The 57,671-nt window shown below is 42.7% G+C and carries 54 protein-coding genes and 1 pseudogene (2 of these 55 cut by a window edge); 41 read left to right on the top strand and 14 right to left on the bottom strand.

Annotation, left to right across the window (positions count from 1 at the left end):
* From ACX5J7_RS11080 to ACX5J7_RS11045, 8 genes and pseudogenes are all read left to right on the top strand, one after another.
* Positions 1-644, top strand: the 3' portion of a protein-coding gene (locus tag ACX5J7_RS11080) for an FAD:protein FMN transferase (RefSeq protein WP_498707231.1). The gene continues 382 nt to the left of window position 1, outside the view; 644 of the gene's 1,026 nt are visible here — the last part of the coding sequence; its start codon lies off the left edge, out of view; the stop codon is at positions 642-644.
* A gap of 9 nt (positions 645-653) precedes the next feature.
* Positions 654-887 carry a (Na+)-NQR maturation NqrM gene (gene nqrM, locus ACX5J7_RS11075; protein WP_020746637.1) on the top strand — a complete coding sequence of 78 codons (234 nt, stop codon included), beginning with the start codon at positions 654-656 and terminating at the stop codon, positions 885-887.
* Positions 888-1,366: 479 nt separating this feature from the next.
* On the top strand, positions 1,367-2,449 hold the full coding sequence (locus tag ACX5J7_RS11070) for a site-specific integrase (RefSeq protein WP_498707229.1): 1,083 nt from the start codon (positions 1,367-1,369) through the stop codon (positions 2,447-2,449).
* Entirely contained in the window at positions 2,442-4,649 is a 2,208-nt protein-coding gene (locus ACX5J7_RS11065; protein ID WP_498707226.1) for a hypothetical protein, read from the top strand. The genes ACX5J7_RS11070 and ACX5J7_RS11065 overlap by 8 nt, the downstream gene beginning before the upstream one ends.
* 73 nt (positions 4,650-4,722) lie before the next feature.
* Complete coding sequence (locus ACX5J7_RS11060; protein ID WP_498707224.1) at positions 4,723-7,494, top strand: hypothetical protein; 2,772 nt, start codon at positions 4,723-4,725, stop codon at positions 7,492-7,494.
* Positions 7,487-8,029 carry a hypothetical protein gene (locus tag ACX5J7_RS11055; protein ID WP_498707223.1) on the top strand — a complete coding sequence of 181 codons (543 nt, stop codon included), beginning with the start codon at positions 7,487-7,489 and terminating at the stop codon, positions 8,027-8,029. The genes ACX5J7_RS11060 and ACX5J7_RS11055 overlap by 8 nt, the downstream gene beginning before the upstream one ends.
* A gap of 196 nt (positions 8,030-8,225) precedes the next feature.
* Positions 8,226-8,726 (top strand): hypothetical protein, encoded by a 501-nt coding sequence (locus ACX5J7_RS11050; RefSeq protein ID WP_498707221.1) that lies wholly within the window; start codon positions 8,226-8,228, stop codon positions 8,724-8,726.
* 254 nt (positions 8,727-8,980) lie between these two features.
* Positions 8,981-10,397, top strand: a pseudogene (locus ACX5J7_RS11045) (ISNCY family transposase).
* Positions 10,398-10,482: 85 nt separating this feature from the next.
* On the opposite strand, the gene ACX5J7_RS11040 reads toward ACX5J7_RS11045, so the two are convergent.
* The 3 genes from ACX5J7_RS11040 to ACX5J7_RS11030 form a co-directional block, all read right to left on the bottom strand.
* On the bottom strand, positions 10,483-10,830 hold the full coding sequence (locus ACX5J7_RS11040; RefSeq protein ID WP_498707220.1) for a hypothetical protein: 348 nt from the start codon (positions 10,828-10,830) through the stop codon (positions 10,483-10,485).
* Positions 10,831-11,286: 456 nt separating this feature from the next.
* Positions 11,287-11,541, bottom strand: a complete 255-nt coding sequence (locus tag ACX5J7_RS11035; RefSeq protein ID WP_498707219.1) for a hypothetical protein — start codon at positions 11,539-11,541, stop codon at positions 11,287-11,289.
* A 123-nt stretch (positions 11,542-11,664) separates the two neighbouring features.
* Positions 11,665-12,369 carry an HNH endonuclease family protein gene (locus tag ACX5J7_RS11030; protein WP_498707218.1) on the bottom strand — a complete coding sequence of 235 codons (705 nt, stop codon included), beginning with the start codon at positions 12,367-12,369 and terminating at the stop codon, positions 11,665-11,667.
* A 392-nt stretch (positions 12,370-12,761) separates the two neighbouring features.
* Between ACX5J7_RS11030 and ACX5J7_RS11025 the strand changes: the two genes are divergently transcribed.
* Complete coding sequence (locus tag ACX5J7_RS11025) at positions 12,762-13,271, top strand: hypothetical protein (protein ID WP_498707216.1); 510 nt, start codon at positions 12,762-12,764, stop codon at positions 13,269-13,271.
* A gap of 441 nt (positions 13,272-13,712) precedes the next feature.
* On the opposite strand, the gene ACX5J7_RS11020 is transcribed toward ACX5J7_RS11025, so the two are convergent.
* The gene (locus tag ACX5J7_RS11020; protein WP_498707215.1) at positions 13,713-13,979 is read right to left on the bottom strand and encodes a helix-turn-helix domain-containing protein; all 267 of its coding nucleotides are present in this window, start codon (positions 13,977-13,979) and stop codon (positions 13,713-13,715) included.
* A gap of 72 nt (positions 13,980-14,051) precedes the next feature.
* Between ACX5J7_RS11020 and ACX5J7_RS11015 the strand changes: the two genes are divergently transcribed.
* Both ACX5J7_RS11015 and ACX5J7_RS11010 read left to right on the top strand, forming a co-directional pair.
* A complete protein-coding gene (locus ACX5J7_RS11015) occupies positions 14,052-14,570 on the top strand; it encodes a VspR family transcription factor (RefSeq protein WP_498707214.1) in 519 nt (172 codons plus the stop codon).
* Entirely contained in the window at positions 14,567-15,946 is a 1,380-nt protein-coding gene (locus ACX5J7_RS11010) for a DEAD/DEAH box helicase (RefSeq protein ID WP_498707212.1), read from the top strand. The genes ACX5J7_RS11015 and ACX5J7_RS11010 overlap by 4 nt, the downstream gene beginning before the upstream one ends.
* A gap of 300 nt (positions 15,947-16,246) precedes the next feature.
* Here ACX5J7_RS11010 and ACX5J7_RS11005 read toward each other — a convergent pair whose 3' ends face one another.
* Positions 16,247-16,762 carry a hypothetical protein gene (locus ACX5J7_RS11005; protein ID WP_075607504.1) on the bottom strand — a complete coding sequence of 172 codons (516 nt, stop codon included), beginning with the start codon at positions 16,760-16,762 and terminating at the stop codon, positions 16,247-16,249.
* A 2,064-nt stretch (positions 16,763-18,826) separates the two neighbouring features.
* Here ACX5J7_RS11005 and dinB (ACX5J7_RS11000) point away from each other — a divergent pair.
* The 12 genes from dinB (ACX5J7_RS11000) to ACX5J7_RS10945 all read left to right on the top strand — a co-directional run bounded on the left by dinB (ACX5J7_RS11000) (position 18,827) and on the right by ACX5J7_RS10945 (position 29,420).
* On the top strand, positions 18,827-19,888 hold the full coding sequence (gene dinB / locus ACX5J7_RS11000) for a DNA polymerase IV (protein WP_498707210.1): 1,062 nt from the start codon (positions 18,827-18,829) through the stop codon (positions 19,886-19,888).
* Positions 19,889-19,929: 41 nt separating this feature from the next.
* Positions 19,930-20,286, top strand: coding sequence for an outer membrane protein assembly factor BamE domain-containing protein (gene bamE / locus ACX5J7_RS10995; RefSeq protein ID WP_498707209.1), 357 nt, complete (start codon positions 19,930-19,932; stop codon positions 20,284-20,286).
* Positions 20,268-20,552 carry a His-Xaa-Ser system protein HxsD gene (gene hxsD, locus ACX5J7_RS10990; protein WP_498707207.1) on the top strand — a complete coding sequence of 95 codons (285 nt, stop codon included), beginning with the start codon at positions 20,268-20,270 and terminating at the stop codon, positions 20,550-20,552. Before bamE ends, hxsD begins: the two co-directional genes overlap by 19 nt.
* A gap of 2 nt (positions 20,553-20,554) precedes the next feature.
* Positions 20,555-21,958, top strand: a complete 1,404-nt coding sequence (hxsB, locus tag ACX5J7_RS10985; protein WP_498707206.1) for a His-Xaa-Ser system radical SAM maturase HxsB — start codon at positions 20,555-20,557, stop codon at positions 21,956-21,958.
* Positions 21,951-23,051, top strand: a complete 1,101-nt coding sequence (hxsC, locus tag ACX5J7_RS10980) for a His-Xaa-Ser system radical SAM maturase HxsC (protein ID WP_498707205.1) — start codon at positions 21,951-21,953, stop codon at positions 23,049-23,051. The genes hxsB and hxsC overlap by 8 nt, the downstream gene beginning before the upstream one ends.
* Positions 23,048-23,617, top strand: a complete 570-nt coding sequence (gene hxsA, locus ACX5J7_RS10975; protein ID WP_498707202.1) for a His-Xaa-Ser repeat protein HxsA — start codon at positions 23,048-23,050, stop codon at positions 23,615-23,617. Before hxsC ends, hxsA begins: the two co-directional genes overlap by 4 nt.
* Positions 23,614-23,979, top strand: a complete 366-nt coding sequence (locus ACX5J7_RS10970) for a TIGR03982 family His-Xaa-Ser system protein (RefSeq protein ID WP_498707201.1) — start codon at positions 23,614-23,616, stop codon at positions 23,977-23,979. Before hxsA ends, ACX5J7_RS10970 begins: the two co-directional genes overlap by 4 nt.
* Positions 23,979-25,211, top strand: coding sequence for a His-Xaa-Ser system-associated MauG-like protein (locus ACX5J7_RS10965; protein ID WP_498707200.1), 1,233 nt, complete (start codon positions 23,979-23,981; stop codon positions 25,209-25,211). Before ACX5J7_RS10970 ends, ACX5J7_RS10965 begins: the two co-directional genes overlap by 1 nt.
* Positions 25,212-26,546 carry a cytochrome-c peroxidase gene (locus tag ACX5J7_RS10960; protein WP_498707198.1) on the top strand — a complete coding sequence of 445 codons (1,335 nt, stop codon included), beginning with the start codon at positions 25,212-25,214 and terminating at the stop codon, positions 26,544-26,546.
* Positions 26,547-27,094: 548 nt separating this feature from the next.
* Positions 27,095-28,135 carry a DNA polymerase IV gene (dinB, locus tag ACX5J7_RS10955; protein ID WP_498707251.1) on the top strand — a complete coding sequence of 347 codons (1,041 nt, stop codon included), beginning with the start codon at positions 27,095-27,097 and terminating at the stop codon, positions 28,133-28,135.
* A gap of 82 nt (positions 28,136-28,217) precedes the next feature.
* On the top strand, positions 28,218-28,466 hold the full coding sequence (locus tag ACX5J7_RS10950) for a DUF1653 domain-containing protein (protein ID WP_015068134.1): 249 nt from the start codon (positions 28,218-28,220) through the stop codon (positions 28,464-28,466).
* Positions 28,467-28,529: 63 nt separating this feature from the next.
* Positions 28,530-29,420, top strand: coding sequence for an MBL fold metallo-hydrolase (locus ACX5J7_RS10945; RefSeq protein WP_024017000.1), 891 nt, complete (start codon positions 28,530-28,532; stop codon positions 29,418-29,420).
* A 132-nt stretch (positions 29,421-29,552) separates the two neighbouring features.
* On the opposite strand, the gene ACX5J7_RS10940 is transcribed toward ACX5J7_RS10945, so the two are convergent.
* The gene (locus tag ACX5J7_RS10940; protein WP_498707194.1) at positions 29,553-30,557 is read right to left on the bottom strand and encodes a LacI family DNA-binding transcriptional regulator; all 1,005 of its coding nucleotides are present in this window, start codon (positions 30,555-30,557) and stop codon (positions 29,553-29,555) included.
* Between the two features lie 67 nt (positions 30,558-30,624).
* Positions 30,625-31,143 (bottom strand): gluconokinase, encoded by a 519-nt coding sequence (locus ACX5J7_RS10935; protein WP_043960538.1) that lies wholly within the window; start codon positions 31,141-31,143, stop codon positions 30,625-30,627.
* 252 nt (positions 31,144-31,395) lie between these two features.
* Here ACX5J7_RS10935 and ACX5J7_RS10930 point away from each other — a divergent pair, with 252 nt between their 5' ends.
* The 3 genes from ACX5J7_RS10930 (at position 31,396) to ACX5J7_RS10920 (ending at position 37,429) form a co-directional block, all read left to right on the top strand.
* Positions 31,396-32,736: a GntP family permease gene (locus tag ACX5J7_RS10930; protein WP_498707192.1), complete on the top strand. Its 1,341-nt coding sequence runs from the start codon at positions 31,396-31,398 to the stop codon at positions 32,734-32,736.
* 89 nt (positions 32,737-32,825) lie between these two features.
* A complete protein-coding gene (locus tag ACX5J7_RS10925) occupies positions 32,826-34,460 on the top strand; it encodes a trehalase family glycosidase (RefSeq protein ID WP_498707188.1) in 1,635 nt (544 codons plus the stop codon).
* Positions 34,461-34,525: 65 nt separating this feature from the next.
* Positions 34,526-37,429: a TonB-dependent receptor gene (locus ACX5J7_RS10920; protein WP_278383428.1), complete on the top strand. Its 2,904-nt coding sequence runs from the start codon at positions 34,526-34,528 to the stop codon at positions 37,427-37,429.
* A gap of 92 nt (positions 37,430-37,521) precedes the next feature.
* Here ACX5J7_RS10920 and ACX5J7_RS10915 read toward each other — a convergent pair whose 3' ends face one another.
* Together ACX5J7_RS10915 and ACX5J7_RS10910 are read right to left on the bottom strand one after the other, a co-directional pair.
* A complete protein-coding gene (locus tag ACX5J7_RS10915) occupies positions 37,522-37,761 on the bottom strand; it encodes a VF530 family protein (protein WP_024016994.1) in 240 nt (79 codons plus the stop codon).
* 69 nt (positions 37,762-37,830) lie between these two features.
* On the bottom strand, positions 37,831-38,736 hold the full coding sequence (locus ACX5J7_RS10910; protein WP_498707186.1) for a sterol desaturase family protein: 906 nt from the start codon (positions 38,734-38,736) through the stop codon (positions 37,831-37,833).
* Between the two features lie 88 nt (positions 38,737-38,824).
* Between ACX5J7_RS10910 and ACX5J7_RS10905 the strand changes: the two genes are divergently transcribed.
* Entirely contained in the window at positions 38,825-39,496 is a 672-nt protein-coding gene (locus ACX5J7_RS10905; RefSeq protein WP_020744332.1) for a Crp/Fnr family transcriptional regulator, read from the top strand.
* 3 nt (positions 39,497-39,499) lie between these two features.
* On the opposite strand, the gene rutR is transcribed toward ACX5J7_RS10905, so the two are convergent.
* Positions 39,500-40,171 carry an HTH-type transcriptional regulator RutR gene (gene rutR / locus ACX5J7_RS10900; protein ID WP_278383434.1) on the bottom strand — a complete coding sequence of 224 codons (672 nt, stop codon included), beginning with the start codon at positions 40,169-40,171 and terminating at the stop codon, positions 39,500-39,502.
* Positions 40,172-40,475: 304 nt separating this feature from the next.
* Here rutR and rutA point away from each other — a divergent pair, with 304 nt between their 5' ends.
* The 9 genes from rutA (at position 40,476) to ACX5J7_RS10855 (ending at position 50,881) form a co-directional block, all read left to right on the top strand.
* Positions 40,476-41,564 (top strand): pyrimidine utilization protein A, encoded by a 1,089-nt coding sequence (gene rutA / locus ACX5J7_RS10895; RefSeq protein WP_015068128.1) that lies wholly within the window; start codon positions 40,476-40,478, stop codon positions 41,562-41,564.
* Positions 41,564-42,298 carry a pyrimidine utilization protein B gene (rutB, locus tag ACX5J7_RS10890; RefSeq protein ID WP_498707181.1) on the top strand — a complete coding sequence of 245 codons (735 nt, stop codon included), beginning with the start codon at positions 41,564-41,566 and terminating at the stop codon, positions 42,296-42,298. Before rutA ends, rutB begins: the two co-directional genes overlap by 1 nt.
* 137 nt (positions 42,299-42,435) lie before the next feature.
* Entirely contained in the window at positions 42,436-42,819 is a 384-nt protein-coding gene (gene rutC / locus ACX5J7_RS10885; RefSeq protein ID WP_024016991.1) for a pyrimidine utilization protein C, read from the top strand.
* 58 nt (positions 42,820-42,877) lie between these two features.
* Complete coding sequence (rutD, locus tag ACX5J7_RS10880) at positions 42,878-43,714, top strand: pyrimidine utilization protein D (RefSeq protein ID WP_498707178.1); 837 nt, start codon at positions 42,878-42,880, stop codon at positions 43,712-43,714.
* Positions 43,715-43,800: 86 nt separating this feature from the next.
* Positions 43,801-44,421 carry a malonic semialdehyde reductase gene (locus ACX5J7_RS10875; RefSeq protein ID WP_333973039.1) on the top strand — a complete coding sequence of 207 codons (621 nt, stop codon included), beginning with the start codon at positions 43,801-43,803 and terminating at the stop codon, positions 44,419-44,421.
* Positions 44,422-44,444: 23 nt separating this feature from the next.
* Entirely contained in the window at positions 44,445-44,975 is a 531-nt protein-coding gene (locus ACX5J7_RS10870; RefSeq protein WP_498707174.1) for a flavin reductase, read from the top strand.
* Positions 44,976-44,994: 19 nt separating this feature from the next.
* Positions 44,995-46,485, top strand: coding sequence for a CoA-acylating methylmalonate-semialdehyde dehydrogenase (locus tag ACX5J7_RS10865; protein WP_498707171.1), 1,491 nt, complete (start codon positions 44,995-44,997; stop codon positions 46,483-46,485).
* Between the two features lie 296 nt (positions 46,486-46,781).
* Complete coding sequence (locus ACX5J7_RS10860; protein ID WP_498707169.1) at positions 46,782-49,100, top strand: TonB-dependent receptor; 2,319 nt, start codon at positions 46,782-46,784, stop codon at positions 49,098-49,100.
* A 290-nt stretch (positions 49,101-49,390) separates the two neighbouring features.
* Complete coding sequence (locus ACX5J7_RS10855; RefSeq protein WP_498707168.1) at positions 49,391-50,881, top strand: NCS1 family nucleobase:cation symporter-1; 1,491 nt, start codon at positions 49,391-49,393, stop codon at positions 50,879-50,881.
* 92 nt (positions 50,882-50,973) lie between these two features.
* Here ACX5J7_RS10855 and ACX5J7_RS10850 read toward each other — a convergent pair whose 3' ends face one another.
* Positions 50,974-51,708, bottom strand: coding sequence for a helix-turn-helix domain-containing protein (locus ACX5J7_RS10850; protein ID WP_015068119.1), 735 nt, complete (start codon positions 51,706-51,708; stop codon positions 50,974-50,976).
* A gap of 131 nt (positions 51,709-51,839) precedes the next feature.
* Between ACX5J7_RS10850 and ACX5J7_RS10845 the strand changes: the two genes are divergently transcribed.
* From ACX5J7_RS10845 to ACX5J7_RS10830, 4 genes are all read left to right on the top strand, one after another.
* Positions 51,840-52,244, top strand: coding sequence for a hypothetical protein (locus ACX5J7_RS10845; protein ID WP_474372610.1), 405 nt, complete (start codon positions 51,840-51,842; stop codon positions 52,242-52,244).
* A gap of 7 nt (positions 52,245-52,251) precedes the next feature.
* A complete protein-coding gene (locus ACX5J7_RS10840) occupies positions 52,252-53,061 on the top strand; it encodes a DUF2145 domain-containing protein (protein WP_498707165.1) in 810 nt (269 codons plus the stop codon).
* A 10-nt stretch (positions 53,062-53,071) separates the two neighbouring features.
* Positions 53,072-53,542, top strand: coding sequence for an inner membrane protein YiaA (yiaA, locus tag ACX5J7_RS10835; protein ID WP_015068116.1), 471 nt, complete (start codon positions 53,072-53,074; stop codon positions 53,540-53,542).
* 185 nt (positions 53,543-53,727) lie between these two features.
* A complete protein-coding gene (locus tag ACX5J7_RS10830) occupies positions 53,728-54,561 on the top strand; it encodes a class II glutamine amidotransferase (protein WP_015068115.1) in 834 nt (277 codons plus the stop codon).
* Here the strand turns inward: ACX5J7_RS10830 and ACX5J7_RS10825 are convergent.
* A complete protein-coding gene (locus ACX5J7_RS10825) occupies positions 54,558-55,562 on the bottom strand; it encodes a LysR family transcriptional regulator (RefSeq protein ID WP_498707163.1) in 1,005 nt (334 codons plus the stop codon). The two genes, ACX5J7_RS10830 and ACX5J7_RS10825, sit on opposite strands and share 4 nt — an antisense overlap.
* 174 nt (positions 55,563-55,736) lie before the next feature.
* On the opposite strand from ACX5J7_RS10825, the gene ACX5J7_RS10820 reads away from it, so the two are divergent.
* Positions 55,737-56,252 (top strand): lactoylglutathione lyase family protein, encoded by a 516-nt coding sequence (locus ACX5J7_RS10820; RefSeq protein WP_015068113.1) that lies wholly within the window; start codon positions 55,737-55,739, stop codon positions 56,250-56,252.
* A 151-nt stretch (positions 56,253-56,403) separates the two neighbouring features.
* On the opposite strand, the gene ACX5J7_RS10815 is transcribed toward ACX5J7_RS10820, so the two are convergent.
* Together ACX5J7_RS10815 and ACX5J7_RS10810 are read right to left on the bottom strand one after the other, a co-directional pair.
* Complete coding sequence (locus ACX5J7_RS10815; protein ID WP_015068112.1) at positions 56,404-57,045, bottom strand: MBL fold metallo-hydrolase; 642 nt, start codon at positions 57,043-57,045, stop codon at positions 56,404-56,406.
* 3 nt (positions 57,046-57,048) lie between these two features.
* Positions 57,049-57,671 carry the final stretch of an APC family permease gene (locus ACX5J7_RS10810; protein ID WP_498707160.1) on the bottom strand. 685 nt of this gene lie beyond the right edge of the window, so only the last 623 of its 1,308 coding nucleotides appear in the window; its start codon lies beyond the right edge, outside the window — the gene reads right to left on this strand; it ends in the stop codon at positions 57,049-57,051.

Genomic DNA, 57,671 nt, shown 5'->3' with positions numbered 1-57,671 from the left:
GGTTTGGCCCAACAAAACGCCCCGAGAAAGTACCAAGCCAAGGGGAGATCGACGAAATTAGAGACTATGTGGGTTATCAGAAACTGTCGACCACGCCAACCGGTCTCAAAAAAAGCCACCCCATGCTCTACGTCGATTTATCGACCATAGCCAAAGGTTTTGGTGTAGATGAAGTGGCAGAGATCCTTGAAAAGCACGGTATTGAAAACTACCTTGTAGAAATAGGCGGTGAAATGCGCGTGAAAGGTGAACGTGGCGACGGCAGCGAGTGGCTTATCGCTATTGAAAAGCCGGTTACTACTGAACGCGCAGTTCAAAAAGTTGTCTCAATAGGTGAAAACGCGGTTGCTACGTCGGGCGACTATCGTAACTATTACGAAGAAGACGGGGTTCGTTATTCGCACCTAATAGACCCAACTACCGGTAAACCTATTTCGCATAATTTGGTATCGGTAACCGTTGTCCACCCTTCATCTATGACATCAGACGGTCTAGCTACCGCGTTCAATGTTATGGGGTGGGAGCAAGCGATAGCGATCGCCGAGCAAGAACAGCTTGCCGTATTCCTCATTCGTCGCACCGATGACGGATTTGAGGAGTATGCGTCGCCAGAATTTGATAAACTGGTCACAGTTCATAATTAGGGGGTAGCGATGTCTACATTTATTCTCGCTTTCGGTTTCTTTCTTACTATGGTTTTGGCCATGGCCGTTGGCTACCTAGTTCAGAAAAAATCTATTTCTGGAAGTTGCGGTGGCTTAGGTGCACTAGGTATTGAGAAAGCCTGTGATTGCCCAGAACCGTGTGATCGTAAAAAGTCACGCATGGAAAAAGAAGAAGCCCGCCAGAAAAAGCTAAACGAGTGGAAGCAGAACCAAATTTTGTAATGCTTCGCCTTTCGTTGGCTTAAAATCTAAAAGCGCTGTTAGATGCTAATCGACAGCGCTTTTTTTGTTTTTTTAACACAGCCGTGAACTATGCGTGCGAGCCATCAATTCTATTTAGAATCCATAACGAACTAGTGTAATTCAACGTTATTAGTAATATACTGTCTTTTTGTACAGTTTTACGTTTAAAGCTAAAGAATGAAGGCGGACAATGCGAAAAATTATCCACGTCGACATGGATTGTTTTTAAACTAGAAGGTGTTACGTCAGAATAAAACTTGTAAGTATATTAATGTCTTCTACATTTGAATAATTAGCTGACAAATTATGGAATCAACTGTATGCAACGTTTTTGTGACAAGTTGTATAACAGACATTGGATTTTTCTTTCTGATGACGATGTGCCTATTCTTCTCCCCTGTTTATATTGTAGATATATGCACATAACCGGGTTTTCAGTAATTCAAGAAAGAAGACGAGTGGAGCAAACGGGTGCTTTCGAGTTTCTACTAAAAGAAGTGGAAGTTGGTGAGAGTGCCCAGTACGAACAGGGTCAACAGTTAGGTCTTTTCTTAGAATGGGTGGAGGAATACAGCCATCCTTTGGTCACTATTGATTGGCATATTGCACTTCCTGCAGATTTAATAAATGAATACATCAATGAATACTTGATTGTGAAGCTGCAAAAAAGCGAAGTCGTTGTATATAAAGCTCTCAAGTCCCTTCGCAATTATTACAACTGGTTAGCTTGCTTCTTTGATGTAAATTTAAAAAAAATATTCATTTTTGCCGAATACCGAGCATTGGCTAGGTCCAACAATAAACCTAATACAGTCGTAAAGTATCTTCTACCATCAACAAGGGAGGCGCTATATCAGCATACGGATAATTTACTTGAGGAGATCGTACTCAGAAATGGGGGGGAACTAGGTTGTCGAACCTCCGAAAACCGAGGGTTGTATCTAGATGACTTCCAAGCTGACGGTAAAGTGAGGGAAGGATTACTGAGCTTGTTTAAGAAGCTGCACGAGTTGCCTTACAAAGAAGAGTTTGATTACCACCTTCCTTCCTTCGATGCAAAATACGGTTCTGCAAGAATTCTATATATCCCTCGCACCTTGCTTCAATTAATGGAGCGTTATTACAACATAGAACGTCCAGAGTCGGAGTCGAATCACTTACTTGTTTCTAATTCGAGCAATCACACAAAAGGAGAGGTTATTAGGAAGGGCTACGGAAGTGCTACTTTTTATAAAACACTTAGGAAACTAAAAAACACTATATGCAATAGCCCAGATGCTTTCTTAGGTTACCAATCCATTGATGAGGCGAGCGTTTATCATCACTTAAGACATTCGTTCGGGACAGACGTCTTTTATAATTTATGTGAAAACGCAAAAAAAAATTACGAAACCATTACAACTGAGTCGAGAGTTTATATTGAAACCGCTCGACGCCTTGGTCATAGAGTTAACGGTAGACATGCCAACCAAACGACAAAAAACTATATTCACGCATGTGCTGAGAGAGAAGCATTCTTGAGGGCAGTAATTGATGAATAATGGTAGGCGTTACAACCTTGAGCAACCTCTTACAAGCTGTAAACTTGAGAAGTTACTTTCGAACGAAATCAAGCGAAGTGAGCGAATAATTCCAATAGCGCAACCGTTTAATGCAAGGTCCCTCTTCGTCCCTAAAAGTAATAATACTGCCGAACGTACTATCACTATGACAGACTGGGCTCAGCCCGATAAGGTTGTACTTTACAAGGCGATAATAGCATCTTACAACTATGTATTTTGCGATAAAGAAGCCCCAATAAGCAGCAAAGAAGCTTTTGCGAGAGCAGCCAGTTTTTTCATTGAATGGTTAAATGTAATCCGAGTTAAAAACCGGTATGAGATATTGAAGCATTATGAGACTGATCGAATGAATGAGCTGAATAATCATGGTGGTAATAGCCCATTACATTTGTTAATGACAATTCTGAATTACGCGATAGACTCGACAGGTTTCCGAGAAGAGGTAAGTGCAAATGACTATGACTTCATAAGGGAGCTAAGAAAAACAAAAGTTAGTCCAAACTTAAATAAATCGCAGAAAACGCTTGCTAGCTATTTTGGTGCATTAGATTGGTTAAGACGTGACGATATTGGTATTGGAACAGAGTTATATTCCGCGCTAGCTTCTCCAAAATTAACGATAAACTCTCTTAGCTTGACTTCTGCGACTGTTATTTTGGAACTGAACAACTACAAGTCTGAATTAAGAGCTTTGATTCAAGAACTTTGCCCAAGATTATCTAAATGGATGGAGGTTGAACCTAAATCTTTTACAAAGTCAAAAAAACAAGAGTACATGGGAAATATTCTTTATTACACGGTTAGTGCCTACCATAAGAACACTTCAAGCTCGAATATATCATTAGGAACTTTAGAAGCACTTGCTCTATCAATTGCTGCAAGTGAAAAGTCTTATTTTTTGCTATTAAAGACATTAGCCTCTCAAGATAGTTGTGATGCTTTACTTTTGAAAAAAGTCTATTCAAAGCAAAGGTTTAATAATGACTTTTTTAGAGCGCATATAACTGCCAATAACAAGGGATGTCTGTTTTCTTTTGAAATACTGTACTCTTTATTACGTGGTGAGACTAAGTTTGTTAGTGGTGTCGAAAATATGATGTTTGGATGGCTAATGGCTAGCTTGACAGTTCAACCTTACGATATTCAAAAATTGACCCCTAAATCCTTTAGAAAAATCCAAATAGGCGGACGAGATACTCAAATAGAATGCGAGTATTTCAAAGGCCGCTCGAGAGTTTTCCATACAACTCGTGCCCTTTCTGCAAAAGAAGTCGAAGGGCAAGCATTGCTGACTTATCTGAGTGTAATGCCATCAGGGAGGAAACTTTACACTCCAGCTGATCAAAATATTAGAAGAGGAATTCGTTCAATTACGGGCAGTGTGAGACTTTTGCTCAATTGTGAGAGCATGATTGCTGCGATAAGAATCTCGCATAAAAACAAAAATATCCCGTTAATAATTCCCTCAGCGTATTGTGCGTTGATAAAGAACGGTTCTCATCCCGAGAATATAACTGAGAATCCGAAAAAAGAAACTATCCAGGCTAGGATTAAATTGGTCAGTAAATCGGAATCACCGTGTCGAAACGGACTATTTGGCCTGCAGGCGATAAAAAATAGCGCAGTTCACGCCTTTAGTGATCCTTATACCTATCATTATCTAGTCAATCGAAACTCTCATACGAACCAAACAGAGAAATTAAGTTATCTAACTGAGGACAACGAAGCTTGGATTAATAATGCGGGTAGGATTACTCGCGAGGTTATGTTCGATCTAATTCAAAACGTTTTTACTTTGGACTTTGAAAATAATGAGAGCGTTAAAGTCAAGGCTTTCAATTGTGAGTTTATGACAGTTACTGAGAACATTTCTTCTAAATGTGAGGAGATGAATTCAAGACTACGTTTTGTAACCGGTCAAGCGCAAGGTAGAGTCAATGAGGTCGGCATACTCGCTTTTTCTAACAGTATAGATGGTGAACAACTTTCTCCAATTTATGTTTTAGATAATCCATTATCTGCTTTCAAAATGCTCAATTATATCCATGAGTTTAAGAAGCATTATAAAAAATTGCTTTCATCAAACCCTAGATTTCTGTTCGAGACGGTAATGCCCACGGTAGAGTGGATAGAGGTCACTCTGGGAAAGTTAGATAAAAAACTCTCAACAAGTTGGTAGAGAACAATTTACCAAAATGGTTAATAGTGGAGTAGTGATGAGCGTTTTTCACTCACTTTAAAAAGGAGCAAGTATGGCGTTAGCAATTTTGAAAAATGAGGTTGATTCCCTAAGGGAGGAGCAAAACCAGAAGTTGTTGGCCAACCATTTCTTTATAAGTGAGCGTGGAGATTACTACACGGATGTTTGGTATTTTTCAGGTAAAAATAAAATTACAAAAATTGATTTTTCAGTATTTGACTTATCTATTTTCAGCTTGGATTCATCCGCAACAATTCATAATAACGGAAATGAGTCAGAATTAAATTCAAAAGAATACGCAAAGCTTCTTTGCTCGGTAGTTTTGACACACCGAAGCTACCAAGCAGTACAAACAACCTATCAAATGTTGATGCATATCTTCGCTTTTCTTAAGGAAAACGATGAAATAGTTTTGGACGCATCCTTGCTTGAACGGTTCTGGACTTCCTTTATGGCACGAACAGTCGATAAAAATGGTTTCTCTAATAGGATTTCGACTCCGTCGTACTTGGGTAAAATAAGGCCCGTAGCATTACCCAAATTAAGAAATCAACTACTGGCTTTTGGAGTTAAGGGGGTGATTGATCAAAAGCTTACACAGAAGAAAATTGAGAACAGTCTTGATAAGGTGTGCCAATCACAGTATAGCGTAACATTGAACGAGTTTAAAAAGTCAGGCAGTTTCAACTTTTTAGGATTAGAGCTAGGTCAGTATTATGTAGATTACTTAAATCATGTTTATCAAACTAATTTCTTCTATACCTTAATTTGTAAAAAAGCAATTAGTACAATGCTCAGTACACTGAATAAGGATATTATCGAAAACCAATCATTGAGAGGCCGTCTCACCAACGTTATCTTCAGAGCCATTCTTGGTGAGGAGTCGGGCAAAAGTCGTATTTCAACGAATGGTATTAATCATTTAGCTTTTAAAGCAATGACTGAAGAAGCACTCATAGCCGAGTACAACCAACACTTCGAATCAACACTCTCATTGAGAGAAGAAAATATTAGATCGCTTGTGATCGATCTCGGTCTAAGTAATAGATTTGATGCTGTTGAGGTCATTCGAGTTTTAATGTTGAAAAAGTACTTGGGGTTGAACGGAAACAAATCAGCAGATGACATCTGGAATAGTTATCTATCGTCCTTGGATAAATCATTTATTGATAGCCGATTGTTGAATTCGGTTTGTGCCGATGATGTTTATGACAAAATGCGATTAAAATTGAATAAACAAAGACTTACTGATAAGAAATTCCTAATCGACATTCAGCAGTGGGCAGTAAAGCTGATGGCAACGTCTAAGGCCTATAAAGAGTTTAGAAAACTTCTTAATACACAGCTTCACGCCATGACAGCGCTTTTCGTTGCTTGGACTGGGTATAGAAAATCTGAGTACGGTTTCCCATTGAGCGCAATATCTCCGGAAGCAAACTTAGACATCCTCGATAGTGCTCATGTCCCTTTTCGATTTAAGTTAAAGTGGTTCGTTCCTAAAACTAATGGCACTACCAAAATAAATAGGGAAGTTACATCACAATGTTATCAAGTGGCAGCACAGCTTAATAAATTATTTTGTCATGAAAACGATGAACCCTGCCTTTATTCTTTGACTGAGACAAAAAAGAAAGCAGATACATCTTACTCTGAACTTTTCATAGAAAGTAGAGTTAAAGCAAATTGGTCAGGATTCATTAATGACTATAAGCCCTTCAACGAGGTTATTCGTTTAGATGAACTAACAGAACAAGTAGGTGCGCTATCATTACGAGAGAAAAACGAAATTGAGGACTTATCTGTTAAATACTGTTTTGGTAGCGCTCGATATAGACAGTTATTGTCATCAGCCAAGAAGGTACGCCATGATTGGCTTCGTTTGTCACTTACATCCTTTGGCGGTTCTCAATCTCAGAGGAATCTAAAACAATCTTTAGTCGAATACATTCAAGGAATTCCTATCCAGCATGAAGGCTACAAAGCAATCTTCGACATGTTTCTATCAAATGAAACGAAGTCACTACTACAGTCAGGCTCTATTAACTTAGGAGATGTGAAAACAATTCGAGATATAAACTCTGAGCTGCTAGAGGGTGTGCGCTATCCATCGGCTCATTCCTTCCGGCACATTTGGGCAGAGGCCGTGCTAACTCGCTATCAGGGTGATGTAGGTGCTGTCATTCGTCATCAGTTTTGCCACTTGGACAACTCGTATTTCATGTCATATCTTAGAGAAAAAGATGCTAGAGGTCTGATGGCATCCGCAACGCAACGTTATCTAAACTCTGTTGTAGAGCTTCTAATCATTGAATCAGGAGAATATGGGGAAAAGCATTTAGGAGGATTCTCTCGGTTTGTCAAGAGAGCTGCTCAGCTGACACAAGTTAAAGCGGATGAAGAGTTGCTTGCTTTGCGGGATAAAATTGCTGGGAGAGTTATATATCTTCAATCTAGCCGCTTTGCGATGTGCATTCCCCGTGACGGAGGAGAGGGGCGTGCCAAATGCGCTATAGGAGGTAGATTAAATCCACAAGACGCGAAGCTGGAGTTTTGTCTTGATTGCATAAATTCATGGATTACAGAGGGAAATATCCGAGGCATTTGGCAAACTATCCAGCCAATGGTAATCGAGGCAATGCAACCTAACGGAATCGGTTTCTTACTTGAATCTCACCTTCCCGCTTTGACGTCGAGTCGGAGACGGATAATTGAGCTCAGGAATAAAAGGAACAGGGAAAATGTTGATAAAATACTTTCAGCAATAGATGGAGCTATTAGTTCGATTAGATACAAAATAGCAGCAGAGGACATCAATAATGGATAATAAACCTCTTAATGAATTGCTGACTGATGATTTTCTCAATTCGTTAGATGACAATTCTGAACCAGAACCCAGCACTAAACTCTCTTGGCTGGTCGATGATGAGGAGCATACTACTTACAAAGCTTATCAAGCAATTATCGTATCAAAAGCACAGGCCGAAAAAATGATAAGAGACTTTGGGAGAATTGAGACTTCGAAGACACCTAAATTCTATCAACTGAAAAAGTCAAATATTGCGGAAAAAGTCGGAGTGTCTGCACAAAGTATATTTAATATGTCTTCATTTAGTACTGATATCAGTGACTTTTTTGACGCAGCTAATATTGAACTTCTTACTTTGCATCAAGCTGAGCAAAAGAAGCAGCAACGACGAAAAAAAACTGGGCTAAGAAGAAAAAAGAAAGAAATGGTGGTCATGAGTCATCAAAGTCTAGAGAGGAAATACAACACCCTCAAAGCCCTCACTACCAAGGCGGTTCTGGACTTATCTATTGAAAGAATGCCAAGCGATCTCAAAGCTAAACTTGGATTGTGAGCAATAATTCTGCTCTAATAAGCCTTTTAACAACATTTACTTAAATCGAGCAAGGGACAAGAAGGCTCAATGATTATCAACTTAATTAACTCATTCACTTCGTTCGATTGGACACTTACACGCAGAGCGTCTTCGCCATTATGCCCTACGTGCCTGCGCCCGTTATTGAAAAGTTACATACAAACTGGAGAGTAATTTGAATATCTGGACCAAACCAATATTTACAGGGCAAAGATCAAAAAAAGCACTTAAATGGTTATTCATTATGTTGCACTTTGTTGGAGGTTTCTTCGTTCTGTGGTTAGCATATTACTATCTGCAACTACTACTAGAAGGGCCGCTTACTGATAACTTGTTGGTCAAATCTTTATTAGAAACCTCTTATCTTGTAGCCGGTGTAGCATGGGGAAATATTGGTTGGGATAGGCTCAACGCAATAACACCTAAAACCAGCGCCTCAGATATAAGTAAAAACATTATTTTTACTACAGCGCCAATAAGCATTATCGTTCCGGGCATTCTTTTGGTATCTGAGCTTGTTTTCAGAGTTTCTGAGGGTGGCTGGTCTTGGGCTTGGTATCATTTTTCTGTATCAACCATTTGGGGCGTGGTCGTAGTTATTTCCTTAATATTTGCGTATAGGAAGTATGTAACAGGTAAATCAAGTTCGCAGGCTGCGCCTGCTGGGACACGCTAAGGCGCGCCCCTTATTTAAGCGTTGAATATCCGCTTCTTGTTTTGAGCTGCCTGTCAGATGGTATCTCAACCAGCAAATAAAAGTGTCAGAATAGATATGAGCCACTACATTTTATACTGTGAACACCAAGCGATTTTGTCGTACTTTAATTACCACGCGATTCTGTCGTAGTCGCTAATTACCAAGGGAAATTGACGGTTATCTTTAACCGTGTTCTTTGAATGTTTTGTTTGTGCATTTGAGGAACGCTAAGGATGATTGTGTTGAATTCCAAAGCTCAATTGACAGTTGATGTCATCGCGAAAGTGGCTGAGCGTAAAATTACGATAGCCAATGCCACTAAGCTCCTCAATAAATCCAGACGTACTGTTGAACGGTATTTGCAGCGTTACCGAAGCCAAGGGTTACAGTTTGTTGTTCACGGAAATACGGGCAACCAGCCAGTTAATAAAACGCCTGATAGGCTTAAGCAGCACGTTCAGTCGCTAATCCGCGAGAAATACTATGACCTGAACTTGTTGCACCTCGCCGAGATACTTGAGACTCACGAACACATTCTTGTTAAGCGCGAGACACTGCGTAAGTGGGCACATGATATCCATCATGTAAAACGGGCGAAGCGCAGGCGCAGCCGTGTTCACAAACGTAGAGAGCGAATGGAAGCACCTGGATTAATGCTACAAATGGACGGCAGCACACATCGCTGGTTCGGCGATAAGAAATCGTGTTTAATCGCCATGATTGATGATGCTAATAGCGATATTCATGCTGAGTTTTTTCCGTCAGAAACGACTGAAGGGTGTATGAAAGTCATGCGCTCAGTCGTTGAAAAATACGGTGTATTTAAAACTCTGTATGTTGATCGTGCCGGAATATTCGGTGGCCCCAAACGCTGCAACTTCTCCCAGATGCAACGGGCCTGTGAGGAGTTGGGGATTGAAATCATCTTCGCCAGTTCTCCTCAGGGTAAAGGCAGGATTGAACGCGCCTTCGATACCCTGCAAGACAGGTTAATACCGGAGTTACGACTTAACAATATTACTGATATGACGGGCGCAAATAGCTACCTCCAACACGTCTTCATCCCTCAGTTCTGGCGTAAAAACTTGGTTGTAAAATCAAAAACGTCAGACACCGAATATGTGCCTGTATCCCGCTACACCAATCTTGATGATATCTGCATCACCAAGGTCTACCGGAAAATACGCAACGACCATACGTTTAGTTACGGCGGAAAACTCTACTTCATCGACTCACCGCTTAAGCACTCAATTGCAAACCAGAAAATTGAAATTCGTACTGGTAAATATAAGCGGTTTGAAGCTTACTTCGCTGGACGACAGCTACAGGTAACAGAAGTCACTGAGCCTGAAAAGGTGTCCTCGGAAGACAATGAGATCCAGAAGAAACTAGAGGTATTAGCTTTGGCTGACAGGCTTGGAAATGTGGCAGAAGCATCTCGGCTTAGTGGCGTCTCCCGCGATACGATTTATCGTCATCGAATTCTCTCTGGCTAACCCACATCTAGGACAATCCAAGGTGTCACGGCTGCTCAAATCTGAAAGAAACGTCGATATACACGCTAGCGGCGTTCGCAATATTTGGCTAAGGGAAAACATGAACACTACTGCGTTACGATTGGCAAAGCTTGCCGAAGAGCAGCAACATTGATAGTGTGATTACGTCAAAATCGCTTGGTACTTATACCGTCAGTATCCCTTGGTAATCACACCACTACATTTTATACCACTACATTTTATAAGCTTTCAGATAGAATTTTGCTTTCATTTTCCAACAGTGAAAATTCTAACGAGCTGTCAATGATTTCGTTAATCTGACGATATAGGTTACCAGCTTGACGTAAAGAAATATCCTCGAGGCCACTATTTTCAAGCAACATAAGAAACAAATTCAGTGGTTTTCCGCTATCTTCTTCTATTTTTGGCTCTAACTTTCTAACGTTACCTAACAAAGTGTTTCCATAGATTCTTGAACCATCAGGCGCGAACAGCTGCATCTCAAGACCCCGAGCTTCTACGTCAGTTGATAGGAGTGCTCTTGCTTCATCCAGAAAGTCTCTTACATTCCACGAATCTTCGAACACCTCAATATTCTTCGAGTTAATGCCCTTTCTTTTTACAGTAAAATCAGACCTGACTCTTCTTTCCGTTTTTTTTCGGTACAACCTAATTTCCGTGCCATTAGGTAACTTATGAAATCTCACTAATTTAGTTGAAAAGTCAGCCAAAGAACTGGATTTAAGTTTTCGGGCCATTATTATTCTCCGTAATGGGTTTACAGGAGAATAGTATACCCACCCTGGTATATTGTAAAGTGGGGGGGGTATTTTATCGAGCAGCTTTCTACTGCGAATTCATAGTGACGCTTGTTACTACTGAAAAATCACACTCTGTGCTTTCATGAGAAAGAACATGAAATGTCTGATTCACGTACGCGGCAGATCACCATTGCACAAAGTATCCATAAAAGCCCCTTCAGGTACGTCTGCGCTTTTGATTTAAATAAAGCTATTTAACTTACTAAACACCGGTTTACTCGCTTACACTCTGTAAGTGGGAGCATTTACACGCATATCCTCTAAAAATTTAAGTATATCTTTCTCTAGCAAAACCATTTCATCAATCAATTCTTCGTCTGTAAACGCTGAAAACCTCGGGTCTCTGCGAACATCAAGAAGGGGCTTTGCCTTCAAAACAAAGCGTGAAAACGCTTCTGCACCATCGATATCGCATGTATAAGCGAGGTAGGTGTCGGCGACAATAGCCTTCACTTCATTGGCGTATGAACATTTCATGTAATAAAGCCTATTTAAGATAGCAATACGGAAAAATTTAACTCACTTTCTTCGAACAAGTAACTGGACTAGTGCACAGTTGTTCTATTTCTTTGCATTGACTCTTCCGTTATTTCTTGTGGGCTAATTACCGGTACAGGCTTTCTGCATTCTGTTAATGACTCTTTTCTCAATAGGAATCAGTAGGAGACCATATTTGTCAATGACGTGCATAAACCGCTCTACGTATTCGCATCGGTAAGTATGATTTGGTGGTAACCACTCATCTAAGCCTTTAGCGCCTTTTTGTCGATTAAGTGATGCTTTAACAAGTAGGAGATTTTGAGGATCGTTTGCAAATGTCTGCCTTTTATCTCGGGACCATTTATCGCCACCATGACCGTGAGCAAATTTGAGTGGAACAATGTGGTCAAGGTCAAGCGCAGTAGAATCGGTAAATGTTTCTCCCGAATAAGGGTCATACCATTCACCGACGGCGACTTGGCAACCTCTATCGGTTTTAAACTCAACAGGAGTGTTAGATGTTAATATCAACATTTCATGGCGTGTATTCTGGCAGTCACTGTCATCGTCAATCCAATGCGGCCAATCGGCTCTTTCATAGTCAGTGGTAAAAACTCTACCTTCACTTAATGCTTCTTTTTCCGCTTGTTGATATGCCGATTTTGATTTGGGTAATCGACCACCGCTTTCAAGGCAGGTTTCAATAGTACTAAACGCTTCGAAGTTTTTGGTTCGATTATAGGATACACTCGATAAGTCATGACAGATGCCCGATGTGCTTTTCTTAACTTGAGCATGAGCATCATTTGGTAATCCGCATGACAATATGGAGAAACTTAGCAAAAAGAGTATAAGTGTTTTTCTATTCATAATTACTTGTAAGCTTTAAAAACTCCCAAATAATGCCAAGGATAGCGGTTAGTATCACCTTTGAAAAGGATATATAACTAGCGTATCGTCCGCCGTTTACCGACATTACGCGTTCATATATACTTAAACCTGCCAAGACTGAATGCACACTACGATTGCTTGCCAATCGTAATTTTGAATAGGATTTATGATGGTTAGAACCGACTGGATTTTTAGTGGCGATGACCATAGCTTACATCAGGAATATCCTGCTGAAGGCAGCGATATCAACCCAAGTGACAATGCAAATCCGGCACAACTTATTATCGACTTTCCTAATTCTTTTAATGTTACCCAAGGGCACACTAGTGATGATGCTTTTTCCTCAATTGTCTGTCGATATTCCGGCAGATATCATGGATAGGATGGCTATCGCGTGGTGCAAAAAAAGAAAGCTGCACGGGGCGCTCGGAGGTCCAGTTGGCCTTGAGTTTGGCTCCGTAGATTGTGATTATGACGAGCACGCTTCCGAGAACCTCGAAGAGGGTGCTGAGTTATTGGAACAGGTAAGAGAAAGAGAAGGACAGCCTGAAACAGAAACTAGCCTTGAATTCGATAATATTTTTGATGTTGTTGCAAGTACTAAAGAAGAAGCTCAGCGGTTAAAAAAAGAGTCTGATGACTTAATTAAGAATAGGGACTTCAACGAGCCAAGTAGAGAGCGTTCGATGCTACCTACTAAATCTAAAATAACGGCCCTTCGTATTCTCAACCATATTAGAGCAAATGGAAGTATGAATAGTGAATCATCATTGCTGTTAGCAATCGAAGAGGCGTTATTAGCAAACGACACTATATCCTCTGATGAACATTTTTAGACTCAACCTTGGGGTTTGAAGATAAATAGGTAGCAGAAGTAAATGCACCAAGAGCACACAACAATGGTCGACAGCTACTCGTTGAGACTAATCAGCCCCCAAATATACTAGTTAGTTCGCTTGAACCTCATAGCATTAAAATTATTGAACGATTAATTCAACAGAGAAAACTGATTTCAGAACACCTTTCGAAATGAAGCGACACTATCTCTAATGGGTAATCTATCGATGAAATAAGTGGTCTAATACGTGTTCTTTATCAACCGGTAACCAGCCCTTTTCCAAATAGTCATCTAAGCACTTAATTCTTTAATAAGAGACTGCATATCTGCACGGCGGATATGAACATAGAACTTCTATCAAACGTTAGCATACTTATGAGCTGAAGGTTAAGAAATCATAGCTACCGAGCTGTGAAATGTTGATTGGTAGCAGGAACGTTCATGACCTCGAAGTTTTGTGATTCGTATTCATCGACTTCATTATAACTGAAATCCCCTCTAGCGGGTCCACCTCAAGAATTTGGCACAACTCAATAAATTCCACGAGCTCTATTTTTCGTCTTGCTTGTTCAATCTTTCCTAAGATGGAATGATGCTTGCCCCATTTTTCCGAGACATCTCGTAAAGAAAGAGATTGTTCCTCACGATGTGCTTTTAACCACAGCCTAAGTTTGTCGTAGTGAGGTGAATAAACTGATGTTTTCATTGTCTCGATGATAGAGACGAAGTAGACTGTCGCGAAATTCGAGACGAGCATTTATATAAGAGACATACCTCAATGCCAAAGAAGCAGTATGACATTGATATACAGAGTTTTATTCGCTCAACATCATTGGAAACATTTACAGTTACAGATGTCACGAGACATCTTTTACAGATTCACGCAACGTTGTTTGACAAAAAGAAAAACGCCACACAGTTTGTTTATCGCCACCTCAAAGCACTCGAAAGGCAAGGAGTCATCAAAACATTAACGACAAACAATCAAAAAGCCATAGTTTTCAGTTGGTCAGACTATGGGAAAACTACTAATAAAGCGCAAGAACACCCCCCATTAGAAAGTAAAAGTTATGAGCACATCATAAGTAAACTGAAAGAAAAAATAAGGTCATACAAGGCTGAAATGTTGACAAATATTGGTGAAACCGAAGCTTATACTGAATGGGTAAACGAAATGCCTGAATTAGCAGACGATATCAAGTCCCAATATCAACAAACGCGAGAGCAAACAAAAGTGATGCTAGGAAAGGTAAAAGGCTTCGAACGCCTACTGGCTCAGTATGAAGCGCGTTTATGACTGAATTAAGAAATTGGCAGCGAGAAGCTATCGAAGCTGCCTTAGAAAAATTTGAAGCTTCATACTCTCACTTTTTGTGTCTAGCAACACCTGGGGCGGGTAAAACCGTTATGGCATCTGCACTCGCAAATATTCTTATAAAAACAGGCAAGGTCGATTTGGTATTGTGTTTCTCGCCATCAACTGTGGTCGCAAATGACTTTAAGGTTGAACTTGAAGCTATAACTGGGAGACGTTTCTGTGGTGGACTTGGTGCAAGTGGCTCATCACTCACTTATCAAAGTATGAGGTATCTAGATACTCAGTTTTGGACATTGCTCGAAACCTTCAATGTATTTGTGATTCTTGATGAAATTCATCATTGTGCCGGTGACGATACTCAAAACGCAAATGCATGGGGAGAACAAGTCCTAATGAATATACAAGGCAAAGCACGCTACACGATGGCGTTAACGGGTACGCCATGGAGAAGTGACGCTATTCCTATTGTTTTGGCCAATTATGTGAGCAAGGATAATAGATTATTGGTCGATTATAGATATGACCTAACTCAAGCTATTAAGGATGGCGTGTGCCGCTCACCGCATATCACTCTACTCGACAATGAGCTCATAAATGTTATTGAAAATAAAAATAAGCGTTCTTTTACGTCTATTGCAGACTTTCTTCTAAAAAGCGGATTATCGTATTTCGAAATTATTGTCCACAATGAGATAATCCGCGAGGTATTAAAGCATGGAATAATACAATTAAATAAAGAACGTCAGGTTTCCCCAGATGCTGGAGGATTAATTGTCGCTGCATCAGTATCTCATGCAGGACAAATTCAATTGCTATTGGCTGAGTTAGGCGAATCCAGTGAAGTTGTAACATATCAGGAAGATGATCCAGAAAGCCTCATCAGGCAATTTAAAAGGAGTTGTCAAAAATGGATTATATCAATTGGCATGATTAGCGAAGGAACCAATATACCTCGTTTAAGAGTTTGTTGTTATTTATCACTGGTCACTACAGAACTTTATTTCAGGCAGGTGTTAGGGCGTGTTTTAAGAAGCCAATATGCACCTGTCGAGACTGGTTACCTAATTGTTCCCGCACATCCTCGTTTGCTCGAGTATTCAAACCGAATCACTGAAGAAGTACCACATTATGCAGTGATAAAATCATCAGGTAAAAATGAAGATGAAGACTTGTTTGACTCTAATACAGAAATGAATAGACATACCCTAGCTGAGAGCACGGAGCGTGGAAAAGACGCCGAATCACCGCGAAATGTTCAAGTTGATATGAAGCCCCCTCAAGGTTTACTCTCTTCTTGGTATGACTCATCTATCGACTCTTTCGGTCGCTTTCAACAAAAAGTTTTTTCGTTATAAATTTACTCAACCACTGCTTTCCTAGAGCTTTTTTACTTTTTATTGTAAAGCTAGTGACTATGCGCGAATTACGCTGCAGAAAAGTATAGTACTGAACGGCCCCTGTGTAAGTCCTTAAATCCGTCGTCCTGATGAAAATCAGGATTTGCTGTGTACGTGATGCAGACGGCCTCTTTTCGAAGGTGCTTAGTGGCAATTCTAAAGGTCGTGTTCAGACAAAGAGCGGACGTCCAATGATGTGATATCTGCTTATTGCTTTTGTTATAAGTTGATATCGGAATTTATTGGCAGTCTTTGATTTTAAGAAGATAACCTGGACCAGTCTATTTTGTCCTTATAGCTTTGTGGTTGCTGATCAATCGATTGCATTACTTTTTCAAGTATCGTAGCTGCCGAGGTGCCTTTCTCTCGTTCTTGAGCAATCAAAATTTCATTTCGTTTAAGCAATGATTCGTTCTGGCTAGCAAAGAGAACTTCACTTGCATCAGTTACTGGCTGACCAGTTCTAGTGTATGTTGCTCCGTTACCTGTAGCCGGATTCAAACTAGAGATATCGATTAAAGGGTTATTAAGTCCGTATGTAAAAGCCGCAAGCATTTCTTCGGCTTTTTGATTGCTTTGATTGGCTACTTGCATCACAAAACTATTCGAAAACTCTCTGCCTTTTTCCTTCGCAGCCAGATCTAGCGCTGGCTTTGAAAGTATGACTGTATCTCCTTGGCTTGTAGGCGCTTCATCAACGACATTTTGGGGCTTTGTTTCAGACTGCTTATATGTTTGTATGGGAGACGTTGCGTAACTGGATGATATGAGCATAATTTTGCCGAACTATTAATTGATGATAATAAAGAGCAATTCTTAGACCAAAACTGAACAGTATTCATTTCAGAAAAGTGCATTTTTCTTCAATAACAGATAGCTTAAAGGTTATGATTATGAGGCTTTCATCCGACTTACCACCATTAAACTACTGATAACTTAATACGGCTTTACCGGAACTGTAATAAGGCTATTTGTGCAAAACTAGCTTTGTTCGCGCGGTTTAACCGAAGAGACGCTTTTAGATTCTTGAAGTTATCCAACTGATTAACGTCGAGGCAATACTTTTCCGTTTGACGGCAGGCATTGTCCTTCTGAGATTCGATAGCTCCCTCGACCCTATTGTTTGATGTTTCGCACCTGAACGACCGCAATACGTACATTTGAGTCATTGACCATGATAATTTGTTGATAACAGAAACACTAAGATGAGTAAAAAAGTTTATAACAACAGGCTAACGTTTTAACCTTTACAACTCTTTTTTTAGTTACTGTGTTTCTTTGACAAGTTCGATAATATGTTCAGAAGGTTTCATGACATTTCGTTTTGTCTGGAGGTCACTGTATGCACGTACCCTGTTAATATAATTACTACCAAAAAGGACAAAGAAGCAGACCATAGGGTCACTTTTTGCAAATCAATGGACGCATGTTTAAAGCCTAAAATCCCGAGAGCCACTAAAATGAGCATGGAGACAATAGCGAATATATGAAGATAGGCCTTTGAGTTCTTTTGCAAACAATAAATGAACACTGGCGCCTATAGCGAAGCCACCGTATATAAGACACAGTAAAGTATGAAAGAAATAACCAATGCCCAGTTTAACTTTTGCGAACTCCAATACCGTGTAGATGTTTTCCTCTAATCTATCTTCTCGGTCATGGTTCGAAGCGTCTAATTTATCTTCTTGTGCATTTTTCAGCGTACTTCTATTGGTTGTTATGAGTAATGAAAGAACTGAGTTGTTTGTTAATATAGCTCCCATAAGAGAGGTAAATTTTGATGTGTTTATCGGTATAGATGTCGCGCGTGCAAAAGAAAAGTAACTGCCTCGGTCATGGGCAATAAGGAAGATGGACGGTTATTGCCGTTTCAGTGAGCGAAATATCAAATAAAACCGCCGGTAGGTTTGAGCAACGCATAATCTTCGACGTAATACCCCTCCCGCAGCTTCGTCATGCCTTTGCGCTGCAACTCCTGCTGCATAAGCAAAAATTAGGCAGAGGCCTCTTGTGCTAATCTGACTCAGAGTTATACAACTGCTTCGAGTGTTTTATCGTTTGAGGTTTCCAACAGCGGCCACGATTACTCACTTGCTCTAGAGCGTGCGAGAATTTCACTCACATTGAAGGGCCAAGACTGAAGAATTGGCCGATGTCTCGATAGCTCAAGCCTACTTTGAATTTGAGATGCGTAACTTCTTTAGTCTTCTCATATCTCTTCTCTTTCCCCGCATGGCTGCTCATCACTTCAAAAAAGCGATGAAGTTGAGCTTACCAGTTGATTCGGTCAGAAAGAGCAGAAGATTTCGACCATCTGAACAATGATTTCGGAAAGACATCACTTTTGATCGAACAGCTCTGAAATAGACGGCTGGTTAAGACTGAAGTCAGTGATAGCTTTGAGCCGAAATGGGTGCTCGTGATGTGCCGGAGCATGCACCAGCATATATCGTCAATAGAAAAGCATACTTCACATAGTTAAGAAGCTCACTCTTCAAAGGCAGACTTTATTGTCTCTCAACATCTACTTTCGATTACTTTAGAAGCGGTATAATATTAAACTGTATAAGCGTACAGTTCAATGGTGTAAAATAGCAACAGTGTCCGAAAAGGTGCTTTGGATATGGAGTCAAGTAGTAATGGTAAGTAATTTGAAGATTGAGATGGAAAAAAATCCTCATGAATATGTTATCTAACCAGTCAACACTTTGATGAAACTAAAAAACAGGTCGATAAAGACAGCCTAAGTATCGAAGAAAAATAAGACATTTGAAATATGATTAAAATTGATATTCTGAATAATACATTGTCGATATTGACAGTTTTCACATAGTACTAATGAGGAAAATCGCTCACATTGATATGGATGCATACTATGTCTCAATTGAAATCAGAGACAATCCATCGTTAGCTAATAAGCCAGTTGCTGTTGGAGGCAAATCTGACCGTCGAGGGGTTCTTTCTACTTGTAATTATATTGCAAGGCAGTATGGTGTTAGTTCGGCAATGCCAACTGGGTTAGCTCTCAAAAAGTGTCCCGATCTGGTTGTAGTTCCCGGAAGAATGGAAGTTTACAAAGAGACAAGCCAAATCATTCATGGCATCTTTGAAAAATACACAACTAAAATAGAGCCATTGTCACTCGATGAAGCCTATTTAGATTTATCCGACTCCTCACTACATCAAGGTTCTGCTACCTTGATTGCTCAAGAGATCAGGGATGAGATACGAAAGGCTACAGGGTTAACTGCCTCAGCAGGGATAGCGCCGCTTAAGTTCGTCGCTAAAGTAGCTTCCGACCTAAACAAGCCAAATGGCCAATGTACAATAGCACCAAATCAGGTATGGGAATTTATAGAGACACTACCATTAGAAAAAATTCCCGGTGTGGGCAAAGTAACTTTTAAAAAGCTTAAGGCACTTGGATTCGAAACCTGCGGTGATATAAGGCGATCTGATGAAGGCTTGTTAGTGAGTAATTTTGGGAAATATGGTCACGTATTATGGAATCGTAGTCATGGAATAGATGATAGAGAAGTCCAAGTAACCCGTATAAGGAAATCTGTTGGGGTTGAGAGAACTTTTGATTTCGATATTAGTTCACAAAGTGAACTTGAAGCGATAATCGTTGAAAATTTATTACCTGAGTTGAAGCGTCGCTCATCAAAATACCTTGAGACTCGTTTTATGAATAAGCTTGGCGTAAAGGTTAAATTTAACGACTTCCAACTAACTACAAAAGAGCAGAAAGCTAGTGAAATTAGCTTAGATTTGTTGAACATACTGCTATCGGAAGCAATGCTCAGGGGGAAGGGAAAGCCTGTGAGGCTGCTTGGTATTCATATCGGTTTACAAGAACCCGATGAGCATAGTTTACAGCTTGGACTGGGGTTGGAGTAGTACGAAAGCTTATGTTTTTTGTTATTTAATTGAGGAGTAAGATGAAGCGTTATTTGTTATTTATTTTTTTTATTTTTGCATTTCCGAGCAACGCTAGTGAGGAAGATGAATTAAAAAGTTTAGTGATAAGTCTTAATCAGCATGTAGCTAATTTGGAAAAGAGAGTCAAAGAATTAGAAAGCCTTGTGAAGTCAAAACCAGTGAATGTTTCCATTGAAAAAGCCACGTGGAGAAAATTGCAAAGAGGAATGAGCTTTTCTCAAGTAAGGGGGATTTTAGGGGAGCCAAACACTATTAAAGCAGGTTCACTTACATATTGGTATTATTCATCTTCGTTATCATCATCGACAATTACTTTTTGGAATGACCGCTTGGATTCATGGGTAGAGCCAAACTAATGATATTGCCTTTAAGTAAACAATTGTATTCTGAGATAGTAGTAAGAAAAGCACTCTACTGGTTAAAGCCAGATTATCAGTGGACAATGGAAGAAAATGAGAATGAATGGCTGATTACACTTAGTTGTAGCCAAGATGACTTTTTAAGTTATAAGTATGAATTGAACAAGTTGCTGAATGATTATTCGTTGAGAGAAAAAATTGACTCGCGGACTGATGATTTAAAGTTAGCAATAATCAGGAAAGTACTAAAGGATTTGAGTTAGGAATGACTAATTACAAAAGTCTACCAATTAAGTTCAGGGAATTAGAAGATCGAAGCATAGTTATCTCAAATTTGGCTAACATTTACCATGTTCTTGATAACATACAATCGTTGAGAGATGTGTTTGAACTCGGTCAATGCTCAGACGAGAATTTACTCAATGAATTGGAGCAAAAGCTATTTATCACTTCTGAAGAAGATTTTGAGAGTAAAGTACATTTAACCGCTTCAGCTTTCAGCAAAAGAATTAATAAAGATCTAACCTCTCCTCGACTGATTATGATCGTACCGACTTTGCGTTGTGATCATCATTGCTCTTATTGCCAAGTGAGTAGAGTTAATGCAGATCTAAGTGGCTTTGATTTGCAACCTTCTCAAATCCCATCACTTATTAACTATATAAAGAAAATAGAAAAGCCTCCTTATAAAATTGAGTTTCAGGGGGGAGAACCGTTACTCGCATTTGACTTTATTCAAACATTTTATGAACAGTTTGAAATTGAAGTGGGAAAAGGAAACTTTAATATTGTTATCGCAACAAGTCTATCGCTAGTTGATGAGTCGATAATCAATTGGTGTAGGGGAAAAAATGTTGGCTTCTCAACGAGTATAGACGCAGGCAAAAAAGCGCATAACAAACATAGAAAACTAATAACGAAAAATTCCTTTGAGTTAGTTCAGAAGAATATAAATTGGATACACCATGAGCTCGGCAGAGACAAGATCGGAACTGTTACAACAGTGACAAGAGATGGTCTGGAGGGCTATGACGAATTAGTTGACACACACTTGGCTCTAGGGCTTATGGGAATGTTTGTGAGACCTGTTAGTTCATATGGTTTTGCAGAAGAAAAACAAGCAAAAGATATTTCGATCACTGATTTTATGGTTTTTTATAAAAAGCTTATCAGGCGGGTTCTAAATGAGAACCTCTCGGGTACGCCTTTAATAGAACATTTTTTGCTGATTCATTATAAGCGGCTATTTAATTCACCGTCCGCCGCGTATGTGGACCTCATGGCTCCCGCAGGTTACCTAAAAAACAGTGTTTTAATTGATTACACCGGAAATGTGTTCGGCTCAGATGAAGCAAGAATGGTCTATCGAAAATATGGAGCAGACGAATTAATTATCGGAAATATTAATAATAATGAATTAAACCTAGATTACTCAACTCAACTTCTTGCCCATTCGTTCAACTTTGATGTCCCGGGTTGCTCAGATTGTGTCTACCAAGGAAGCTGTGGTTCCGATCCTATTTATCACTTACAAGATTTTGGAGAGCCTATTGGAGTGAAAAGCTATTCCAGGTTTTGTGAACTTCACAAAAGTATTTTTGATTTTATAATTGAACTCATTCGAGATCAGAAATATAAAAATGTATTAGATGGATGGTTAAATGGCTGAAGTAGCGAGACCCGATTCATTCTATGTGGAGGAGCTCGATAGTGTATTTGGCCCCTTTCAAATATTGAAATATCGAGATGCCATCAAAGAAGCAACCCCGTTGCCTAAATTATTGATATGTGAATCGAACACTCCTGATTTAACAATAAAAACCATCTGGAATCCTTTCTTGGATAAATGGACTAATCATGGAGACGTAGCACTTCTGAACGGACGAGGGCAAGTGAGAGTAGTCCTTTGCGGGAGTGCGAATGCAAATACCCTGTTAGTTACTGAGCGTTGCGATAATCTTTGTTTGTTTTGCTCACAGCCCCCACGAGATGTCGATGATACTGTACTTTTTGCGTATGCTGCACAGTCAATAGTCTCATTTGGGTCTTCCGATGTCATTGGTATTTCTGGTGGTGAGCCTTTACTTGATAAAAAAGCTATACTCAATTTTTTTAAAATTCTTAATGAATTTAATGACAAAACACCATTACATATTTTGTCGAACGGTAGAGCATTTAAAGATACTGACTTCACAAAAAACTTCAAAGAAGCAGCGTTAAAACGAAAAATAGAAATTGGAATACCCTTGTACTCTACGTCTAGTCGTACGCACGACTATTTGGTAAACAGTAAGGGAGCATGGAATGATACGATAAAGGGACTGATAAACGCAGGAAACAAAGGCATACCAATAGAACTAAGGGTTATACCCACACAGGCTAATTTCAATGAACTGTCTTCAATAGTAGAGATGGCTTTGACATGTTTCAATTCAATAACTCGTGTTTCGATCATGAATTTGGAGCAAACGGGTTGGGCTAAAAAAAACTGGCGAAATTTGTACTTAAAGCCAGAATTGTATTGTGACGAGTTGCATGCAGCTTGTTTGCTTGGGGATAGGTTCGGCGTTGATATTTCTTTGTTTAATTACCCGTTGTGTCATATCTCCGAAGAGCTCCATAAATTTGCTAAGAAATCAATTAGTGACTGGAAAAATTCGTTTCCGGCTGAATGTGAGTATTGTACTATTAAGTCAGATTGTGGAGGTTTTTTTGCTTCAATAAAAAATATGGAAGTAGTGCCTAAAGGGAGAATACTGTGAGAAAAATAAAAAACTTAGTTAGCTTATTCAGTGGTTTTGCTGCTATTACTGCAAATGCTAGTAGCGATATTGTTTCGTCAGACGATGACAAGACAAAATTTCAGTTTATTGACGATGTTGAAACCGCCCCTCTAAATAGTGGCGAAATGCCACTTTATTTGGCTGGGCACAGAAGCCATTCATCTCATGCGAGTCATTCTTCTCACCGCTCTTCATCTGGTGGTACATACAAGCCAAGACCTACACCTACTCCAGCCCCTCGAACTGCGCCTGTTAGCCCTCCATCAGATCCTTTAGGGCAACCATCAAGACCTAAATCAACTATCCCGTCTGCTGAGGAATCTAACTTTAATATGGTAATGTCGGATGCAGAAAAAAGAAAGAATATCATTCTAAGAGTGCAGTTAACTCTTCAAGCATTAGATTTTTATCACGGGAAGTTAGATGGAGTGATGGGTTTTGAAACGAGAAAAGCAGTCAATAAATATAGACTATCCGTTGGGCAAACTGCCAAAGAAAAACTCGATGTTGAGGTTCTCAATTCTCTGGGAATTTTAGTGCAATGAAAGCGTTAAATATAATATTTAAGCTCTGCGTAATAATTTTTGTACTTGGTTATCTATCAAAAGAGTATTTAATTCCTGAATATACTTACTACACGAACAAGTCTGAGTATATGAAATTAACTTTAAAATGTGCTCATGCAATGGATAGTAATTGGTATATAGAGCAACAACAAAATGATTCATTAAAAAAGTCTAGCGAATTACAACTTCTTGACTGCCATGACTATGACAAGCTTCGTAAGCTAATGTTATCAAATGGAATTTCAGAATATAGATTATCAGCTTTAGGATTAGTGGCTTTAGAAATTCATCAGAAACCAGCGGAAGAACTAGCAAAACACCATAAATTCAGGGAGCGATAATGAAGCTGTTAACTTGTTTATTGGTACTAGTTTCGTTAGGAGCCAATGCTTCTGATATTGACTTTAAGCTAAAGAAAGTTATTGAGATATATGGGTTAAAAGGCTTCGATTGTAATGTTGTTCAAAACAACAACAAAGAACTGGCTGTATTAGGTGAAGCTCTTTTCGAAAGTAAATTATTAAGTGGTGGCAATGACACATCCTGCTCCACATGCCATATAAAAGAACTGAATAGGATTGACGGGTTGCCGTTATCTATAGGTGTTGGCGGGAGTGGTGAAGGTGAAGCTCGTTTAGAACATGGTAAAGGAATAATTGTTCCAAGAAATTCATTTACCTTTGTTGGAAGAGGCCACAAAGACTATAAAGCCTATTTTTGGGATGGGAAAGTTGAACAAGAACAAGGCGGACTTGTATCAATAATCGGTGATGATGTATCAAAGGGTTTTGATTCGGCTCTAGCTTTGGCTGCTGTTTTGCCTATTTTGGCTAGAGACGAGTTCTTGGGATTGTTGAGCGAAAGTACACGTAACGAGATGGTCTCAATTGATGATTCATATTATGAAGAACGCTATAATCACGCATCGAAGTTTCTAAATAGGAAAATATCAAATTCACAAGGTAAGGATTGGGAAGAGCTAAGAACCAAATTTGTAGAAAGTGGCATTGAAATTCAAAAAATTCAATTATCAGACATAGGCAATGCAATAAGCTCCTTTCTTATAAATAAAGAAAACTGTATTCAAAATAATTGGAGCAAGTACATCAAGGGAGATACCAATGCTTTAAGTACTGCTCAGAAACAAGGTGCCTTCCTATTCTACGGCAAAGGTCGATGTGCTTCTTGTCATAGCGGCGACCTTTTAAGTGATTTTAAGTTCCACTCTATTGCAACTCCTCAGGGTCAGTTTGGTGTTAGTGTTGATGGGCAAGACCTTGGACGCTCTGAAATATCTTTAAAGTACGAAGACCGATTCAAATTTAAGACGCCCTCATTGTTGGATGTATCGAAAACAAAGCCATACGGTCATAATGGGATATTTCAATCTTTAGATGAGGTAGTACTATTTCATTTGAACCCAATTCCATTTTTTAAAGAGCGAGACATGTCGAAGAATGAGTTATATAACTATGGTCGTATATTGGCAAGTAGGTCTCCGTTACTGTCTTACATTGAAATTTTCGACGAAGAAGAATTTCAAAACTTACAAGAATTTTTGAAAACTCTGTAGATGAATAAAACTCTTTTAGCAGTTTTAGTAATTGCTATCTTTTATACGAGTAGGGCTAGTTCAAAATTAGATGATCATCAATGGTTGCTAGAGTTCATAGATAAAAATGAAATAGTACCAATACGGAATGAGCCTAAATTGTTAGATGCGCAGTATAATTTGGGGAAAGCATTATTTTTTGAAAAGCTATTGAGTACAAATAGAGACACTGCTTGTTCGACATGTCATTTGGTAAATAACCACACTACTGATTCACTACGAAAAGCTATAGGCGCCGGAGGTCATAACCTAGGGGCATTGCGGTTAGCTGATGAGGGCACTGAACCACTGGATCGAAATACACAAGCGCTATTTAATCTTGATAACAATGAAGTTAAAAACCTTTTTTGGGATGGGCGTGTGGAGGTTGACCTTCATGGGCCAATTAAATTTTTAACTCCACTAGGCAAGCACATTCCTTCAGGCCTAGAAAATGCGCTAGCGGCTCAATCATTGATACCAATAATTAGTATCTCTGAGTTGAAAAGTAATACATGTTATTTAACTGGCAAAGAGCAAGATTACTGCAAAAGATTGTACGAAAACTTCGAAAATGTAAATGAGTCCATTTGGAATCTAGCTTATTTAAGTTTCATTCAGCATCGTTTAATTGGGCATTCAGATAATCAAGACTTGTCTTCAGTACAACTAGAATATAGAAAACTATTCAAGTCTGCTTATCGGAACAAAAGCAATTTTACTGCAAGTGATTTAGCAAATGCTTTAGCTAGATATCAAGAAATAGCCTTCGCAACTCGTAAAACACCTTGGGATGAGTTTTTGAGGGGGAATGTGGTCATATCAGATATAGAGGCTAAAGGCGCGCGGTTATTTTTTGAGAAATATAAATGTAATAATTGTCACTCAAATTCACTTTTTTCAGACTTCGATTTTCATTCAATTGGTATAGTAAGCCAAAAAAAAGATAAAAGTATTGATAAAGGTAGATTTGAAGTAACGGGTAACGCAAAAGATTTTCTTAAATTCAGAACGCCATCATTAAGAAATGTAACTCTGACAGCGCCATATATGCATGATGGATCGATTGATAGTCTTGAGCAAGCAATTTATAAGCACTTTAATGGATGTGAGCGAGAAAGTCTTCACTATAAATTATGTATAGGGAATGCATTTAAATATACAGAGATGATTCAACCAAATGAAATTTTAGAGATAATCGAATTTTTGAAGTTTTTAGAAGATAAATCTCATAGTAGTGAGGACGTCATCCCTCTCCAAGTCCCTAGTGGGCTTAAAATTGATGCTCTAATTTCAACTGATGCTGTAGATAGATAAACTAGGATTGGTTAATGGTGCACTACTCCAATTTAGTCATTATTCTTTTCGCTTTTCCTATTTACAAATGGCATTTAGGCATCAATAGTCAAGAAATCACAGAGTAAACCATCATAGTTTCTTTGAATAAGCTTTTGTGAATTTACAGCAAAAGATATAGCTAGGAGGGTTATCAATTTAAATGGACAGTAGTTATAGGACGCTTCGTGGACTTACCGTCAATCGGACAGTTTATAACTAGAGAATAATGCTGTTGGTTACCTCTTGAGCTCATTAGGAGGAAGATTATCAAATGACTCGTGAGGCCGTTCTTAGTTCTAACTTGTAATCTAAGCCTAACTGAGTTTTCTCACTGATTCAGTGATCATAATAAATGGGGCTCCAACCCTTCATTTCGATAAGAACGATAAAAACGTTCGATATAGGCTTCCTAATTGGGTGATTTTTTGTAAGTGTTTTATGTAAGTTGGAATTGATATGTAAGCTGCTGTAAAAAGTGGCTTTTTGTGATATTTAGATTTTTACTTACTTTTTTTACCCGTGAGTTCATGGACGCCGCAGTTGAAATGCGCGACAACCCAGCTTTGCGCGATATTCCCATTGCGATTGGCGGCAGTGCCGACCGTCGAGGGGTCATTTCTACCTGCAACTATCCCGCCCGTAAATTTGGTGTGCGCTCAGCGATGGCCACCGCGTATGCTGTAAAACTATGCCCTAATCTTACTTTAGTGAAAGGGCGCATGGACGTATACGCTGCTGAATCACAAAAAATACGTAAAATCTTTGCAGACTATACTGACCTTATCGAGCCCTTATCATTAGATGAAGCCTACTTAGATGTCACCAATAGTGAGTTTTGTGGTGGCAGCGCTACGTTAATTGCCGAAGAGATACGCGCGCGTATTCAAAGCGAATTAGGTCTTACTGCTTCCGCCGGCGTGGCCCCCTGCAAGTTTGTGGCAAAAGTGGCCAGTGACGAAAACAAACCCGACGGCATCTGCGTGATAACTCCCGACAAACTCGATGCGTTTGTACGCGACATGCCGCTAAAGAAAATTCCGGGCGTTGGCAAAGTTACTATGCAAAAGCTGCAGCGCATGGGCCTTAATACCTGCAATGACGTTCGTCAGTATCCTTTTGAGCGTATTCAAAAAGAGCTGGGTAAATTTGGTAGTGTGCTGTGGGAGCGGGCTCATGGCATCGATGAGCGTGAGTTGTCAGTATCTCGAGAGCGCAAGTCTATAGGGGTAGAGCGTACGCTAAGTGATGATATACATACACTTGATGAATGTATCGACTTCTTGCCCCACTTGTTTGAAAAGCTTCAAGAGCGAATGGATAATCACAAAAAGCGAACGGGTAAACCGGTACGCATTCGCACGCAGGGCGTGAAGCTTAAGTTCAATGACTTTCAGCTAACCACGGTCGAGCATCGCTGTGCAACCCTTGATGAAGCGTATTTTCGTACACTCATGCAGGAAGCCTTTGAACGAGCAACAGGGCGGGGTATTCGACTTGTGGGCGTTCACATAGGCCTCGCCGCCGACCAATCAACACAACAGCTGGTTTTGCCTTTTGAAAGTACTTAGCAGCGCGCTATTGTTAACCTTTAATGTAAAGCGAAGGCTAACTGACCTTTAATTTTTGACTCAATTTTTCGAGAAGGACGTTATGAACGCTAAACAACTTAAAACCCCCGGTCGCTATAAGCACTACAAAGGGAACTTATATGATGTATATGAAATTGCTACCCATTCAGAAGATGAAAGTAAGCTTGTGGTTTATCGTCCGTGCTACGGCGAAAAAGCGCTGTGGGTGCGTCCACTGGAAATGTTTTTCGAAACGGTGGAAAAAGGCGGGCAAACGTTTCCTCGTTTTGAATACGTAGGCGAGATCCCTGATGATGAAAAAATGATCTAATTGTGAAATTGGGTCATAGTGTAAGAGGTCTTATTTAAACAGGCTTCTAACAAGGAAATAATAATGAAAACTGTACCTCGTTTTAAAACCCATATTTTGGCTGCGCTTATTGCCGCGAGCCCATTTGCACTTTCACCGTTTAACACTGCCATTGCGCAAGATAGATTTGCCGATGTCGAAGTTAAAGCAACAGCGATTAAAGGCTCTGTGCACATGCTTACGGGTGCAGGGGGCAATATTGGCGTGTCGGCCGGGGAAGATGGGGTGCTAATCATCGATGACCAATTTGCGCCACTGGCTGAGAAGATAGCGGCGCAACTAGGGCAGCTTGGCAGCGATAAACCAAAGTACGTGATCAATACCCATTACCACGGCGATCACACGGGTTCTAATGCGTTTTTCCATAGCCATAAAGGGGCGACTATTCTAGCCCATGAAAACGTTCGCGTGCGTTTAGCCGATGATGAAAAAGTAAAACCAGAAGCGCTCCCCACCATTACTTATGAAGATGGCATTAAAATTTACTTCAATGGTGAAACCCTTCACGTGATGCACTTAGCAGTAGGCCACACCGACGGCGATAGCGTAGTGTGGTTTGAGCAACCAAACGTAATGCACACAGGGGATTTGTTCTTTAATGGTCGTTTTCCCTACATTGACCAAGGCGCAGGTGGCAATGTTGAAGGCTATATGGACTCAGTAAAACAGCTGCTTGCTAAAATAGATGACGAGACGGTTATCATTCCTGGCCATGGCGACATAAGTAACAAGCAAGAATACAGCGCATTTTTAGCTATGATCTCTGAAACGTTCAACTACGTTAAGGCACTTAAGCAAGACGGCAAAACCCTTGATGAAGTTAAAGCGATGGGCTTAGATGAAAAATGGGCTGACTGGGGTTGGAATTTCATTAGCGAAGAGAAGTGGATAACTACGCTTTACACCGATGCTTAAAAAGCAACGTCGCGTTTAATAATGAATAAATGAGCAGGGGAGTATCTCTTACTACCCTGCAATTTATTTAAAAGGGGTTTTCACAAAGTTGTCGGGCACATGGTTCAAGGACAAAAAGCTTTCAGATGTCTGCTAAGCAGTTTCTCGTATTTTAAGCTCAAAAGGTAAAACTTGGCTCGCTGGTTCAACGTCTTCGCCTTCTATTAGCGCTATCAATGACTCGGTTGCCATTTCAGCCATCTTTCGGCGCGGGACTGAAACCGTTGTTAGAGCTGGGTAAATTGAACGCGCAAAACTCAGGTCGTTAAAACCGCAGATATCGATATCTTTGCCAGGCTTGATACCTCGCCTATTACATTCCATCACTGCGCCGGCCGCAAGTTCGTCACTTACAAAAAATAGCGCGTCTGTATCGGGCCACTTATGCAGTGTTTCTGAGAGAAGCTCAGCACCAGCTTGAAATGAAGCGTCGGCTCTAGAGGAGACATATCGCTCTGCTGATAGCCCTGCATTGTCCAGCGCGGTTTCCCAGCCTTGTTTTCTCAATATTGCGCGCCAATCTAAAAACAAAGAGCAAAAGGCAATATTACGGCGCCCTTTGTCGATGAGATGTTGGGTCATAGATTGGGCTGCTAATTCGTTATTTACCCCATAGTTAATATCAAAGGGCTCACTAGAAATATCCATAATTTCGGCGACAGGCGTCCCTGTGGCTAGCAGCATTTTTCTCGTTTCTTCAGTATGGCGCGTCGAAGTAAGAATGAAGCCACTCACGTTCTGTTGAATGTAAGATTCGACAGTACGCTCCTCGCCAAGCTCGGTATAGGTCGAGTCGCCAATCATCAGTGCATAATTTGCCTTATCGGCAACGGCCTTCACACCTAACATTACATCGTTAAACACATTGTTTCCGAAGGATGGGAGTAATAATGCAATGGTTCTATTGTTGTCTGCACATAGCGATTGGGCGGCCCGGTTAGGGATATAATTTAGCTCTCGCGCTGCCTTTTTAATTTTGAGGGCTAACGATTTAGAAATGCCGCTAGAATTATTTAGTGCCCGAGATACAGTAGTTTTGTGAACCCCTAAATGATTGGCATCTGATATTTTGGTGCGAGACTTTTTTACCTTACTCATTCTTCAATCTTTTAACGTGCCGCTAGTTCCGGTAATCAGCGCAGTAGACGAAATAACGTCGCCATTCCTATACTGATATTAAGGGGCGAATAAAGTCTTCGGCTTGCTTAGATACATGCTCGAATGACTGCGCCACATCAATAATGAATGCGCTTTCTTTTGAAGGCAGCTCTAAGGCTGCAAACTGGCTTTCGAGCATAGCATCACCGTTAAAAAAATGCTCCCGTTGTTTTAATCGCGCGCTTAGCACTGACTGTGAAGCTTGAAGATAAATAAAATGGCAGTGAGATGAAATGTCTTTGGTTAACACGTCGCGATAGGCTGAGCGCAGCGCTGAACAGCTTATTACAACGTTTCGGCCAGCGTGAAGGTGCTGTTTGGCAATCATGTTTAGGGTAATTAGCCATTCCCATCTGTCTGCGTCTTGTAGTGGTATGCCAGAAGACATCTTTTCTACGCTTGTTGCGCTGTGATAGCGATCTCCTTCTTCAAAAGGCATAGCAAACCGTTCAGCTAAATGTCGACTTAATGTTGATTTTCCCGTCCCTGAAACTCCCGAAACGAAAAATACATGGCGATGGGTCATAAATTTACTTCTCACAGTTTAGTTCAGGAGGATACGTAGAGATATTCTCACTATCAGCACTACCATAAATATTAGTTTGGAAACCGGTTGCGTTCAAGTGGTGATTATAATATTGTTATGAAAATACAATCTATTTAATAAATAATTAACATCGGCCGGGAAGTAGTTAGGTCGATGTTGGTAGCAAGCTAATGTTGGCTTGTGGCTTTGTCATGCCATGACGAGGCCGTAATCAGGTACCAGAGAACACGTATGACCGATACCTTTTCACTTCTTTTTGTCGCCATTTGTAGCATTGTGCTTCTAACTTATTTAGTGGTAGTTAGAAAAGTGCATGCTTTCATTGCTATTTTGGTGGCTGCAGCATTTGTCGGCCTTGGAACGGGAATGCAAGCGGCCGATGTGCTGGCATCCATGCAATCAGGCATGGGCAATACGCTGGGATTTGTGGCCACTATCGTTGGGCTGGGTGCTATGTTCGGGCAGTTCTTAGAAGAGTCTGGTGGTATCGATAGACTCGCGCAAACCATTAATACTAAGTTTGGTGAGAAGAACAGCCAGTGGGCGGTTGTGCTAACGGGGTTTTTGGTGGCAATTCCAGTTTTCTTTGAAGTGGGGCTCATTATCTTAATGCCACTAATTTATTCATTGGCAAAGAAGTCAGGAAAATCGCTCATTTACTACGGTATTCCGCTTACTGCCGGGCTTGCCGTAACCCATGCCTTTATACCTCCTACACCAGGTCCCGTCGCAGTAGCCTCAATTTTAGGGGCAGATATCGGCTTAGTCATATTATTCGGATTTATTGTGGGCGTACCTTGCGCATGTTTAGCCGGTCCAATTTATGCGACGTTTTTAGCCAAGCGCTTGTATGTTCCGGTTCCTGCTCACATTTTAGAGGCGTCGCACAATAAACCAGCGCACCTTCCAAGTTTTACTTCAGTGGCTGCGCTACTGATATTGCCTCTGGTGGCTATTTTGATTGGAACATTAGCGAAGTTCACGCTGCCAGATAGTTTCTTCAAAGAAGCGTTGCTATTTATTGGTCATCCCTTCATTGCCCTGACCATCGCCACCATCGCCTGTTTTAAAGTACTTGGGAAGAAGCAGGGCTTATCTAGCGAGCAAATTAGAAACATCGCATCGAGAGGGTTAGAACCGGTTGCCTTGGTGATTCTGGTAACAGGCGCGGGTGGCATGTTTAAACAAGTGCTCATCGATTCTGGGGCGGGGCAGGCCTTCGCCGATGTTGTCGCACTATCGCCGCTCCCCCCGCTGGCAGCCGGGTTTCTTATCGCAATTTCAGTCAGAATTATTCAAGGCTCGGCAACGGTTGCCATGTTAACAGCTGCAGGTTTAATGGGCCCTGTAGTGCAGGAGTTCGCCTTTTCACCTGCAGTGCTTGCGCTGATGACAATCGCTATCGCAGCGGGGGCCACGGCCATGTCTCATGTGAACGATACGGGGTTTTGGATCATTAATCGTTATTTTGATATTTCGGTGAAAGAAACCTTTGTTTCTTGGACGTGCATGGCGACCTTAATAGGGTTTATTGGGCTTTTTCTTGTGTTATTGCTCGGTCTGTTCGTTTGATATCTTAAAACGCTGGGCGAACTTTTTTTAGTATTTTTTTAGCATGCTTGGAAACCGGTTTCCAAGTGGCGATATAGGAGTATAAATGAATGGCTAATATTTTCGATACTGTGCGCTGTCGCACAATCCCAAGAGTTGGAGCATTCTTGCTTTGTGTTATTGCTTTTGCAGGCTATGCCGAAGATGAATTATCGAAAGAAAGCAGCATTTATTACCCTGAAGTCGAGCTTGAAGAGCTGTTTATTGATGTTCAGGTATCTAAAATTTTAGATGACTACAAAACTTTTGTTGACGCTATCCCAAAAAGTTCTCCACGAGAGGTGTTAAAGCGCTATCGAGCATTAAAGGGCACGCCAGAATTTGATCTTAAGACCTTTATTCACTCGCACTTCATCCTTCCTGAAAGCCCGAGTATAAAGAGCGGCGCGCATGAGGAACACTTACAAAATCACTTAAATAATCACTGGAAGAATCTAGTCAGGCATCCTCGCAAAACATCTGAATATTCAAGTCTTATTGATTTACCTAACCCCTATATTGTTCCCGGTGGAAGATTTAGAGAAATGTTCTATTGGGATAGCTATTTTTCAATTGTAGGGCTGCTTGAATCTGGTGAAGACGAATTGGCGCTGGGAATGATTGATAACTTTGCGTATTTAATAGATAGCTTCGGCTTCATACCAAATGGCAACCGCAGTTATTTTCTAAGCCGCTCTCAACCCCCTTTATTTGCGGCAACAATCCTTGCTTACGCTGAAAAGCACGGGCTTGATGCCGTTATTCAATTTCTGCCACAGCTTGAAAAAGAATATCAATACTGGATGGATGGTAATGATTCTGTGCCACAGGAAGCAGTAGAAGGTGTGCACCTTATTGTATTGGAGAATGGTGATTACTTAAATCGATACGCAGGCGCTAAAGAAGAGCCTAGAGCCGAAGCGTATGGCAAAGAGTTACGTTGGGCCTCAGCACTGCCAGAGCGCGAGCGAGGTATGTATCACAAGCATCTAAGAGCAGTATGTGAATCAGGATGGGATTTTAGTAGTCGCTGGTTCAGAGATGGTATGAATAAGTCGACGACATACGCGATGGACATAATCCCGGTAGACCTAACCAGTTTACTATTTCAAATCGAGCATACTCTAGCGGTACTTTTTCATCACACAGAAAACAGCAAAAAGAGCGAGCATTATTTCGCTGCATCCGAGCGTCGAAAAGCTTTACTTCATAAGTATCACTTCGACGAGAAAACAGGAACGTACCAGGATTATGACTATGTTCAGGGAAAGTTAACTGGACGCATGTCAATGGCAATGGCTTATCCGTTATTTGTAGGAGCTGCAACCGCGTCATCAGCGAACAGCGTTTCAAAGTACCTCAATCAGCATTTTTTAAAGCAGGGCGGTTTTGTTTCCACGTTGGTGGAGACAGGGGAGCAGTGGGATTATCCAAACGGATGGGCTCCTCTTCAGTATATCGGTGTTAAAGGCTTACTGACTTATAACAAACACGCGCTTGCGAATGACGCAATGAGCAGATGGTTAGCGCTAAATGAAAAAGTGTACCAAGCCGAAGGGAAAATGATGGAGAAGTACAACGTCGTCGACACCACATTAAAAGCAGGCGGTGGAGAATACCCTACGCAAGATGGCTTCGGATGGACAAACGGAGTGGACCTCGCTTTTTACCGATTACTGGCCGAGCAGAATGTAGCGTCGAAGTAGCGATTAACAAAATTCACAAAAACAACAACACAACACATTACACACCACACAATTAGGAGACTTGTATGAAGTTAAGGATGTTCAAAGCGAGTATGTTAGCGGTATCGGTTTCATCTGTTTTTGTATGCAATGGCGTGTTAGCCCAGCAGGAAGAGGGAGCAACTCAGCAAGATATAGAAGTCATTTCTGTAGCAGGGATTCGAGGTGCCTTGGCACGTTCGCAAGCTGTTAAAATGGACGCAGCTTCTATTATCGAGTCCATTTCGGCAGAAGATATTGGTAAATTGCCAGACTCTTCTATAGCAGAATCCTTAGCGCGGCTCCCTGGCTTATCGGGCGAGCGAAGTGGCGGACGCACATCAGGCATATCTATCCGCGGATTCAAAGAGGATTTTACGGGCACATCGTTAAACGGAAGAGAACTGATTGGAATCGGTGACAACCGCGGTGTGGAGTATGACCTATATCCTTCAGAGATAATGACAGGTGCTACGATATACAAGACCACTCAAGCAGACCTTATGGTTCAAGGTATTGGTGGTACTGTGGATTTACAAACTGTACGCCCTCTTCAAGCTGAAGAATCTTATACAATCAATACCAGCTATGAAGTAGGGGAGCGAGACTCTGATAACCCTGAATTCGATAATGAAGGGCACAGACTCGCGTTATCATTAAACAAGAAATTTGCTGATGACAAAGTGGGTTTCGCTCTCGCACTTGCTACGACGACCTCTCCGAATAATCAAAGAAATTATGGAGTATGGGGCTACGGAACTAATTCGGCTGGCCAAATTTTACCTACCGGAATCAGTAGTCATGTGATCAGCACGGAACTTGAGCGAGATACGGTATCTGCTGTTCTACAATATCAGCCCTCTGATAGCTTAGATATTGTCGTGGATATATTGTCTATCGACTATTCAGACTCAGGGGTACGACGAGGTATTATTGACCCGTTTACTGCAGTAAATGTTACTGGTTCTGGAGCTAACTCTACAGGAACGCAGATAAACGCCAATTCAGTTTTGCGAACCGATCCCCGACAAAAAGATGGTGAATTAGACACCTTCGGCCTCAATGCGACTTATTTCCTCAATGACAACTGGTCAGTAGAACTCGACGTCGCGCGAAGTGATTCCAAAAAGCGTGATTTACGTGGCGAGTCTTATGCAGGTCTTGGGCGTTCAGGTGCTTTAGATCCCTCTCAATATGGCTCGCGAGAGTTCGTAATGTCACCTGATGGGATAGTTTTTACCGACTCCAGTGGGTTAGATGTTTTTTCAGACCCAACCCTGCTGCAATTGGCAGGGCCGCAAAGTTGGGGCGGCGGTATGGCAAGTTTGGCCGAACAGTTCGAAACCGATGTATTGCAAGCGAATGGTAATCCATTTTCATACCTTAATGGGCAAGACGGCTTCTTAAACTATGCCGACTTTGGCGAAGAACTTACTACTGTTAAATTAGAGCTTTCCGGCCTGGTAGATGGTGAGTTCTTTTCTAAATTTACAGCCGGTGTTAACTTTTCTGACCGCTATAAAGACAAAGTGAATAAAGGTTTCTTTGCGACCGCTGATTCCTATCCATTCAGCGATTCCATTCCGAGCGATTATGTATACGGCACTGCCGATTTGACGTGGATGGGGTTAGGTGAAGTGGTGGCATATGATGGATTTCGCCCTTACAGAGATGGGACTTACACGCAGAACGACGCAGGGTTTTTGGAACCAGATCGTTTAGGTGACACCTACGAGGTGGAAGAAGAGGTCTTAACCCTTTATGCAAAAACTGACTTTGAATTCAGCTTCAATGAAATGTTCTTGTCAGGAAACCTTGGTGTTCAATATGTGGATACGAAACAGTCCTCTATTGGCACGATAGCGGTGATAGGTAGCAATTTTAAAGTGTGTGACGACAACAACGATGATCTGGTTGATGAATCATGCCTAGTAGATATGGGAGACAGCTATAGTCATCTGTTACCGAGTTTAAACCTTAGTTTAGAGTTCAAGACTGGGCAGTTTCTTAAATTTGCTGCGAACAAAACCATTAGCCGCGCTCGCATTGACCAAATGAAGGCCTCTGGGTTCGTCAAGTTCACCCAAAATATTGATCAAATTTCGATTCCTAATACTCAAGAGGCCGTCGAAAATTATGGTTCGCCTTGGTCTAAGTTTTCAGGTAACCCGCTTCTACGACCATTGGAATCAAACAATTTCGATCTGTCATATGAAAATTATTTCAGTGACGAAGGTTATTTTGCGCTCGCTTACTTCTATAAGGATCTTGTGAATTGGACGCGCGATGGAAGCCAGTGGATTGACTTTACCAATGATGAAACGAATGGCGGAGCAAACTACTTTGTGCCTGGTTTTCACGACCGTGTTATTGAAGCTGACGGCATTTACGGGCCTGCAAACGTAGCCTATGAAGCAGGAGATATCGTCACTCCTCCTGATCTAGGAACTTACTCGTTCTTTGAAGACGGTTTAGAAGGAAAAGTAGAGGGTGTTGAAGTCACCCTGAATTTACCATTCAATGCGTTTACTACAGCGCTAGACGGCTTTGGTACAGCTGCTTCATTTACTTATGTGGATGCCGAGCTAGAAGATGGTTCAAGAGTACCTGGGCAATCAGATAAATCTTACTCATTGACGGTTTATTATCAGTACGAAGGCTTTGAAATTCGCCTAGCAACCACTCATCGAACTGACTTTTTAACTTACCAAAGGGGTGGGTCGAATAAAATCGAGGAAGCAACGCGCAGTGATGTAACCTTGGTCGACGCACAGATTAGCTATGACTTTGCTGACTCGGGAATAGAGTATCTAGAAGGCCTAAGAGTGTCCTTGTCGGGGACGAACCTTGCTGACGAAGATGAAGAAACGATAGATGATGCGACTGGTGTGGTATCTTCAAGACGTCAATTCGGTCCTAGTTATTTGTTAAATCTAAACTACTCCTTCTAATCCACCCACCGTTCCTTAGATAAAAAAGGGTAGCGCGAGTACATTTATCTCGCGCTACCCTTAATTTTGTTTCTTACCAACTACCTTAGAATCTACTCATCATCACGCTTAGAGGCGTCATGAAACGTCTGAATATAAAGCTGCTCTACTTTATCTCGCGCCCATTGGGTTTTTCTAAGGAACTTAAGTGAAGATTTAATCGAAGGATCGTTACTAAAACAGTTCACTTTGATGCGGTAATACAATCCATCCCATCCGTAACGCTCGTGAAGTTGCGTGACGATTTTCTCTAGCGTTAAGCCATGTAAGGGGTTATTGGGTTGTTGATTCATAAAGTGCCACTGCTTGTTCTAGATTAAGACCCTATTCTAGCACGAACCCACTTGCAGCGTATCAATGCGCTAGGCTTTACCTTCAATTGTTTCACACGAGGGTAATTGTTTTGTGTTTGGTATCAAAGGTTGGCTAGCATCGTTCACTTTCGTCGATGGAGTTTGCACTGCTTTAGGCTTTCTCGGCGTCTTATATAGCGGCCATATCAGTTGCTCTTTCCAGTTAGCGTAAAACATGCCTTCTATGCCGTATTGCGCAGGATATTGGCGCGTGATTTTAGCGGTACCAAATAGCACATCCCAAAAGAATAACAGATTTCCATAATTACCTTTGTAGTTGGTAATGCCATCATCCGCTTTTAAGCCATGGTGGGCACTGTGTGTCGAAGGGGTAGATATTGTGCGCTCTACCACCCAAGCTATGGGATGTAGCCATGGCGTTTGATATAGCAATCTATCCCATTTCCACTCGGCGTGTGCGCCTGTGATTACGGTAAGCTTGACCACCAAATAGAATGCGTAAGTCCACCCTAGCCCTAAATAAATCAGTGCACCAGAAAACCACAGCGAAGGCATAAATAAGTAATAGAAAAAGTTGTTCCTGTAGATGATGCGAACGCTCATGTATTTGGCGTTGTGGTGAGCCCTGTGCAAGTTATAAAGAAAGCGCGTGGAGTGAGATAGTCTATGCCACCAGTATTGCATCATGTCATCGAATATCAATAGCAGCGCGATGTGTATAAGGACCGGCGAGTCGGCAAGTGCACCTTGAAGCTGAGGAAAGGCTAACGCCATGATGGCGGCAGAACTAAACAGGACAAAAGGTTGGGTTACCACAAACAACAGCAACGTACCGATAAGCTCTACCTTCCCATCATCACTGACTTCGCTGGACTTTTTAAATAGCTTACCGTTTTTTGCTTCCGACAGCGCAAAGGTGATGAACACCGCCAAAATTGCCCACTGATAATTCATTATTGTATTACCTGCTATTTGAATGTTGTCGAACAATTTACATTGAGTTAACATTCAAGAATATATACAAGTATAGTTTTGGAGTCGTATGTCTTACATTCACGGTATAGCGCAAACGGTGATGCCCGACGACTACCTTGATAACTGTATGCCTTACGGTAACGTTAAAGCCTATGCGGCTAGCGCTACAATTCATGATAGAGGGAGCAAGAATAAAGGGCTGTCTATCGTTGTCTCGGGAGAGGTGAAAATAGGAAACTATGGCTTAGATGGCAGCTATCAAATTACAACGATTTTGCGCAGGGGAGACACCTTTGGCGAGTTTACTTTGTATGCATCACTTGCTAGAACACACCACGCCCAAGCGCTAACTGAATGTAAAATATTACAAATTCCCGAGCCAGCATTTCATTCACTGGTAAGCCAACATCCTGCTATTGCTGCTTTTATTACACGTTCTTTAGCAATAAAGCTACACGCCGCGTTAGAGAGGCTGGATGATATTCGCCGTTTACCCACTCACGTTCAGTTAGCCAAACTCATTTACCAGGCGCATTTAACCTCTCGACGCGACTTCATACCTTTGCGCCAAAGTGATTATGCCGAAAGGCTTGGCGTTACAGTACTTACCGCGCATAAGTCGCTCACTAAATTATATGACATGCAACTCCTTGAAAAGCGCTATGGCGGGGTTGTGATAAGCAACATCGAGCGTCTTGAAAAATTCTTGAAGGAAAGTTCCTCGCTGTTGCCCATATAGCAATTAGTGGGGCTGCAAGCCATCTAAAATAATATGCTGAATGTTCTTTAAGGTGCTTTCAAAAAAAACGGGGTCGCTTAAATCGTTGCCAGTGACGGCCTTTATCTGAACACTGAAGTCTGCGTAATGTTGAGTTATGGCCCAGATGCTAAATATTAAATGAACGGGCTCTACTGCATTGAGTTTACCTGCAGTAATCCACTCATTGATTACGGCGCTTTTGGCGTCGAGCAAGGCTTTAAGCGGTGTCTCTAATTCTTTGATCAAAAGCGGTGCACCTTGTACTACTTCCATACAAAAAAGCTTGGATTCGGCGGGGTTGTCTCGCGACATTTCAAGCTTAACTTTAATGTACTCTCTTAACGTTTCTACAGGCTCTTGCTCTGCAGAAAAGCTTTGTAGGGGACTTAACCACACATCTAGTAGGTGAGTGATCACTGATAAATACAGCCCATCTTTGCTTTTAAAATAATAAAGTAAGTTGCTTTTCGATACGTTGGCTAGCTCGGATATTTGTTCCACCGTTGTTCCGCTTACTCCATTTTTTGAAAACAACGTAAGGGCTGCCTGCATAATTCGAGCGCGCTTTTCCTTCAGTGCTTTTTCTCGGCGTTTTTGGGCCGTGGGGCTAAATGCGCGGGCTGGTTTTGTAGTTGCTTTACCTTCAGACTTCATCACTTCTTAACTGCAGCATTTTATATTCATATACCTAGTTTACGCGGAGTTAGTGTAGCGATAAACCGCTTTGCACAAAATTGCACCAAATAAGTTCACCTGCACTGGACTGGATGTTTCAAATTGAACCAAAAGGTCCATTTTAAACTTGGTACTATGTTAAGTTGTTGAAAATTAACAAGTAAATTAATTGGCCTGTTTTATGCTGTTCAGTCTTTGTACCGCCTCTTCAAATATTTGAACTCGGCAACCTGACAAAAAGCTGTTTAAACAGCTCAAAACGCATACAAGCAGAGGGAACAACATGGATATTGGTGTATTTATTCCGATTGGTAACAACGGCTGGTTAATTTCTAAAAATTCACCTCAGTTCAAACCAACGTTCGATCTCAACAAAGAGATTGTGATGAAGGCTGAAAAGTACGATATGGATTTCGCACTCTCGATGATCAAGTTACGAGGATTTGGCGGTGAAACGGAGTTTTGGGATTACAACTTAGAATCGTTCACCCTAATGGCCGGTCTTGCTGCCGTTACTTCAAAAATTCAGCTATATGCCACAGCCGCCACGTTAGTTTTACCGCCAGCGATTATGGCGCGTATGGCAACCACTATCGATTCCATTTCTAACGGCCGCTTTGGCGTGAACTTAGTTACCGGGTGGCAGCGCCCCGAGTACTCCCAAATGGGCATGTGGCCTGGCGACGAATTCTTTGGTAATCGCTATGAGTACCTTGATGAATACATCACGGTGGTTAAAGAGTTGTGGGAAACGGGAAAAAGTGATTTTAAAGGCGAGCACTTCCAAATGGATGACTGCCGAATGCTGCCTAAACCTCAGCGTAAGATACCGCTTATCTGCGCGGGCCAAAGTGCCGCGGGTATGGATTTCTCTGCCCGCCACGCCGACTATAACTTCTGCTTTGGCAAAGGTGTGAATACGCCCACCGCATTCGCACCCACTGCAGCGCGCTTAACCGAAGCAGCTGAAAAACACGGTCGTAGCGTAGGTTCTGCGGTACTTGTTATGGTCATTGCCGATGAAACCGACGAAAAAGCCATGGCAAAGTGGGAAAGCTATAAAGACGGAAAAGATCAGTCGGCTTTAGATTGGATGGCAACCCAAGGTGCCGCTGATAAGAAGTCGGGCAAAGACACTAACATTCGCGATATGACCAACCCCACGTCTGCAGTTAACCTGAATATGGGAACGCTAGTTGGCTCGTATGCGTCGGTAGCTTCAATGCTCGATGAAATTGCGACGGTTCCGGGTTGTGAAGGGGTACTGCTAACGTTTGATGATTTCTTAAAAGGTATGGATGACTTCGGTACTAAAATTCAGCCACTGATGAAATCGCGCCAGCACCTGCTAAACACATCAGGAGCTGCCTAATGTCTGCCGGTGATGTGTTTGAAGTCTCAGGCTGTTTTCAGGAACGCCAAACCGGGCAGCCTGTATTGCCCGCTAAACCTGAACCTTTAACGTTAAACCCCAGTGAGACCGCCGTTATCGTAGTGGATTTACAAAACGCATACGCCAGTAAAAACGGGTATTTAGATAAGGCTGGGTTTGATGTCTCAACGACCGAACCTGTGATAGCCAATACCGTCAAGGTGCTGGATACCGCTCGCGCTGCAGGTATGCCGGTAGTCTTCTTACAAAACGGTTGGGATACCGATTATAAAGAGGCTGGCGGCCCCGGTTCACCGAACTGGTACAAATCGAATGCCCTTAAAACCATGCGCAAACAGCCAGAGCTTAAGGGTAGTTTGCTTGCCAAAGGAACGTGGGACTATGCGCTTGTGGATGCGCTAAAACCGCAAGATGGCGATATCGTTATTCCCAAGACCCGCTACAGCGGTTTTTACAACACCAATTTAGACAGCATGCTGCGGGCCCGCGGTATCCGTAACCTGGTGTTTACCGGCATTGCCACCAATGTGTGTGTGGAATCCACCTTACGCGATGGATTTCACTTAGAGTACTTTGGGGTAGTACTTGCTGATGCAGCCTATCAAGCCGGCCCTCCTGAAATACATGAGGCCTCACTTTTTAATATTCAAACATTCTTCGGATGGGTATCTACCACAGCCCAGTTCTGTGAAGTGTTTGAGGGGGCGAGTTAGGCGGTGTTTTATTGGCCAAGGCTCGCCACGTACAACAAAGCAGCGCGGTAATGCACTAAGCACAAATTGAAAGAAACCATTTATAAGCGCTAAGCAAAGTAGCTATGCATAGATAGCGCAACGAGAAGGATGAAAACATGCCAAAGAAAGCGATTATTCCAGCCGGTACGTCTACACCGATAGCCCCTTTTGTTCCAGGGTCTATGGCTGACAACATTTTATATGTGTCGGGTACGTTACCGTTTAACGAAAACAATGACGTGGTTCACGTGGGCGATGCCGAAGCGCAAACACGCCACGTGTTAGAAACCATCAAGAGCGTTATTCAAGAAGCCGGTGGCACCATGGAAGATGTAACCTTTAACTCTATCTTCATTACAGATTGGGACGACTATGCGGCGGTAAACAAAGTGTATGCTGAATACTTCCCGGGTGAAAAGCCAGCGCGCTATTGCATTAAGGTAGGCCTGGTAAAGCCGGAAGCCTTAATAGAAATCGCTTCTGTCGCGCACATAGGGTAAGCGGTTATGTTTGGACTCCCCGCTAACTGTGCCCACTGGTTCTATGTAGGTGAGCTCTATGCCTTCTGAAATGCAGGCCGGCGGCACCAGTATGAAAAGCGAAATGCGCAGCAAGTTACATTACGAAATTCACGGGCTAACGTCGCCAGATGCGCCAACCGTTGTTTTTAGTTCGGGGCTAGGTGGCGCAGCTAAGTTTTGGCAGCCCCAATTGGCTGACTTTACCCAAGGCTACCGGGTGATCACTTACGATCAGCTTGGAACTAACAAAAGTGTGGGTGACTTGCCAGCGAACTACAGCATTTCTGATATGGCAAATGAACTCAATGTATTGCTGAAAAAACTTAAGGTGCAGCAATGTCACTTCGTTGGTCACGCGCTTGGTGGCCTGGTAGGGCTTCAGCTTGCGTTAACTCAGCCTGATTTGCTTAAAAGCATGGTTTTAGTAAACGCATGGAGTAGCCCAAACCCGCACACGCTGCGCTGCTTTGACATACGCAAAGCCTTATTGGCAGCAGATAGAAAAGATATGTACCTACAGCTACAGGCGTTACTGCTGTTTCCGCCTGACTGGATAGCCCAAAACGCCGAGCACTTGGAAGAGGAAGAGGCACATTTGCTTAACCACTTTCCCAACGTGAATAACTTGCTTGCTCGTATTGGCGCACTTAGCACATTCGATATTGATGACAAGTTAATGAGCATCACCACGCCAACATTTGCGCTGGCGAACAAAGACGACACCCTTGTGCCCTGGCAGCGCTCTCGGATGTTAGTAGACCGCATGCCTAATGCCGAACTGTCGGTGATGGAATATGGCGGTCATGCCTCAAGCATTACTGTGCCTGATGCATTTAATAAATTGGTATTGGAATATTTGCAGCGCGTAGCGTAGTCGCAAGCCGTGCTCCTACACAAGCGTTGCCATCAAAGTCATTTAAGACTTTGTCGAACAACTTAAAACACTGGAAAGAATTTGAAATGACGGTATCAGAGACAACTGAAATTGGAACAAAAAAACCTATTAGCGAAAGTGGTCTAGCCCAGCTATTTAGTGATGCACACACCCACACCACCTGGTTGGATAAAACGATAGATGACGCCGTGCTAAAGCAGCTTTATGACTTGGTGAAAGTAGGCTCGACATCGGCAAACTGCAGCCCGGCGCGCTTTGTTTTTATTTCGTCAGATGAAGGGCGGGAGAAACTCAAACCTTGTCTTTCAAGCGGTAATGTTGAGCAAACCATGACAGCCCCTTGTACGGTCATTGTGGCTTACGATGAAGAATTCTATGAAGAATTACCTACGCTATTTCCTTATGCAGACGCTAAGAGCTGGTTCACCTCAAGCCCAGAAGCGGCTTATGAAACGGCGATGCGAAACAGCTCAATGCAAGGCGCGTATTTAATTAGCGCTGTCCGCGCACTTGGGCTCGATGCCGGTGCCATGTCTGGCTTTAACCCCAAATTACTCAATGAGACCTTCTTTTCAGATAGCACGTGGAAGGTGAACTTCTTACTGAACATCGGCTATGGCGACGGCAAGAAAGTCCATAAACGTTTGCCTCGCTTAAGCTTCGAACAAGCTTGTCAAATACTGTAACGCTAACGAAAAAGGATATACGTATGACTATTACCGCAATAAAAAACGCAGTAACAGAAGTGCTTCCCCCGGTAACCCCAGAGGCATACCGACAAGGCATGTCTAGCTTAGCGGCAGCCGTAAATGTCGTTACAACAAATGGCCCAGAGGGGCGAGCAGGCTTTACCGCCACAGCGGTGTGCAGCGTAAGCGACAGCCCAGCGACCTTACTGGTGTGCTTAAACCGAAGCGCCTCTGTGCATCAGGTGTTTAAAAACAGCACGCATCTAGTTATTAACACGCTAACCTCGCAGCATCAGTCAATTTCAAACACCTTCGGTGGTAAAGCACCTATGAATGAACGCTTTGAAATTGGTGAATGGGTGGAATCGACTACCGGCTGCCCAAGGCTTGCCGATGCTGCAGTAAGCTTTGATTGCATTATCACAGATGTAAAAAGTGTGGCCACACACGATGTGCTTTTCTGTCAGGTGGTAGACATTAAGCAAGACCCAGAGGCCGACGCACTTTTATATTATCAGCGTGGCTATCACAGCGCGTGCAAAGACGCATAACTAAAGGATTAGATTTGAAATGAAAGTAGTAGGCCACTTCATAAATGGTGAAACCTGCACGCCGAAAGGGCGCATGCAAGATGTCTATAACCCGGCAACGGGGGAAGCAGAAAAACTGGTTTTACTGGCATCGAAAGCCACGGTGAACGATGCCATTGTGAGCGCACAGCAAGCGTTCCCTCAATGGCGGAATACCCCGGTTAGCAAGCGCGCTCGCATCATGTTTAAATTCAAAAGTTTACTGGAAGAGCATGCTGAAGAGATAACCGCACTAATTGGCGCGGAGCACGGAAAAATAAGCCACGATGCGGCAGGAGAACTGCAGCGTGGTATCGAGAACGTAGAGTTTGCCTGTGGTGCACCACAGTTGCTTAAAGGCGAGCACAGTAAGAATGTTGGGCCAAGCATAGATTCATGGAGTGAGTTTCAGCCTCTTGGTGTGGTTGCTGGCATTACGCCATTCAACTTTCCCGCTATGGTGCCGCTTTGGATGTTCCCGCTTGCCATTGTGTGCGGAAATACATTTGTACTTAAGCCTTCAGAACGCGACCCAAGCTGCGCCATTTTCTTAGCTAAGCTACTCAAAGAAGCCGGGCTACCTGATGGCGTATTTAATGTGGTGAATGGCGATAAAGAAGTCGTTGATCAAATTCTTGATGATGAACGCATTAAAGCGGTGAGTTTTGTAGGCTCTACGCCTATTGCTGAATACATCTATTCAAAAGCAAACGCGAACGGCAAGCGCTGCCAAGCCTTAGGCGGCGCTAAAAACCACGCTATTGTTATGCCAGATGCTGACATTGATAACGCGGTAAACCAGTTGCTTGGCGCAGCTTTCGGTTCTTCCGGGGAACGCTGTATGGCGTTATCAGTAGTGGTAGCGGTGGGCGATGAGGTGGCCGACAAAATCGTAGGTAAAATGCAAACAGCCATGAAAGGCTTGAAAGTGGGGGCATTTGACGATGCATCTAACGATTTTGGCCCGCTTATTACTCTACAGCACAAAGAGAAAGTAGAAGGTTATATCACCAGTGCCGCTGAGCAAGGCGCTAACGTGGTGGTGGATGGGCGAAGCCCCACCGTTGAAGGCTATGAAACCGGATTTTTCTTGGGCGCAACCCTTATCGATAACGTCACGCCGGAAATGACCAGTTATAAAGCGGAAATCTTTGGCCCAGTGCTTCAGGTGATGCGCGTTGAAAGTATGCAGCAAGCCATGCAGCTTATTGATGAGCATGAATACGGCAACGGCACCTGCATATTTACACGGGATGGCGAAGCTGCCCGTTACTTTTCTGACAACATTCAAGTGGGCATGGTAGGTATTAACGTACCGCTGCCGGTACCCGTTTCTTATCACAGTTTTGGCGGATGGAAGCGTTCACTGTTTGGTGACCTTCATGCATACGGCCCAGACGGCGTTCGCTTTTATACCAAGCGCAAAACTATCACCCAGCGTTGGCCTTCAAGTGGCGTTCGAGAAGGAGTGAGCTTTTCTTTTCCTAGCTAGCAAGCAAGGCGTTTTTTCGAAAAAACGGTTAGTTCGCTAAGTAAACCTTGTCGTAAAGCTAACGTTAGCTGGGGAAAAAAGCAGAACAAATTACGCCTGGAACCAGGCTTAACACTAAGCCATTAATAATAACAATTTAAACCCGCAAACCTTTGGCAGTTCCTCTCCAGTCCTGCCTTAGGTTTGCACCCTAGTGGCAATCGATAAGCAGTTCACGTCGACCGTTACTCTTATAAAAATATCGGGACAACACCGCCGCAAGGCTTGTTAAAAAGAACTATAAACGAGAGTAAAACATGCATACGTTAAACACACACAAGCGTCTGCTGGCGTTAACCGTTGGGATGGCGTTAAGTGCACCAGCAGCCTTTGCTGCAGAGAATGTTTGGGAAAGTATTGAAGTTACCGCGCAAAAGCGTAACGAGAATATAAGCGATGTGGGTATTGCTATTACCGCCTTTTCCGGCGAGCAATTAGAAGCGCTGGGCCTTGAAAGCAGTACCGAGCTTATCGCGTTTACACCAGGCGTGTCGTTAGCCGGGGATATAGGTGGGCAACGGGCTATCTTTAATATTCGAGGTGTGGTGCAAAACGACTACGCCGATTTGGCCGAAGCGCCGGTAGCGGTTTATGTAGACGGAGGGTATCTTGCTAGTACCCAAGCGCAAACCTTCGGCTTATTTGATGTAGCCCGTATAGAAATACTCAAAGGCCCGCAGGGCACTTTATTTGGCCGTAACGCCACAGGAGGCTTGGTTAATACCGTTACTGCAAAACCCACTGCCGATACTGAAGGCTACGGGGAATTCACTGCGGCTCGCTTTGACCAATACCGCTTTGAAGGTGCTATTTCTGGTGAAATTGCAGAGGGCATTTACGGTCGCTTTTCTGGGTTCACCAATCAGCAAGGTGAAATACTCGAAAATATTTATGAAGACGGCGCAGCGCCCGATACACGCTTGGGGTCAGTGGGCGGCGGGGAAGACGGCTACAACGATGATACCAAAGCGTTCCGCGCCCAGCTGTTGTTTGATATTGGCGAGGAAGGCTCGTTGCTTCTTAGCGGTAACTGGTCTGATACCACAAAAAGTGAAGGCCCTTATCAGGTGGTTAATACCACCGAGATAAAAGATGCTGATGGCAATGTGATAGATGTAATTTACGCTGCCGATGACCCGCTAGGCTGCGACACTATTCAAGCCGGCGTTTGTGTAGACGGTAACTTTAACGGCGACCCCTTCCGCCCCGTTCAAGGTGGGGATTTCAACGGTAACTTCGACCCTGACGGCTCGGGCAATAAAGTAAATAAAGATTTCGCTTTTGACGATCAAAACAAGATTAAATCAAAAGGCCTCGCGGCAACGTTAGACTATGCCTTCGAAGACTTCGACTTTTTTGCTATGACAGATTATAAAGAATTCAAGCGTACTGTTGGTCTTGATTCTGACCAAACCGCGTCACCAGAGCTTATTTTTCAATCTAACAGCACCATAGAACAGTTTAGCCAAGAGCTTCGTTTCTCAGGTGAAACCGCAGCTTTAAAGTGGGTTGGGGGGCTCTATTACCTTTCTATCGATACGGATTACAGTCAAGGGTTAGCGGGTTCACCCACTACCTTCTTTTTAGGTGGCGAAGAAAACAATACGTTAGTATGGCTTGAAACTGATTCTTACTCTGTATTCGGACAGGTAGACTATAGCTTAACCGATGACCTTGTTTTAGTGGGCGGCTTGCGCTATACCCGCGAGAACAAAGACTTTTTGGGTAATGTTTATCAAAATGAAAATACCAACGATCGCATTATAGAAATTGATACTAGCACGGCCTCGTTAGAGGTAATGGATGAACAAAACGATCAAAACTTATGGTCAGCTAAACTCCAATTAGAGTATAGCGTGGGCAATAGTCTTTACTACGCCGGTATAAATCGAGGTGTAAAAGCGGGCAGTTTCAATGCACCATTATCAGGTGGATTTAGCTTTTATGAACCTGAAGAGCTGACTTCATACGAAGCTGGCTTAAAGCACAGCTTTATGCAGGGGAGCGGTGTGTTTAATGCCAATGTTTTTTACTATGACTACAGCGATTACCAATCGTTTTCGTGGGTAAATAACGCGGGTGTGGTTACCAATGAAGAAGCGTCATTTAGTGGTGTGGAACTAGAGGTCTTTTTAACGCCAACAGACAGCTTGGATTTGATGGTGAATTTCTCTTATACCGATGCGGTGGTTGAAGACTTAGAGGTGGCCTCTGGCTATTTTGCTGATACCACACCGCCATTTACTCCCGAATTTCAGGCGTCTGCCATGCTTCGCTATAACTGGGATGCCTTTAACGGCAATATGGCGGCGCAATTGTCAGCTAGCTATCAATCAGAAACCTTTCACAACGCGCGTAATTTTACCGCTCATGAAATTGATAGCTATGCCACTGCCGATACCCGTTTAACCTGGGTTGACGGACAAGACAAATGGAGCTTAGCTGCCTACGTAGATAACCTGTTCGACTCAGACCATGAACTGATTGGCTTTGACGTGACGGGCTTTTATGGGACCAGCCAAATATCCTATGCGAAGCCAAGAACTTATGGCGTAATGGTAAGGCGTAATTTTTAATTTGAGTAGAAATGCGCTTTATTCCTATTGAATAAAGCGCCAAATTTAGCTCCAAAAAACACACGTAATTAGGAGAGATACCAAAAGTACAAAACGGTATGTAGGTAAAGCTTTATCAAAGCGCGCGAAACGGCAGTGTTTTTGCTTTTCTTTCAGTTTTACAGGCAAAGACGCTGTATTTTATTAAGCTAAACGTGAGTAAAAGACTTCGCGAAGAGCGACTTTTTATCAAGAAGCAACGTTTGTTAAATGTCACTATGAGCACTACAAACTCAACAAGGAAAGAGATCGTGGATAACACCAACAATCAACCCATGACAAAACCTTCCCATTACGATGGCGATTTATGGAACCAAGACTTAGCGCCAACCAACAAAGCAACAAGAACCTGGGGGTGGAAAGACTATGCGGCATTATGGGTCGCCATGGTGGTGTGCGTACCTACTTATCTCTTATCTGCCGGGCTAGTGTCTGAAGGCATGAATTGGTATCAGGCAGTGATTACCGTGCTGTTAGGCAACGTTATTGTGCTGGTGCCAATGATGCTAATTGGTCACGCGGGGGCTAAATACGGCTTACCTTTTCCTGTATTGCTACGTAGTGCTTTTGGTACCAAAGGCGCGAAGATTCCTGCTCTGGCTCGGGGTCTTGTGGCGTGTGGATGGTTCGGTATTAACACATGGGTAGGTGGCAGTGCGATTTACGTTATTTTAAATAGCGTGAGCGGCGACGCGTTTGTGGGGCAAGCGCTGCCATTTTTAGGTATCGATATTACCCAAACGCTGTGCTTCTTCGCTTTTTGGGCAATGCACTTGGTGTTTATTAAGCACGGCACCGAATCGATACGCTGGCTCGAAACCTTCGCTGCACCATTTTTGATCTTAATGGGCTTAGCGCTTCTTACTTGGGCATACATTAACGCGGGTGGTTTTGGTGAAATGCTATCCACGCCGTCACAGTTTGTAGAAGGTGGCGCTAAAGAAGGGCAGTTTTGGTCTGCTTTTTTCGCAGGTCTTACATCTATGGTGGGTTTTTGGGCAACCATGGCATTAAATATCCCCGACTTCACTCGCTTTGCTAAATCACAGAAAGATCAAATGCTAGGGCAAGCTATTGGCTTACCTTTACCCATGGCACTGTTTGCCTTCATTGGCGTAGCGGTTACCTCGGCAACGGTTACCATTTATGGCGAAGCCATCTGGGACCCTGTCGCTCTTGCTGGTCGAATGGGCGGCATGGGGGTTGTGTTTGCCCTTGCCGCACTAGCCCTTGCGACACTAACAACTAATCTCGCTGCGAATATGGTTGCACCTGCCTATGGGTTTTCGAACATGGCGCCTTCAAAAATGAGCTTTAGAATGGGCGGATATATCACCGCGGGAATAGGTGTAGCTATTTTTCCTTGGAAACTGCTTGAGACTGCGGGCGGATATCTATTCACATGGCTTACGGGATATTCAGCACTACTCGGCCCAATCGCAGGTATTCTAATTGCCGACTATTTCATTTTGAGAAAATCGACGCTAAATATTGATGCGCTGTTTCAACATTCAGGTGAATACGGTGCGAACAACGGTTGGAACATGGCGGGTGTAGCTGCACTTGTCGTTGGTATTTTGCCTAATATACCCGGCTTTATGCACGCGGCAGGGTTTGTAGACAGCGTACCAGCCATTTTTTACGCCTACGCGTGGTTCGTAGGGTTAATAATAGCCAGTGTCGTATACCTACTGCTGTCTAACAGGGTACCAGATACCATACAGGCAAGAAGCGCCTCTTAATAACGGGGTCAGGGTACATTTCTTTAAGGCCGTGGGGTCAGAGTACTTTTCTACAAAATGTACTCTGACCCCCCAAATAAACTTCGAGGAGGTTATTTTCGCTTCATGTTTTCAAAAAGCGAAGGCTCCCAAGGCCGCATGGCCATAAGTAACCCCACATGTTGGCGCTCTTCAATAGGTAAGTCATTATCTTCGCTACTCAGTTTTGCTGCTTCTTGCCGAAGCTGCTCTAAACGCCGCTGAATAATAGAAACCGAGCTCTGTGAATAGCGCCCTCGCAAGTAAAAGCGAAACATCCACGGTTCGTTCTTCTTCGGATCCATAAACTTCACCATCACTTCCTGTTCCATGAACTTTTCTAGCGGCCCGCCGGGGATCCATCGAAAATCTTGGGCAATAAGCAGCTTATAATGGTTGTTTGGCAACAGTTCGATAAGCTTCAGTCTATCGAGGGTTGTCATTAGTTTAATGCCTTCCACTTCATCAATATCGTAATGCTTGATCAGTTCTGAAAAGCGCCAACCGTCTCTTACACACACCGCGGCAAGCAGTAACTTAGGGTTAGCGAGCAGTTCCATTTCTTGCTGTTCAGATAGCTGTGAAATTTTCTCTTGTTGCTTTTGTGAAAGACTGAATAAATCGCTTAACGACAAATGTAAGCACTCACAAATCTGCTCCAATTTATCAAGACTAAACGCTTGTAACGAGAAATTACGCTTCACGCTAGCCTCGCTCACATTGAGTGTTTCTGCCAGCTGCTTATAGGTGAGTCGCTGTTCGCGTAAGCACTGCTTCAAGGTGTCGTATACAAGGCTAATTTGGCTCATGGTATTACTTTTTTATACTTGTGGTGTAATTTAATACTACATTAATCATTTGGGTTTACGAAATTTATTCTTGGTTCTAGTGTAGAACGTGTTCAGGCAAACCTTGTCTTAACAAACCAGGAGCAAGTGATATGAAAAATACACGTTCAACATTGATGTTAACTGCATTACTCAGTAGTGCGCTTCTTTCCCATTCTGCAATGGCAGATGATTCTATAGACCATAGCGGTAAAGCCAGTAAGCACAGTGTGTTAGCTGCCTCTGAAGGTTTAGCGACAACAGCTTCGGTGGCGAGTGCGGTCGTGGCAGTACCGGTGGTATTGACAGGGAGTGTGGTTGTTGCCGGAAGCGCGGTGGTAGAAAGCGCTGTGAATGAAAGTGCTCGCAATCTTCATCGGGCAAGCCATCAATCTTCAGTGGCGCATGATCAGCCTTTGGTGATAACCGAAACCATTATTACTGCAGACCCCGCTCCAAACCAAGTGGTTACTACTAAAACCAAAGTGATCACAACCACAACTAATTCTAAGCGGTAGGTTAAACATGAAAGCCTACTTAACTTCAATCGGGTTTGCCCTTGTACTATTAATGTCTGGTATTCACCACGCATACGCGGGGAGCCAGCAACATGGTAAGCCCACCTTTACGCCAGAAGCAATTGCGACCTTTTCAAAAGATGTAGAAAAGTATGCGGCTAGTGAAGGCGCGCGGGCGTTTATTATTGCAAGACGTGGCAGACCTATTGAAGATATGCCAAAAGGTATTCGCTTTACCCATACCGCAATTGCTATTTATTCAAGCATTCAGCTAAGTGATGGTAATACGGCGAAAGGCTATGCCATACACAATTTATATCAAGACGCTGAAGAGCAGGGCAAAAGTCATTTAATTACTGACTACCCTGTTGATTTCTTCTGGAGTGCTTATGCGCTGGAAGCGGGAATTATTATTCCGTCAGTAGAAGTGCAGCAGGCTTTAATCAACCTATACCGCGATGACAAAGCTAAGCTACTTCATAATTCTCGATATTCCGTGGTGGCGAACCCGTTTAATAGTGAACGCCAAAACTGCACCGAGTATACCCTTGATGTATTGAACGCAGCCATGTACTCAACGACCGATGTTGCACAGCTAAAGGTTAATGCGAAAGCGTATTTTACACCGCAAAAAGTACATATGAGCCGCGCGAAACTTGGCTTAGCAAGTATGTTCAGTGATGGCGTAACCCTCTCAGACCACGGCCGCAAGGTAGAAACCACCACCATTGGTAGCCTTGCCCGCTATATGCAAAAGTACGATTTAATGAACAAGGCCGTTACGTTTACCCATACGGGTCAAATAAAGAATATTTAGGAGTTTTACTATGCAAAACATGAATAAACCCACTAAAGCGTTTCGAATTGCGTCACTAGCAGCACTAATCGTAGGCGTAGGTGCGTATTTCATAGGTTTGTACAACGCACCTATGGCCCTTAACGAAAAAGGTTATTACTTCACTATTATGCTATTTGGCCTATTTTCAGTGGTAAGCTTGCAAAAAACGGTACGCGATAAAATGGAAGGTGTTCCCACAACCAAAGCATACTTTTTAGCTTCAGCGGTAGCTACCGGATCAGCCATAGTACTGTTAGTTATTGGATTGCTGAATGCCGAGCTTTTATTAAGTGAGAAAGGTTTTTTCGGCATGGCGTTTACGCTTAGCCTGTTTGCAGCCATCACGGTACAAAAGAACGTACGCGATAGCCAAACTCTAAGTGAGCCAAGTAGCGTCGACCCTCAATTAGAAACCAAAGCTTCACAACCTGAAGCCAACACTAAAGTAAAAGCCGCATAAAAGTTACGGGGGCAGAGTACATTTCGTCAAAAAGTACTCTGCCTCAAATCTTTGTCGAACTGTTGCACAAAGCTGGAATCTTAGGGAAAAATTGATATTCCTACCTAAGGTCGAATTGATAAGACTCGATAGCTTGCGTATTCTCAACGTACTTTATGAGATAACTGCTAGAGGTAATAAACGCTGTGTGTGAACTTTTAGGCATGAGTGCGAACACTCCCACAGACCTATGTTTTAGCTTTACCGGTCTAACTCGCCGCGGTGGTGAAACGGGGCCGCACAAAGATGGCTGGGGCGTTGCCTTTTACGAAGGTAAAGGCGTGCGAATGTTTCACGACCCTGAGCCTTGCGCCACATCGCCTATTGCAGATTTTGTCTCGAAGCTTCCTATAAAAAGTAAAAACGCCATTTGCCATATCCGCCAGGCTAACGTGGGCAACATCAATTTAGCTAATACACACCCCTTTACTCGCGAACTGTGGGGGCGGTATTGGGTGTTTGCTCACAACGGTCAACTCCCTAACTTCTCACGCCGAATAGGTATTTACGAAGCGGTTGGAGATACCGATAGCGAAGAGCTTTTCTGCGACATTATGAATAATGTTAGGCAAAACCTTTCCCGAGACGCTATGCCTGAGCAGTTAGCCGAAACGCTGGTGGCGCTTTCAAAAGAGTATGCGCAGCAAGGTGTGTTTAACTGTTTGCTAAGTAACGGCGACTGGCTATTCACGTTTTGCAGCACTAAGCTTGCCAGTATTACCCGAAGAGCGCCTTTTGGCCCAGCATGCCTTAGCGATGTCGAAGTAGAAATTGATTTTGCCGCTGAAACCACGCCAAAGGATGTGGTGAGTATTATTGCGACAGAACCGTTAACGAATGACGAACAGTGGGATATATACGAACGGGGCGAATGGAAGCTTTGGCAAGAGGGCGAGGTGATAGCCTCGGGTAAAGTGGATGTGCCTGAACATAAAAAAGAAGCTGAGATGGTAGCACCGGATCCCTCGCTGCACGACTAATTACGAATTGTGGGGTCAGAGTCTGACCCCAGTACTTGGGAGATTTTCTTTTTAACGATTTCATAGCGGGCGGGAAGCGCACTATGTGGGGTTTGAACGCTGTACAGTGGCTCGGTTACATCGTTTTTAGCTTGGTATACAGCGAGCTTTTCGGCAAAGCTGACAAAGTTTAGCGTGCTTGTAGGCAGTACGGTGAAACCCAGTCCTTCACTCACAGGCAATAGTATTTGCGAAAGTTGATTAATGTAGCCGGTGTGGTGAAGCTGATTTGGGTTAATGCTGGCAAGGTCAGCTTCACCGCAATCGTTAAAGTAACGCTGTACATAGTGCATGGCATCGGGGTGGTTAATAAGCCCTAATGTCGTGACAACGTTTTTGATAGAGCCGTAAGCGTTTTGAAGACCATCTTCAGCACTCTGTGGAACTCTTTTAATATCAAAAGCAGCGCTTTTTGCGTTATCCGAAGTTGCAAGGTCTGAGCCAAGCAGCGCGCGAGGCAGAATAAGCCCCAGCGGCTCTTCACCTAAGTATTCGCTTTGCACATCTTCTGTGTCTGGCATGTTGGTGACAATACCAAGCTCAAGGGTGTTGTTGGCAATGCCTGACAAAATCGTTCTGCGGGGCGCCACTTCAACGTGAATATTAAGTGCACTATGCTGTTTTTGAAGGCTAAGTAGCGCAGGGTAAATACGCTGAGCAATTGCGCCAGAACACGCCACTACGCATTTTCCTTCATACGGCGCGTCGAACTTTAAGCTAGCAATAAAATCTTGCTCTTGGGCTTGCTGACTTTTTGCGTAGTGATAAACGCGCTGGCCTTGTTCGGTAAGCTGAATGCCTTTACCTAACCGAATCACTAACTCGCAATTGCAAACATCTTCTAGCTTTTTTATGTGCTGGCTCACCCCGGGTTGCGTCATAAAGCGCTGTTCCGCCGTACGGGTAAAATTTCCTGTTTCAACTAAGGTGATAAAGGTATCCAGCCAAATTGGATTAATCATAACGCTATAAATTCAAATTATCATTTTAAGAAATAATGATAATTTCATGTTTTATGCTTGTCTAGCTACTATGTGCCCACGTTCACTTAAACGCGCTATCACTTGCCGTAAGGCCACTGAGATAAACCGTGCGTTTAAGCCATTTTGAATACTTGCACTACAAAGGAGTAAGTGATGACTGAAGCAGTAAAAACACCGTATCCACGTACGTTTTCACACATTGGCATTTCGGTGCCCGATTTGGAAGCCGCAGTTAAGTTCTACACCGAAGTGCTTGGCTGGTACCTTATTATGAAGCCAACCGAAATAGTAGAAGATGACTCGGCTATTGGTGAAATGTGTACCGATGTCTTTGGCGCAGGCTGGGGCAAGTTCCGTATTGCACACCTTTCAACGGGTGACCGTGTAGGCGTTGAAATCTTTGAGTTTAGCAATCAGGAAAACCCAGAAAATAACTTTGAATACTGGAAAACCGGTATTTTTCACTTCTGTGTTCAAGACCCTGATGTTGAAGGTTTGGCCGAGAAAATTGTTGCTGCTGGTGGCAAAAAACGCATGAAAGCGCCACGTTACTATTACCCAGGTGAAAAACCATACCGCATGATTTACATGGAAGACCCGTTTGGCAACATCCTTGAAATTTATAGCCACAGCTATGAATTACACTACGCAAGCGGTGCTTACGAATAAGCGCGTGGCAGTTAACCTAGCTGTAATTTGAGTTAACACCTGTGGTTAACAAGGGCAGCTAACGACCAAATACCGACTAAATACGAAAAAGGCGAGGGCGCTTCTGATATAAGCGTACCTCGCTTTTTAATACGCACTCACTACATCAACGTTACCCAAACTGCCCAGAAACATATGGGTTTGTGGCTTTCTCTGTGGCTATGGTAGTCGTCGGGCCGTGGCCGGGATAAATGGTCATATCATCGGGTAACACCATTATCTTCTGCTTAATAGAATCGATAAGCTGCTGGTGATTTCCTTGCGGAAAATCGGTGCGGCCAATAGAGCCTGCAAAAATGACGTCCCCCACAATCACCTTATTGCTTGTGCGCTCTACTAATACAACATGGCCCGGTGTGTGCCCAGGGCAGTGCAGAACGTCCAGCGTTAAGGTTCCAACTGAAATGGTATCGTTGTCGTTTAACCACTCGGTAGGAGCAAAAGGCTGTGCCGGTGGAAACCCAAACATTTGGCTTTGCTGCATTAGGGCATCTAACCAAAACTTATCACCCACATGCGGCCCTACAATAGGTACATTGTAATGTTCGGCAATAGCAACCGTACCGCCCACATGATCTAGGTGACCATGAGTCAAAATGATCTTCTCTATATTGACGCCTTTGTTCGAAGCTGCGCTTATCAGCTTTTCAATGTCGCCACCAGGGTCAACAAAAGCCCCTAGCATAGTAGATGAGTCCCAAATTAATGAGCAGTTTTGAGCAAACGGGGTAACGGGTATAACTTGAATTTCCACTTTTTAACCTTTTGAAGCATTGTTGTGTAGGACGACATAAAGCACTGCGCCAATAACGAGTTCGCCCACTAAAAATAACCATGCATGGGTTGAAGATTGTGTAACAGACCACGCGCACACCGCAAGCGCTAAAAAAGGCAACACGCGCTTAATAAGGTTAACCGGAAGCGTTAACTGATTCTGCGCCTTAATGAGCACCAACACACACATTGCGTACACCACTAACCTTGCCAGAACACTCGCAATGGCCAGCCACACGAAACTTCCGCTTAGCGCCATCATGCCGGCGAAAATACCCAATACCAATATGGAGACGTAAGGTGTAGCAAACGTTCCGTGTACTTTGCCTAACCACGGCTTGCCCAGTTTGCCCGGAATAAGCGACTGATGCGCCATGGAAAACGTTAGCCGAGAGGTAGAAATCATATTGGCAAGCAAGTTACCTGCAACAGACACCACAGCAGTTAGCGTCATAATAAGCGCACCGGTTTCGCCAAAAATCATATCGGCAAGGGCAATCAACGGCGCGCTATCGGGCTTTGCTGCGCCTACCGTATGCCAGTACAACCACTGCACGCAAAAGTAAAACAGTGCAATACCTGACACGGTTAACATTAGGGCCCGAG

It is taken from the genome of Alteromonas infernus (assembly GCF_902705815.1).
This window is presented reverse-complemented; position numbering and strand designations above follow the sequence as displayed.

Excerpts from the sequence above, each read along its gene's own strand:
- nqrM (WP_020746637.1), top strand. The coding sequence starts at position 654 with ATGTCTACATTTATTCTCGCTTTCGGTTTCTTTCTTACTATGGTTTTG.
- ACX5J7_RS11065 (WP_498707226.1), top strand. The coding sequence starts at position 2,442 with ATGAATAATGGTAGGCGTTACAACCTTGAGCAACCTCTTACAAGCTGT.
- ACX5J7_RS11060 (WP_498707224.1), top strand. The coding sequence starts at position 4,723 with ATGGCGTTAGCAATTTTGAAAAATGAGGTTGATTCCCTAAGGGAGGAG.
- ACX5J7_RS11055 (WP_498707223.1), top strand. The coding sequence starts at position 7,487 with ATGGATAATAAACCTCTTAATGAATTGCTGACTGATGATTTTCTCAAT.
- ACX5J7_RS11035 (WP_498707219.1), bottom strand. The coding sequence starts at position 11,541 with ATGAAATGTTCATACGCCAATGAAGTGAAGGCTATTGTCGCCGACACC.
- ACX5J7_RS11020 (WP_498707215.1), bottom strand. The coding sequence starts at position 13,979 with ATGAAAACATCAGTTTATTCACCTCACTACGACAAACTTAGGCTGTGG.
- ACX5J7_RS11015 (WP_498707214.1), top strand. The coding sequence starts at position 14,052 with ATGCCAAAGAAGCAGTATGACATTGATATACAGAGTTTTATTCGCTCA.
- ACX5J7_RS11010 (WP_498707212.1), top strand. The coding sequence starts at position 14,567 with ATGACTGAATTAAGAAATTGGCAGCGAGAAGCTATCGAAGCTGCCTTA.
- ACX5J7_RS11005 (WP_075607504.1), bottom strand. The coding sequence starts at position 16,762 with ATGCTCATATCATCCAGTTACGCAACGTCTCCCATACAAACATATAAG.
- dinB (WP_498707210.1), top strand. The coding sequence starts at position 18,827 with ATGAGGAAAATCGCTCACATTGATATGGATGCATACTATGTCTCAATT.
- bamE (WP_498707209.1), top strand. The coding sequence starts at position 19,930 with ATGAAGCGTTATTTGTTATTTATTTTTTTTATTTTTGCATTTCCGAGC.
- hxsD (WP_498707207.1), top strand. The coding sequence starts at position 20,268 with ATGGGTAGAGCCAAACTAATGATATTGCCTTTAAGTAAACAATTGTAT.
- hxsB (WP_498707206.1), top strand. The coding sequence starts at position 20,555 with ATGACTAATTACAAAAGTCTACCAATTAAGTTCAGGGAATTAGAAGAT.
- hxsC (WP_498707205.1), top strand. The coding sequence starts at position 21,951 with ATGGCTGAAGTAGCGAGACCCGATTCATTCTATGTGGAGGAGCTCGAT.
- ACX5J7_RS10970 (WP_498707201.1), top strand. The coding sequence starts at position 23,614 with ATGAAAGCGTTAAATATAATATTTAAGCTCTGCGTAATAATTTTTGTA.
- ACX5J7_RS10965 (WP_498707200.1), top strand. The coding sequence starts at position 23,979 with ATGAAGCTGTTAACTTGTTTATTGGTACTAGTTTCGTTAGGAGCCAAT.
- ACX5J7_RS10960 (WP_498707198.1), top strand. The coding sequence starts at position 25,212 with ATGAATAAAACTCTTTTAGCAGTTTTAGTAATTGCTATCTTTTATACG.
- dinB (WP_498707251.1), top strand. The coding sequence starts at position 27,095 with ATGGACGCCGCAGTTGAAATGCGCGACAACCCAGCTTTGCGCGATATT.
- ACX5J7_RS10950 (WP_015068134.1), top strand. The coding sequence starts at position 28,218 with ATGAACGCTAAACAACTTAAAACCCCCGGTCGCTATAAGCACTACAAA.
- ACX5J7_RS10945 (WP_024017000.1), top strand. The coding sequence starts at position 28,530 with ATGAAAACTGTACCTCGTTTTAAAACCCATATTTTGGCTGCGCTTATT.
- ACX5J7_RS10940 (WP_498707194.1), bottom strand. The coding sequence starts at position 30,557 with ATGAGTAAGGTAAAAAAGTCTCGCACCAAAATATCAGATGCCAATCAT.
- ACX5J7_RS10935 (WP_043960538.1), bottom strand. The coding sequence starts at position 31,143 with ATGACCCATCGCCATGTATTTTTCGTTTCGGGAGTTTCAGGGACGGGA.
- ACX5J7_RS10930 (WP_498707192.1), top strand. The coding sequence starts at position 31,396 with ATGACCGATACCTTTTCACTTCTTTTTGTCGCCATTTGTAGCATTGTG.
- ACX5J7_RS10925 (WP_498707188.1), top strand. The coding sequence starts at position 32,826 with ATGGCTAATATTTTCGATACTGTGCGCTGTCGCACAATCCCAAGAGTT.
- ACX5J7_RS10920 (WP_278383428.1), top strand. The coding sequence starts at position 34,526 with ATGAAGTTAAGGATGTTCAAAGCGAGTATGTTAGCGGTATCGGTTTCA.
- ACX5J7_RS10915 (WP_024016994.1), bottom strand. The coding sequence starts at position 37,761 with ATGAATCAACAACCCAATAACCCCTTACATGGCTTAACGCTAGAGAAA.
- ACX5J7_RS10910 (WP_498707186.1), bottom strand. The coding sequence starts at position 38,736 with ATGAATTATCAGTGGGCAATTTTGGCGGTGTTCATCACCTTTGCGCTG.
- ACX5J7_RS10905 (WP_020744332.1), top strand. The coding sequence starts at position 38,825 with ATGTCTTACATTCACGGTATAGCGCAAACGGTGATGCCCGACGACTAC.
- rutR (WP_278383434.1), bottom strand. The coding sequence starts at position 40,171 with ATGAAGTCTGAAGGTAAAGCAACTACAAAACCAGCCCGCGCATTTAGC.
- rutA (WP_015068128.1), top strand. The coding sequence starts at position 40,476 with ATGGATATTGGTGTATTTATTCCGATTGGTAACAACGGCTGGTTAATT.
- rutB (WP_498707181.1), top strand. The coding sequence starts at position 41,564 with ATGTCTGCCGGTGATGTGTTTGAAGTCTCAGGCTGTTTTCAGGAACGC.
- rutC (WP_024016991.1), top strand. The coding sequence starts at position 42,436 with ATGCCAAAGAAAGCGATTATTCCAGCCGGTACGTCTACACCGATAGCC.
- rutD (WP_498707178.1), top strand. The coding sequence starts at position 42,878 with ATGCCTTCTGAAATGCAGGCCGGCGGCACCAGTATGAAAAGCGAAATG.
- ACX5J7_RS10875 (WP_333973039.1), top strand. The coding sequence starts at position 43,801 with ATGACGGTATCAGAGACAACTGAAATTGGAACAAAAAAACCTATTAGC.
- ACX5J7_RS10870 (WP_498707174.1), top strand. The coding sequence starts at position 44,445 with ATGACTATTACCGCAATAAAAAACGCAGTAACAGAAGTGCTTCCCCCG.
- ACX5J7_RS10865 (WP_498707171.1), top strand. The coding sequence starts at position 44,995 with ATGAAAGTAGTAGGCCACTTCATAAATGGTGAAACCTGCACGCCGAAA.
- ACX5J7_RS10860 (WP_498707169.1), top strand. The coding sequence starts at position 46,782 with ATGCATACGTTAAACACACACAAGCGTCTGCTGGCGTTAACCGTTGGG.
- ACX5J7_RS10850 (WP_015068119.1), bottom strand. The coding sequence starts at position 51,708 with ATGAGCCAAATTAGCCTTGTATACGACACCTTGAAGCAGTGCTTACGC.
- ACX5J7_RS10845 (WP_474372610.1), top strand. The coding sequence starts at position 51,840 with ATGAAAAATACACGTTCAACATTGATGTTAACTGCATTACTCAGTAGT.
- ACX5J7_RS10840 (WP_498707165.1), top strand. The coding sequence starts at position 52,252 with ATGAAAGCCTACTTAACTTCAATCGGGTTTGCCCTTGTACTATTAATG.
- yiaA (WP_015068116.1), top strand. The coding sequence starts at position 53,072 with ATGCAAAACATGAATAAACCCACTAAAGCGTTTCGAATTGCGTCACTA.
- ACX5J7_RS10825 (WP_498707163.1), bottom strand. The coding sequence starts at position 55,562 with ATGATTAATCCAATTTGGCTGGATACCTTTATCACCTTAGTTGAAACA.
- ACX5J7_RS10820 (WP_015068113.1), top strand. The coding sequence starts at position 55,737 with ATGACTGAAGCAGTAAAAACACCGTATCCACGTACGTTTTCACACATT.